The 45,460-nt window shown below is 62.1% G+C and carries 40 protein-coding genes, 1 tRNA gene and 1 pseudogene (1 of these 42 cut by a window edge); 25 read left to right on the forward strand and 17 right to left on the reverse strand.

Annotated elements, in window-relative coordinates; genetic code table 11:
* The 3 genes in view from QUV11_RS02905 to QUV11_RS02915 are tightly spaced (at most 59 nt apart) and all read right to left on the reverse strand, a layout consistent with a single transcriptional unit that may run on beyond the window.
* Positions 1–710, reverse strand: partial view of a hydantoinase/oxoprolinase family protein gene (locus QUV11_RS02905; RefSeq protein WP_300880462.1) — the 5' portion only. 1,348 nt of this gene lie to the left of the window's left edge; only the first 710 of its 2,058 coding nucleotides appear in the window; it begins with the start codon at positions 708–710; its stop codon lies beyond the left edge, outside the window.
* A gap of 59 nt (positions 711–769) precedes the next feature.
* The gene (locus tag QUV11_RS02910; protein ID WP_300880463.1) at positions 770–1,675 is read right to left on the reverse strand and encodes a hydroxymethylglutaryl-CoA lyase; all 906 of its coding nucleotides are present in this window, start codon (positions 1,673–1,675) and stop codon (positions 770–772) included.
* Positions 1,676–1,729: 54 nt separating this feature from the next.
* Complete coding sequence (locus QUV11_RS02915; protein ID WP_300880464.1) at positions 1,730–2,413, reverse strand: GntR family transcriptional regulator; 684 nt, start codon at positions 2,411–2,413, stop codon at positions 1,730–1,732.
* A 180-nt stretch (positions 2,414–2,593) separates the two neighbouring features.
* Between QUV11_RS02915 and QUV11_RS02920 the strand changes: the two genes are divergently transcribed.
* The 4 genes from QUV11_RS02920 (at position 2,594) to QUV11_RS02935 (ending at position 6,764) form a co-directional block, all read left to right on the forward strand.
* The gene (locus QUV11_RS02920) at positions 2,594–3,346 is read left to right on the forward strand and encodes an aspartate/glutamate racemase family protein (protein WP_300880465.1); all 753 of its coding nucleotides are present in this window, start codon (positions 2,594–2,596) and stop codon (positions 3,344–3,346) included.
* Entirely contained in the window at positions 3,346–3,777 is a 432-nt protein-coding gene (locus QUV11_RS02925; protein ID WP_300880466.1) for a nuclear transport factor 2 family protein, read from the forward strand. Before QUV11_RS02920 ends, QUV11_RS02925 begins: the two co-directional genes overlap by 1 nt.
* Complete coding sequence (locus QUV11_RS02930) at positions 3,777–4,175, forward strand: nuclear transport factor 2 family protein (RefSeq protein WP_300880467.1); 399 nt, start codon at positions 3,777–3,779, stop codon at positions 4,173–4,175. Before QUV11_RS02925 ends, QUV11_RS02930 begins: the two co-directional genes overlap by 1 nt.
* Before the next feature lie 72 nt (positions 4,176–4,247).
* On the forward strand, positions 4,248–6,764 hold the full coding sequence (locus QUV11_RS02935) for a TonB-dependent receptor (protein ID WP_300880468.1): 2,517 nt from the start codon (positions 4,248–4,250) through the stop codon (positions 6,762–6,764).
* 72 nt (positions 6,765–6,836) lie between these two features.
* Here QUV11_RS02935 and QUV11_RS02940 read toward each other — a convergent pair whose 3' ends face one another.
* The 9 genes from QUV11_RS02940 to QUV11_RS02980 all read right to left on the reverse strand — a co-directional run bounded on the left by QUV11_RS02940 (position 6,837) and on the right by QUV11_RS02980 (position 19,203).
* On the reverse strand, positions 6,837–7,163 hold the full coding sequence (locus QUV11_RS02940) for a DUF423 domain-containing protein (protein WP_300880505.1): 327 nt from the start codon (positions 7,161–7,163) through the stop codon (positions 6,837–6,839).
* Between the two features lie 2 nt (positions 7,164–7,165).
* A complete protein-coding gene (locus tag QUV11_RS02945) occupies positions 7,166–8,248 on the reverse strand; it encodes a pyridoxal-phosphate dependent enzyme (protein ID WP_300880469.1) in 1,083 nt (360 codons plus the stop codon).
* Positions 8,245–10,290: a M3 family metallopeptidase gene (locus QUV11_RS02950; protein ID WP_300880470.1), complete on the reverse strand. Its 2,046-nt coding sequence runs from the start codon at positions 10,288–10,290 to the stop codon at positions 8,245–8,247. Before QUV11_RS02950 ends, QUV11_RS02945 begins: the two co-directional genes overlap by 4 nt.
* A gap of 52 nt (positions 10,291–10,342) precedes the next feature.
* On the reverse strand, positions 10,343–12,418 hold the full coding sequence (locus QUV11_RS02955; RefSeq protein WP_300880471.1) for a tetratricopeptide repeat protein: 2,076 nt from the start codon (positions 12,416–12,418) through the stop codon (positions 10,343–10,345).
* Entirely contained in the window at positions 12,402–13,808 is a 1,407-nt protein-coding gene (gene prsR / locus QUV11_RS02960) for a PEP-CTERM-box response regulator transcription factor (RefSeq protein WP_300880472.1), read from the reverse strand. Before prsR ends, QUV11_RS02955 begins: the two co-directional genes overlap by 17 nt.
* A gap of 5 nt (positions 13,809–13,813) precedes the next feature.
* Complete coding sequence (gene prsK / locus QUV11_RS02965; RefSeq protein ID WP_300880473.1) at positions 13,814–15,931, reverse strand: XrtA/PEP-CTERM system histidine kinase PrsK; 2,118 nt, start codon at positions 15,929–15,931, stop codon at positions 13,814–13,816.
* Between the two features lie 4 nt (positions 15,932–15,935).
* Positions 15,936–17,321, reverse strand: a complete 1,386-nt coding sequence (locus QUV11_RS02970; protein WP_300880474.1) for a TIGR03013 family XrtA/PEP-CTERM system glycosyltransferase — start codon at positions 17,319–17,321, stop codon at positions 15,936–15,938.
* Between the two features lie 120 nt (positions 17,322–17,441).
* The gene (locus tag QUV11_RS02975) at positions 17,442–17,726 is read right to left on the reverse strand and encodes a hypothetical protein (protein WP_300880475.1); all 285 of its coding nucleotides are present in this window, start codon (positions 17,724–17,726) and stop codon (positions 17,442–17,444) included.
* 79 nt (positions 17,727–17,805) lie between these two features.
* Positions 17,806–19,203 (reverse strand): short-chain fatty acyl-CoA regulator family protein, encoded by a 1,398-nt coding sequence (locus QUV11_RS02980; protein WP_300880476.1) that lies wholly within the window; start codon positions 19,201–19,203, stop codon positions 17,806–17,808.
* A 386-nt stretch (positions 19,204–19,589) separates the two neighbouring features.
* Between QUV11_RS02980 and QUV11_RS02985 the strand changes: the two genes are divergently transcribed.
* A complete protein-coding gene (locus QUV11_RS02985; protein ID WP_300880477.1) occupies positions 19,590–19,937 on the forward strand; it encodes a hypothetical protein in 348 nt (115 codons plus the stop codon).
* Positions 19,938–19,964: 27 nt separating this feature from the next.
* Here QUV11_RS02985 and QUV11_RS02990 read toward each other — a convergent pair whose 3' ends face one another.
* The 3 genes from QUV11_RS02990 to QUV11_RS03000 form a co-directional block, all read right to left on the reverse strand.
* Positions 19,965–20,558 (reverse strand): DUF3501 family protein, encoded by a 594-nt coding sequence (locus tag QUV11_RS02990; protein ID WP_300880478.1) that lies wholly within the window; start codon positions 20,556–20,558, stop codon positions 19,965–19,967.
* Between the two features lie 17 nt (positions 20,559–20,575).
* The gene (locus QUV11_RS02995; RefSeq protein ID WP_300880479.1) at positions 20,576–21,919 is read right to left on the reverse strand and encodes a heterodisulfide reductase-related iron-sulfur binding cluster; all 1,344 of its coding nucleotides are present in this window, start codon (positions 21,917–21,919) and stop codon (positions 20,576–20,578) included.
* Between the two features lie 227 nt (positions 21,920–22,146).
* Positions 22,147–22,572 carry a rubrerythrin family protein gene (locus tag QUV11_RS03000; protein WP_289618378.1) on the reverse strand — a complete coding sequence of 142 codons (426 nt, stop codon included), beginning with the start codon at positions 22,570–22,572 and terminating at the stop codon, positions 22,147–22,149.
* 237 nt (positions 22,573–22,809) lie between these two features.
* On the opposite strand from QUV11_RS03000, the gene QUV11_RS03005 reads away from it, so the two are divergent.
* Positions 22,810–23,085 (forward strand): HU family DNA-binding protein, encoded by a 276-nt coding sequence (locus tag QUV11_RS03005; protein ID WP_289618379.1) that lies wholly within the window; start codon positions 22,810–22,812, stop codon positions 23,083–23,085.
* 154 nt (positions 23,086–23,239) lie between these two features.
* The gene (locus tag QUV11_RS03010; RefSeq protein WP_300880506.1) at positions 23,240–24,709 is read left to right on the forward strand and encodes an ATP-binding protein; all 1,470 of its coding nucleotides are present in this window, start codon (positions 23,240–23,242) and stop codon (positions 24,707–24,709) included.
* 138 nt (positions 24,710–24,847) lie between these two features.
* On the opposite strand, the gene QUV11_RS03015 is transcribed toward QUV11_RS03010, so the two are convergent.
* On the reverse strand, positions 24,848–26,176 hold the full coding sequence (locus QUV11_RS03015) for a dihydroorotase (RefSeq protein WP_300880480.1): 1,329 nt from the start codon (positions 26,174–26,176) through the stop codon (positions 24,848–24,850).
* Between the two features lie 47 nt (positions 26,177–26,223).
* Between QUV11_RS03015 and QUV11_RS03020 the strand changes: the two genes are divergently transcribed.
* From QUV11_RS03020 to QUV11_RS03105, 18 genes are all read left to right on the forward strand, one after another.
* Positions 26,224–26,973, forward strand: coding sequence for a folate-binding protein (locus QUV11_RS03020; protein WP_300880481.1), 750 nt, complete (start codon positions 26,224–26,226; stop codon positions 26,971–26,973).
* Positions 26,974–27,032: 59 nt separating this feature from the next.
* Positions 27,033–27,680, forward strand: coding sequence for a TetR/AcrR family transcriptional regulator (locus QUV11_RS03025; protein ID WP_300880482.1), 648 nt, complete (start codon positions 27,033–27,035; stop codon positions 27,678–27,680).
* A 105-nt stretch (positions 27,681–27,785) separates the two neighbouring features.
* A tRNA-Val gene (locus tag QUV11_RS03030) sits at positions 27,786–27,860 on the forward strand.
* Between the two features lie 373 nt (positions 27,861–28,233).
* A complete protein-coding gene (locus tag QUV11_RS03035; protein WP_300880483.1) occupies positions 28,234–29,085 on the forward strand; it encodes a hypothetical protein in 852 nt (283 codons plus the stop codon).
* Positions 29,086–29,161: 76 nt separating this feature from the next.
* Positions 29,162–29,437, forward strand: a complete 276-nt coding sequence (locus tag QUV11_RS03040; protein ID WP_300880484.1) for a helix-turn-helix domain-containing protein — start codon at positions 29,162–29,164, stop codon at positions 29,435–29,437.
* A gap of 332 nt (positions 29,438–29,769) precedes the next feature.
* Entirely contained in the window at positions 29,770–30,252 is a 483-nt protein-coding gene (locus QUV11_RS03045; RefSeq protein ID WP_300880485.1) for a hypothetical protein, read from the forward strand.
* A complete protein-coding gene (locus tag QUV11_RS03050) occupies positions 30,249–30,617 on the forward strand; it encodes a hypothetical protein (RefSeq protein WP_300880486.1) in 369 nt (122 codons plus the stop codon). The genes QUV11_RS03045 and QUV11_RS03050 overlap by 4 nt, the downstream gene beginning before the upstream one ends.
* Before the next feature lie 429 nt (positions 30,618–31,046).
* Positions 31,047–31,967: a HEPN domain-containing protein gene (locus tag QUV11_RS03055; RefSeq protein WP_300880487.1), complete on the forward strand. Its 921-nt coding sequence runs from the start codon at positions 31,047–31,049 to the stop codon at positions 31,965–31,967.
* Between the two features lie 219 nt (positions 31,968–32,186).
* The gene (locus tag QUV11_RS03060; RefSeq protein WP_300880488.1) at positions 32,187–32,681 is read left to right on the forward strand and encodes a hypothetical protein; all 495 of its coding nucleotides are present in this window, start codon (positions 32,187–32,189) and stop codon (positions 32,679–32,681) included.
* Positions 32,678–33,184, forward strand: a complete 507-nt coding sequence (locus QUV11_RS03065; RefSeq protein WP_300880489.1) for an RNA polymerase sigma factor — start codon at positions 32,678–32,680, stop codon at positions 33,182–33,184. The genes QUV11_RS03060 and QUV11_RS03065 overlap by 4 nt, the downstream gene beginning before the upstream one ends.
* 247 nt (positions 33,185–33,431) lie before the next feature.
* Positions 33,432–36,452, forward strand: a complete 3,021-nt coding sequence (locus QUV11_RS03070) for a BPTD_3080 family restriction endonuclease (RefSeq protein WP_300880490.1) — start codon at positions 33,432–33,434, stop codon at positions 36,450–36,452.
* Positions 36,445–37,368: a hypothetical protein gene (locus QUV11_RS03075; RefSeq protein ID WP_300880491.1), complete on the forward strand. Its 924-nt coding sequence runs from the start codon at positions 36,445–36,447 to the stop codon at positions 37,366–37,368. The genes QUV11_RS03070 and QUV11_RS03075 overlap by 8 nt, the downstream gene beginning before the upstream one ends.
* The gene (locus QUV11_RS03080) at positions 37,368–40,301 is read left to right on the forward strand and encodes a site-specific DNA-methyltransferase (protein ID WP_300880492.1); all 2,934 of its coding nucleotides are present in this window, start codon (positions 37,368–37,370) and stop codon (positions 40,299–40,301) included. Before QUV11_RS03075 ends, QUV11_RS03080 begins: the two co-directional genes overlap by 1 nt.
* Positions 40,302–40,314: 13 nt before the next feature.
* Positions 40,315–41,691 (forward strand): MBL fold metallo-hydrolase, encoded by a 1,377-nt coding sequence (locus QUV11_RS03085; RefSeq protein WP_300880493.1) that lies wholly within the window; start codon positions 40,315–40,317, stop codon positions 41,689–41,691.
* Complete coding sequence (locus QUV11_RS03090) at positions 41,688–43,745, forward strand: UvrD-helicase domain-containing protein (protein ID WP_300880494.1); 2,058 nt, start codon at positions 41,688–41,690, stop codon at positions 43,743–43,745. Before QUV11_RS03085 ends, QUV11_RS03090 begins: the two co-directional genes overlap by 4 nt.
* Before the next feature lie 482 nt (positions 43,746–44,227).
* Positions 44,228–44,416, forward strand: a complete 189-nt coding sequence (locus tag QUV11_RS03095) for a hypothetical protein (protein ID WP_300880495.1) — start codon at positions 44,228–44,230, stop codon at positions 44,414–44,416.
* The gene (locus QUV11_RS03100) at positions 44,413–44,796 is read left to right on the forward strand and encodes a DUF3768 domain-containing protein (protein WP_300880496.1); all 384 of its coding nucleotides are present in this window, start codon (positions 44,413–44,415) and stop codon (positions 44,794–44,796) included. The genes QUV11_RS03095 and QUV11_RS03100 overlap by 4 nt, the downstream gene beginning before the upstream one ends.
* Before the next feature lies 1 nt (position 44,797).
* Positions 44,798–45,205, forward strand: a complete 408-nt coding sequence (locus QUV11_RS03105; protein ID WP_300880497.1) for a hypothetical protein — start codon at positions 44,798–44,800, stop codon at positions 45,203–45,205.
* Between the two features lie 49 nt (positions 45,206–45,254).
* Here QUV11_RS03105 and QUV11_RS03110 read toward each other — a convergent pair.
* Positions 45,255–45,460, reverse strand: a pseudogene (locus QUV11_RS03110) (hypothetical protein); the annotation flags it as partial.

Here is a 45,460-nt window from a genome sequence, read left to right on the forward strand (position 1 = left end):
CCCGCCATCCCCGCATCGCGAAGCCGGCTGCGCAGGTTGCGGACATAGCGGCCGACGACGGGGCGCACCGCGGCATTGGCGACCGTGGTCAGCGTGCGTTCGTATTCCTGCATCTCGGGCAGCACGCTATGGCTGAGCGAAATCGGCACATCGGGCATGACCTCGGCGGCGAGTTCGGCGACGCGGCGTTCGTGCGCGCCGTTCAGATAGGCGTTCATCAGGCTGACGGTCAGCGCCTCGACGCCTTGCGTCTTCAATGTTTCCAGAGCGGCGCGGATATCGGCATCGTCGATCGCGCGCATCTCCTCGCCCTGCGCCGACATGCGGCCTGCGACCTCGACGGTGTCCTCCAGCGCGGCGAGCGGGGTGGGCTTGGGCCAGACGATCCAGCCGGCAAGCCCGCCGGGCACGAAACTCCGCGCAATCTGCATCACCTGGCGATAGCCTTCGGTGACGATCAGCCCGACGCGCGCGCCCTTGCCCTCGAGCACCGCATTGGTCGCAACCGTCGTTCCGTGGAGGAATATCTCGACATCGGCAGGGGTGATGCCCGCGCTCGCGCAGATTGCCTGCACCCCCACCAGAATGCCCTCGGAGCTGTCATGCGGGGTCGATGGGGTCTTGTGCCGCCAGAAGGCGCCCGATTGTTCGTCGAACAGCAGCAGATCGGTAAATGTGCCGCCGACATCGACACCCAGCCTGTAACTCATTCCTTCACCCCTTGGCTTGCCGACGCCGAACGTCGGCACGTTTGACTTATGGTCCGTCCCTATGCCGCAGCGCGCGCGACGAGGGACGGAAGCTCGCGGCCGAGAATCCCGGCCATCCAGCGATTGGCAGCAATCACCCCATCCAGGTCCATGCCGTGGTCGATGCCTGATCGCTGTGCGAGATAGATCAGCTCTTCGGTAGCGATGTTACCTGTCGCCTTGGGCGCGAACGGGCAGCCGCCAAGGCCACCCAGGCTGGCGTCGAGCACGTGCACCCCCGCCTCGAGCGCAGCCCAGGCGTTGGCGATCCCGGTGCCACGCGTGTTGTGGAAATGCGCGCGCAGCCGAACATCGGCGGGCACGAATTCGGCAAGGCGGCCATACAGATCGGTCACCTGCGCCGGCACGCCGACGCCGATCGTGTCCGCCAGCGCAATCTCGGCAGGGCCCGCCTCGAGCACCGCCTTGGCGATATCGACGATCCGCTGCGGCGGGACGTCACCCTCGAACGGACAGCCGAACGCCGCCGAGATCGTCACCTGTGCGACCAGCCCTTCGGCCTTGGCAAAGCGGATCATGTCAGCGGCTTCGGCGATCCCTTCGGCCACCGTCTGACCCTGGTTCTTCTGGCCGAAGGTGTCGGTGGCCACGATCACGCAGCCGACCTCGTCGACACCGCGCCTGCCGCCTTCGCGCGTAGCCAAGGCCCGCAGCACACCACGCTTGTTGAGCGTCAGACCGATATACGACACGTCAGCGCGGTCGGGCAAACCTGAGATCACGGCTTCGGCATCCGCCATCTGCGGAACCCGCTGCGGGTGGACGAAGCTGGCAACCTCCAGCCGTCGCGCGCCAGCGTCGATCATGCGACCGATCATCGCCAGCTTGTCGGCGGTGGAGACAATGTCGGGTTCGTTCTGCAGCCCGTCCCGCGGGCCGACTTCGACGATCTGGATCTTGGTCATGAGGTGGTTTGTATACATTTCAACAGCGCTCGTCCAGCTTGCGGGGCCAGGCGGTCAATCATTGGCCTGATATTGATCCCTGGGGCGCTTGGTGGTGATGCTGAAGGCGTGGAAAGCCCTGCGGATGTGACTGGTCATCACCGCGCGCGCCCAATGCGAATCGCGCGCAGCGAAAGCCGCGATCAGCTCGCGGTGATCGCGCGCCGACTGGAGCAGTTCGCTCACCCGGTATTGCTGGGCGGTGCGACTGACCACCGGCTGCTCGATCAGCTTGGGCAGCATCGCGCTCAACCGGGGCGATCGGGCCGCTTCGAGAATGATATCGTGAAAACTGCGATTGTGCGCGAGAAATGCCGCCACATCAGGGGGATTGGCAGTGACAGCGGCGTCGAGAAGATCCGAGATCCGACCCATCTCTTCCAGCTGCCGGACCGAGATATTGCGCGCCGCACGGCTGGCAGCGTGCCCTTCGATCATCCCGCGCAGCACGAACATCTCGTCGATGTCATCGGCCGACCAGTCGGCGACGAACAGCCGCTTGGAATCGCTGCGCACGATCAGCAGTTCGTTTTCCAGCCGGCGCACCGCCTCGCGCACCGGAGTCCGCGACACACCCGAGATTCGCGCCAGCTGCTCCTCGGTCAGCTGATCGCCCGGCTCGGCATGGCCCGACAGAACGAACTGGCGAATCTTGTCATAGGCGATATCCGAAGCGCGCTGTGACGCAGCTTTTTCCATAGTTTTCAATCCCATCCCTACATCCGGACGACCATTTCAGCCTCGCGTCAGGCTGTTGCCGCTTTGCATCATGCGTGGGTCAACTGCATTTGCCTATTGACGATAGACATTTGTATACAATAGCGTCAACCGGTATTGGATCGACGAGGGGGTGCTCGCGATCCGGGAAGAGGGGTGTGCATGTCGGATCAACGCCGCATCAAGGTCATCGTGCCCATCCCCATGGATGCCGCCGGTGTCGCCTCGCGGGCCGCGCAACTGCCTGTCGATTTTGTTCGCCCCGGCTTTGTGCCCGAATTTGTTGCCGTTCCTTGGGGTGCGGCGCTGGGCGACAGCTATCACGACATGCTGCTGATGGACTGGACCGTGTTCCAGAGCGGCATCACCGCCGAGGACGAGGGCTATGCAGGCGTTCTGATCGACACGGTCAGCGATTCGGGGCTGCGCGCGTTGCGATCGCGGCTGACGATCCCGGTGATTGGTCCGGGCGAGGCCGCGTTTGCCGCCGCGATGATGCTGGGGAAGAAGTTCACCGTGCTCACCATGTGGCCCGAGTGGTTCCCGCTCTACCAGAAGACGCTGACCGAATACGGCTTCTGGGACCGCGTCGCCTCGCTGCGCTCGATCAACACACGGCCCGATGTCACCGAACTGCTCGCGGGCAAGGAGGAGGTGATCTTCGACAAGCTCAAGGCCGAGGCGGAGCGCGCGATGGAGGAAGACGGCGCCGATGTGATCGTGCTGGGCTCCACCACGATGCACCAGTCGGCAGCCTTCCTGGCAGCGAACCTGCCCATCCCGGTGATCAACCCGGGCCAGATCGCGTGGAAGTTCCTGGAAAGCCTGATCGAATGCGGGCTGACGCACAGCAAGAAGGCGTTTCCGATGCCGGAAGTGCCCAAGGATGCAGACATAAGAAAGGGTTGGTTCTGATGGCAGACTGGTCACCCGGGTGCGCGGGGCAAGCCGCCCTGCCCTATCCGTTCTACATCGACATCGTCACCAAGCGGTACTTTGACGGCGTCGACAACAAGAATATGGATCAGGTGCTCAACTGCTTTGCGCCCGACGCCACGCTGACCGAGGTGACGTCGAACACCGTGCACGAGGGCCGTGAGGCGATCCGGGCGATGTTCGTCAAGCTGTTCGCCGATTTCGAGCAGATCTGGCACGGGAATTTCGTCCACGTCGCAGACCCAGAATCGAACACGGTCTGCTCGCAGTTTACCGTGCTGATCACGCCCAATGGCGGCGAGCAGCTGCGCTACGAGAACTGCAACCGTTTCTATCTGAAGGACCGCCTGTTTCAGCAGGTCTATGTCTACATGAGCGGCGACAACCTGCTCAAGGAAGGGGACGCCTGATGCAGTACGCACCCACCCTCCGCCGCGACGAATTGATCCAGTTTGCGACGCAGACCTATTTCGCCAGCGTCGATCGGAAAGACATGGCGGCCACGCTTGCCTGCTTCCATGACGAAGCGCTGTTCACCGTCCAGACCAGCTTCACCACCCATTCCGGCAAGGCCGAGCTCGAGCGGATGTTCGCCGATTTCTTCGGCGCGTGGGCCAAGATCGTCCACCGCGATTTCACCTGCACCGTCGATGAGACCAACGGGCGGATAGCCGCGAGTTTTGTCGCCGAACTGACCGCCGCCGATGGCAGCGTGACGACACTCGACAACACCAATTTCTGGCGGCTGCGCGACGGCAGGTTCCAAGAAGTCCATGTCTATATGAGCGGAGCCAATGTGCTGGTCTGACGACCGCCGTTGAACAGCCGCCACAATCACATCCGGTTCGGGGGAACCGAAGCACTTCAGGGAGTTCACATCATGCGCCTTTCCAGTCTGTTCGCCGCAGCATCGGCCACCGTTCTCGCCGGTGCGCTCGCCACGCCGGCGATCGCCCAGTCCACCGATCAGGCCGGTGCGACCGACGACACCACGATCATCGTTACCGCGCGCCGGCAGAATGAAAGCCTTGCCGATGTCCCGGCATCGATCACGGTGTTCACCGCCGATTCGATCCAGAAGACCGGGGTCGAGACTGCCGACCAGTTCGTCCAGCTCACCCCCGGTGTCACCATCGTCACCGGCACCGCCGAAGCAGGCGACACCCAGATCAACATCCGCGGCATCAACGGCGCACGCGATGCCGAAAGCTCGGTGGCGCTGGTCGTCGATGGCATCTTGAAGACCAACACCGCGCAGCTCAACCAGAACCAGGGCACGCTGCGCCAGATCGAAATCCTCAAGGGCCCGCAGGGCGCGCTGTATGGCCGCAACGCGGCGGCAGGTGCGATCGTCATCCAGACGCTGAAGCCCGGCGACACGCTGGAAGCCGGCATCGAATTGAGCGCCGCCGAGCAGCAGACCTATCGCGGCAATGCCTTTATCTCGATGCCCCTGGGCGAGAACGCAGGCTTCGTGCTGTCTGGCTCCTATCTCAAGACCGACGGCTTCTATCGCAACATCTTCCTCAACAACTCCAAGACGATCGACGATCAGGAAGTGTGGTCGGTCGACGGGCGCTTCGTCGCGCAACTGGGCGACCGCACCGAGATCGATGCCAAGGCGCGCTATTCGGACCTGACCGGTGCATCGATCGCGTTCAATGCCGCCTTCCATCTGCCCAATTTTGCAGGCGCCAACCCTGCGTTCTTCGAGGACGTCAATCGCCATCCGTTCAGCTTCTACAACAACATCCGCCCGACCAACGACCAGACGACATTCGATGCGTCGATCAAGCTCGAGCACGAGTTCGACTTCGCCAAGCTGACCCTGTGGGGCCTGTACAGCAACGTCGACCAGTCGCTGACCGCCGACGGCACCTCGGCGGACTTTGCCCGCTTCACCTTCCCCGGTGCGACCCCGGCATCGGTGGCCGCATCGAACGCGTGCTTTGCCAGCACCGCCGCGCTTACCGGCTTCCCGGTCAACCAGCCCGGCTTCATCGGCGCGACTCCGGTGCCGTTCATCTTCGCGCCCGCGACCGGTTCCACCTTCGGTCCGTACAGCCCGACGACCTGCGACGGCACGCAGTACCAGATTCGCGAACAGGAAGACTTCAGCGGCGAGATCCGCCTGTCATCGAACGGCGATGGTCCGTTCAACTGGCAATTCGGCGCCTATTATCTCAACATCAGCCGCGATGTCGGGGTGAGCCTGGGCGCCGACCTGGGCCAGGGGATCATCCGCGAGCTCTATAATGCGCCGAACACCAGCAACCCGACCACCCAGCTGTATTTCGACCGGTTCAGCACCGACGTCTATGCCGCCTTCGGCTCGGCGGACTATAACTGGAACGATGTCGTCAACATCGGTCTGGCGCTGCGCTACGACATCGAGGACCGCAGCGTGTCCAACCGCGTGCCTCTGGTCGCCGATCCGTTTACCGGCGGGCCGATCAATCCCGGCCAGGTCGGCGGCGCGATCCCCGACAAGTCGGAAAGCTACAAGCAGCTCCAGCCCAAGCTGACCTTCCGCTGGGCGATGGCGGACAACGTCAACCTCTATGCCAACTGGGGAATCGGCTTCAAGGCGGGCGGTTTCAACAACTCGGGCTCAGCGGCGATCGTCGATCAGTCGTTCAATCAGTTTATCGGTTCGCAGGTCGCGATCACCGACAATTATCGCAAGGAAAAGTCGAGCGCCTTCGAAGGCGGGATCAAGGGATCGATCCTCGACGGCAAGGTCACCTTCGATCTCGCCGGCTATTACACCGATGTCGATGACATGCAGTTCTTCGAGTTCTTCGTCGGCGGCTTCGGGCTGCTGCGCGTGGTGTCGAACATCGACGAGGTGCAGATCTATGGTGCCGAGCTCAACCTGAACGCGGAGGTCACCCCCGGCTGGACGATCTTCGGTGCACTCAACGTCACCGAAAGCGAGATCAAGGCCAACGCCTCGCGGCCGCAGACGGTGGGCAACAAGTCACCCTCGACCGCCGATTACACGATCAATCTGGGCACCCAGATCGTAGCCCCCATCGCCAAGAGCTTCGATCTGGTGGCGCGTGCCGATTATCGCATCACCGGTCCGACCTGGTTCCACACGCTGCAGGAAGACAGCGTTCCGACCATCTTCAGCGGCCTGCTGCCGGGCTCGGCACTGGCACTCCCCGCCTTTGTCGGCGACGCCGATTATTCGGTCACCCGGCGCGAGGCGTTCGGCGTGCTCGATGTCCGCGCCGGGCTCGAGGGCGAAAACTGGCGGGTGACGATGTTCGCCGACAACGTGCTCAACCGGCGCTACCTCAACGAGGTGATCACCGCGGCGGAGTTCGGCGGATCGTTCATCTCGCCCGGCGGTCTGCGCCGTCTGGGTGTCGAGGTCGGCTACAAGTTCTGAAGTTACGCTCCTGCCACCGTCATCCGCGCGTGCGCGCGGGTGGCGGTGGCTTTCCCGTTCAGCCCCCAATCCTCAGCCCTTGGCGTAGATCCACGCGGCCCACAGCCAGCCCGCGATCAGCAATGTGCCACCGATCGGCGTGACCGCGCCCAGCCAGCGCGGCGCACCCAGCGCCATCAGATACAGCGTGACCGCAAAAATCGCGGAGCCGGCGAGCAGCGTCAGCGCGGGGCCGCGCGCGACCCCCATGATCGCCAGCGCGGCAACCGCATGCACCAGTTGATACAAGCCCCCGGTGCGCAGCCATTCGGCCTGCTGCTCGCCTGCCGCCGCATGCGCACCGAACGCACCCGCCGCCACCGCAATCGCCGCCGACACGGCCGCAAGAACCGCGATCATCATTACAGAATTCCCTTGTCGCTGTGACCCAGCATCCGCGCAATATGCTGCGCCGAGGCTTGCCAGTCGATGCCGCAGCCTTCCAGCCACGCATCGTCGTAATAGGTGCAGCCGTAGCGGTCGCCGCCATCGCAGAGCAAGGTGACGATGCTGCCGGTTTCGCCTGCTGCTGCCATCTCCGCGATCAGCGTGGCGCAGGCCCACAAATTGGTGCCGGTCGATCCGCCGACCCGCCGCCCCAGCCGGTCGGAGAGCGCGCGCATCGCACCGATGCTGGCACCGTCCTCCACCGCGATCATCCGGTCGATCACTCCGGGGACGAAGCTGGGCTCGACCCGCGGGCGACCGATCCCCTCGATCTTGCTCGCACAGCCCTCGGGCAGCACGGTCGCCGAGCGGTCGTGAAAATGCCGGTGGAACACCGAATGCTCGGGGTCGGCGACGCACAGCCGGGTCGCATACCGCTGGTAACGCAGATAGCGGCCGATGGTCGCTGAGGTGCCACCGGTGCCCGCGCCGCAGACGATCCAGTCGGGCACGCTGTGCTCCTCCTGCATCATCTGCGCGAAGATGCTCTCGGCGATGTTGTTGTTGCCGCGCCAATCGGTCGCGCGTTCGGCAAAAGTGAACTGGTCGAGATAATGCCCGCCGGTTTCGTCAGCCAGCCGGTGCGCGACGTCGTAGACGCTGCGCGGGTCGTCGACCATGTGGATCTCGCCGCCCTGGAAGCGGATCGCATCGAGCTTGGGCGCAGCCGTGGTCGCAGGCACCACCGCGATGAAGCGCAGCCCCAGCATCCGCGCGAAATACGCCTCGCTGACCGCGGTCGAGCCCGACGACGCCTCGATGACGCAGCTGTCTGGGCCGATCCATTCGTTGCACAGCGCATAGAGGAAAAGCGAACGCGCCAGCCGGTGCTTGAGGCTGCCGGTGGGGTGCGAGCTTTCATCCTTGAGATACAGCGTGATGCCGGGAAACCGCGGCAGATCGAGCCGGATCAGGTGCGTGTCGGCCGAGCGGTTGTAGTCCGCTTCGATCCGCCGCACCGCCTCGTCGAGCCAGCCGCGCGGGCACAGATCGCTCATGCAGCCGCGTCCTGCAGCCCGTGCCGGATCAGCATCGCCTGCGGATCGGGATCGCGCCCGCGAAACGCCCGGAAGCTCTCGGCAGCCGGCCGGGTGGCACCGCGCGCCAGCACCTCGGCGCGGAAACGGTCGCCCGTTGTGCGGTCGAGCAGACCGGCCTCGGCGAACGCCATGAACCCGTCGGCGGCGAGCAGTTCGGCCCACAGATAGCTGTAATAGCCCGCCGCATAGCCGCCGGCGAAGATGTGGCTGAACGCGTGCGGGAAGCGGTGCCACTCGGGCGGGCGCATCACCGAAACCTCGTCGCGCACCGCCTCGATCACCTCGACCGGATCGTTGCCCATCGTGCCCAGGTGCAGCAGCATGTCGAACAGCGCGAACTCGATCTGGCGGATCAGGAACAGACCCGCCTGGAAGTGCCGGGCCTTGAGCAGCCGGTCGAACAGGTCTTCAGGCAAAGGCTCGCCAGTGCGGTGGTGGCCCGACATCGCGGTCAGCACGCTGCGGTCCCAGGCAAAGTCTTCCATCAGCTGGCTGGGCAGTTCGACCGCATCCCATTCGAACCCGCTGACACCCGCGATGCTCGGCCGATCGACCTGGGTGAGCAGCAGGTGCAGGCAATGGCCGGTCTCGTGCAGCAGCGTACCGACATCATTGTGGCTGAGCAGCGACGGGGTGTCGGCGCCTGCCGGCGAGAAATTGCACACCATATAGGCGACCGGCACTTGGCTGAAATCGCCATCGCTGCGCCTTGGCCGCGCCTCGCCCATCCACGCGCCGCCCCGCTTGCCGGTGCGCGCGAACAGATCGAGATACAGGCCCGCGACCGTGCTGCCGCTTTCATCGACCACATCGAAGAAGCGCGCATCGGCGTGATAGAGCGAGACATCGGTGTTTTCGACCAACTGGATGCCGAAGAGCTTGGCGAGCAGATCCTGCCAGCCCGCCATCACGCGATCGACCGGGAAATAGCTGCGCACCTCGGCCTCGTCGACCGCATAGACCGCCTGGCGCAATTTGTTCGACGCAAAGCCGACATCCCACGGCTGCAGATCGGTGATCCCAAGCCTTTCGGCGGCAAAGGCGCGCAATTCATCCAGATCGCGCTGCGCCGCTGGGCGCGCGCGGCCCGCCAGATCGCGCAGGAAGGTCAGCACCGCGCCACCATCCGATGCCATCTTGGTGGCGAGCGACCAATCGACCGGATCGGCAAAGCCAAGCAGGTCGGCCGCCTCGCGCCGCAGCTCGAGGATGTGCGCCATCCGCTCGGAATTGTCGAACGCACCTGCATTGGGCCCCTGATCCGACGCGCGCGTGCCGAAGGCGCGGTAGACGCGGGCGCGCAGGTCGCGGTTCTCGGCGAAGGTCAGGATCGCATTGACGCTGGGCATCTGCAGCGTCACCCGCCAGCCGGTCTCGCTTTTGGCAGCAGCCGCGGCGGCGAACATCGCCTTGTCATTATCGGATACGCCAGCCAGATCGGCCTCGTCGGTGATCAATTCGCCCCAGGCATCGGTCGCATCGAGCACCGCGCTGCCAAAGGCGTTGGACAGCGACGACAGCTCGACTGAGATGTCCTCGAACCGCTGCCGTGCCTCGGCCTCGAGCGCGACGCCCGCCAGCCGGAAGTCGCGCAGCGCATGGTCCACCGCCACCCGGTCGGCCTGAGGCAGATCGGCAAAATCGGGGGTCTGCGACAGCGCGGTGAACACCTCGAACAGCTCGCGGTTCTGCGCGACCTTGATCGAGTTGGTCACCAGCCGCTGTTCGCCTTGCTGATAGGCCGCGCGCAGTTCGGGCGAATCAGCCACCGCGTGGAGGTGCGAGACCGCCGCCCAGATCGCGCCCAGATCGGCTTCGACGCGCTCGAACGGCAGCCAGGTTTCGGCAAAGCCGGTGGGCCGCGTGGTGGTCAATGTTTCGACCACGGCGGCATGCCGGGCGAGCGCCGCATCCAGCGCCGGCGCGATGTGGTCGGCGGTGATTTCGGCAAAGCGCGGCAGCGCGCGCGTATCGGAAAGGGGGTTGTGTGTGTCGGTCATGCCCTTCCCATAGCCCAAATCGGTGGGGGGTCAGGCAAAAAATTGGCGTGGATCAGCTGTCCTGAAGCTCGCGCAGCATCGCGGCGGCGGCCCCTCGCTCGGGAAACGCCCCCAGCGCCAGCGACGCCCTGAGCGCTCCCACCGCCTGCGCCGTCTTGCCCGCCTCGGCATAGGCCTGCGCCAGATGATAGCGCAGCCAGGGGTTGCGCGGGTTTTTGGCCTGGGCCTTTTCCAGCATTTCGACCGCGACCACCGCACGGTCGCCCTCGGCGGTCAGCGTCAGACCGCGCATATGGGTGGCAAGCGTGCTGGCGGGCTGCACCCGATACGCCAGCCGCGCATCGTGCGCTGCGGCTGCAGCGTTACCGTTGCGCAGCCGCGCCAGCGCCAGATCGGCCAGCAGCAGCGGCTGGTTGTTGCCCAGCCTTGCATGAAGCGCGCCCAACGTCAGGATCGCGCCCGGCCAGTTGCTGCGATCGATATACGCATTGGCGAGCAATCTGAGCCCACCGGTGTTGGCAGGGCTGTAGCCCACAAAGCGCACCAGCAGCGCGTCGGCCTCGTCGGCGCTCCCGGCCTCGCGCAGCGCCAGCGACAGGCGGCGGACCACCGGCTCGGACAGCCGGATCTCCGCGGCACGACGGTAGAACGGAAGCGCCGCGGCCGCATCGCCCCCAGCAAAGAGGACATCGCCCAGCAGGACCTGGGCATCGGGAACGCCGGGGTTGGCGTCGGCCAGCGGCTTGGCAAACTCGGCCGCCAACGCAAAATCGCCATTGGCCACCAGCATGCGGACATAGGGGATGACCGTACGTGCATCGCCCGGCGCGGTGCGCGCGGCATCGGCCAGCATCCACGGCTCGTCCGCTTCAGCGAGACGCACCATCGGCGCGGTGTCGGGCTCGGCGGCGCGCGCGAGATAGTCGGTCGCCTGCGCGCCCTCGCCGATCGCCTCGAGCGAGCGCGCCACCAAAGTCAGCAGATAGGCGCTGGTGCCGCCCTGATCGGCGACCGGACGGAACTTGGAGAGCAGCATTTCATGCTCCCCCTCGGCATACAGCGCGCGCGCCAGCAGTTCGGCGGCGCGGCGGTTGTATGGCTGGGCATTGGCCAGCCTTTCGAACCGGTCGATCGCCTGGCGGTAATTGCCCAGCTGGAACTCGACCACGCCCTCGACCTGCATCACCGAGGGCACCCGCTCGAGGGCACCACCGGTCTTCTGGATCAGGTTGCGCGCCAGGCCGTATTGGCCCGCGCGCGCCGCCAGCACCGCCTGAAGAAAATATCCGCGCGGGTTGGCGGGCTGCAACGCCACGATCTGGCGCGCAGCGGCCAGCATATCGCGCATCCGGCCCATATCGCCCAAGGTGGCGGCATATTCGCCCAGCACGCTGACATCGTTGGGGTCGATGCTCAAGGCGCGTTCGAACCACGGCAGCGATGCGGCGAGCCCGTACTGGCTGCGGACCAGTTCGGCGCGAAGTTGCAGCGCACGCACGTTGCCGCTGTTGAGCTTCACCGCGTACTCTGCCGCCTCGACTCCGCCCGCCTGATCGCCCGATACGATGCGGATCCGCGCGATATCGGTCCACAGCATGCTGTCTTCAGGCGCAAATTGCAGCGCCCGGTCGAACGCAGCGCGCGCTGAATCGATGGCGCCCAGCGCGAGGTGCGCGCGGCCCTGCGTGCGCGCGGCATAGCCCGCATCGCGGGTCGGCACCGGGCCCTCGCCCAGCCATGACAGCGCCGCATCGGGCCGGCCCTGCAGCACCAGCGCCTCGGCCATGGCAGCGCGCACCTGCGCCCGATCGGCGCCCAACTCCAGCGCGCGGGTGAGCTCGGCCTCGGCGCCGGCGGAATCGAACAACGCCAGAAAGACGCGCGCCTGTGCAATGCGCGCGTCGGGCAGGCGCGGCGCGGCCTTGATCGCGTTCATCAGCTCGATCCGCGCGGCACGGTAGTCTCCGCGTGCCCGGTAGTCCTCGGCGCGCGCCATCGCCTGGCGCGCCGCGCCCGTGTCTTCGGCCTGCAGCGGCATCGCCAGGCCGCCCAGCACCAAGGCGCTGGCGACCAGCGCCAGCGTCACGCGCCGTACGAGCCCGGACCGAGGATCAGCTCTGGATGTCATATTGCCTGAGCAGATCGTACAAGGTCGGCCGGCTGATGCCCAGCAGCTTGGCCGCGCCCGAGATGTTGCCCTCGGTCCGCGCCAGCGCATGGCGGATCGCCTTGCGGTCGGCGAGTTCGCGGGACGCCTTGAGGTTCAGGAACTCGGCCGTTTCCGGCTCGGCGCGTTCGAGATCCAGGTCCTCGGCGCGCACCAGCCGGGTTTCGGCCATGATCACCGCGCGCTTCACCCGGTTTTCGAGCTCGCGGACATTGCCCGGCCAGTGCCACGCGTCGAGCATCTTGAGCGCATCGGGTGCGAAGCCCCTGACCGCCGGGTTCATCTCGGCGGCGAATTTCCCCAGGAAATGCTTGGCGAGCAGCACCGCATCGCCCGGCCGTTCGGCAAGCGCGGGAATATTGACGACGATCTCGGCCAGCCGGTAAAACAGATCCTCGCGGAAGCGTTCCTCGGCGATCATCTTTTCAAGGTTCTGATGCGTGGCGCAGACAACGCGCGTGTCGACCGCGATCGCGCTGCGCCCTCCGACCCGCTCGATCACGCGCTCCTGCAAAAAGCGCAGCAGCTTGACCTGCAACGGCAGCGGGATGTCACCCACCTCGTCGAGGAACAACGTGCCGCCCTCGGCCTGCTCGATCTTGCCGATGGTGGTCTTGATCGCGCCGGTGAACGCGCCCTTTTCATGCCCGAACAGTTCGGATTCGAGCAGATTTTCGGGGATCGCCGCGCAGTTGATCGCTACGAACGCCTTGCCGCGCCGGTTGCTTTTGTCGTGCAGCCCGCGCGCGAACAGTTCCTTGCCGGTGCCGCTGGCGCCGAGCAGCATCACCGAGACGTTGGTGTTGGCGACGCGCTCGATGGTGCGCGCGGCCTTGACCATCTGGGCATCGGCGGTGATCATCCCGCCCAGCACGGTATGGTCTTCGCCCGATTTCTGGTTGAGCCTTGCATTCTCGCGTTCGATCTGCTGGACATTGAGCGCGCGGCGCACGATCAATGCCAGGTCGTCGATCTCGACCGGCTTGCGATAGAAATCATACGCGCCCTGCGCGATCGCGTCGCGCGCGCTCTGGCGTTCGCCGTGGCCCGATGCGATGATCACCTTGGTATCGGGCTTGAGCCGCAGGATGTCGGCAAGCGTCGCAAAACCCTCGCTCACGCCATCGGGATCCGGCGGCAGGCCAAGATCGAGCGTGACGACATCGGGCTCCTCATAGCGCAGCAGATCGATCGCACTGGCACGGTCGCTGGCGCACAGCACTTCGAAATCGTCGAACGCCCATTTGAGCTGGCGCTGCAGCCCGGCGTCATCCTCCACCACCAGCAGCCGCGGCAGCCTGGGCTGGCCCTTGCTGCCGTTCATGGCAGCATTGGGGGTCAGATCGTTCATCGTCATTATACCTTTGCAGCCAAAAGCGGGCCGTCCAGCGCCGCCTCGTCATTCTCGATCCGCGTGGCGAGCGGCAGATAGACCGCAAAGCGGCTGCCCTCGCCTTCTCGGCTTTCCACTTCGATCCGCCCGTTCATCGCTTCGACCAGCAACCGCGCCTCATAGGCACCGATGCCGAAACCGTCGGCCTTGCTCGAGATGAACGGCTTGAACAGCTTGGCGCGGACAAATTCGGTCGACATTCCCGATCCATGATCAACGATCTCGATCACCCCGTTCAGGCCGTCACGCGACAGGCTGACATAGACCGGATGATCAGCACCGCTGGCGTCGATGGCGTTCTGGATGAGATGCCCCAGGACCTGTTCGAGCTGCACGGGATCCGCCATCAGCGTCATGCGCGGCGCGCTGCTGGCAACCACCGGGTGGCGCTCGGCCTTGTCGGCGATCACCGCGCGGACCACCCGCTCGGCATCGATCGCACGGATGCCGTCACCGGTGGACCGGGCATAGCCGGTCAGCCGCTGGATCAGCGTGTTCATCTTGCCCACCGAATTCTGCAGCGTTGCGATCATGTCGGCACGAAACTCGGGGTTGTCGGCGTGCCTTTCGGCGTTGCGCGCAACCAGGCTCAACTGGCTGACCAGATTCTTGATGTCGTGCATCACAAAGGCCATCCGGCGGTTGAATTCGTCGAACTGATCCGCCTCGCGCAACGCTTCCTGGCTGCGCGCCTCGGCCAGATAGCTCGCGAGCTGCCGCCCGACGAGGCGCAGGAGGTCGAGGTCCTCCCAGTCGAGTTGGCGCTCGATCACCGGGCGCGACAGCACCACCAGCCCTGCCAACCGGTCGAAATGCACCAAGGGGACGATCGCCCACGCGTTGCTTTCCGCAAGAATCCAGTCAGGGATCGCGCGCTGGTCGGTCAACGCATCCTTGCCCGAGCGCAGCGCCTCGAGCTCGACAATCCGGGCTGTTGCCTGGAAATAGCCGATGGTGCTGGCGGTGCAGGCCTGCGCCGGGACATCGGCCGTAGGCCAGTTGAACCGTGCCTGGAGTTGCAGCCTGCCGCCATCGGTCGGTGCCAGCAACAGTCCTGACGGGCTGTCGCTGATGTCGGCGGCGGCCTTGATGACGCGCTCGTGAAACGGCGCCGTGCCGTCGCCAGGCCTGCCGATCGTCTCGGTGAACCGGATCCATTCGGCGCGATAGTCATAGCGGTGCTGGAAAAAATGCTTGGTCGCCTTGACCCGGAACCAGGCGCGAAAGCGGTCGGACGGCAGCAGGATCATCGCGGCGAGCGACATGCCGAGGACCAGCAGCACCTGCGCACTTGAAGCGACCGCGCCGCCGAAGGAACGCAGCATCTGCGCCACTGCGATCATCGTCACCAGATAGCCGAGAATTGCGAACAGCGAGAGCGAGCGATAAGCGACCTTGCGCGACAAGGTGAGCTTCCACCCGCCCGGACGGTTGGCCGCGAGCGCGAAGAAGGGTACCGCAAAGACCATCAGCACGCCGCGCAGCGCCACCAGATCGGCGGGCAGCGCATCGCCCAGATAGCCGACGGTGTAGAGGTTGAGGTCATACAGCCACATCGCGGCGAGCGCGGTCAGCGGCAACCGCAGGCTGGCGCGGGTCTCGGTGTCGGCAACGCTGTAAAGGTTGTTCGCCAGCACCAAGACACCCACGGTGAAGATCATCCGCAGCAGCATGGCAACGGAAAACGCCAGCTCTCCGGGCCGGGGCATGCCCTGATTGGCGGCATGCCAGAACGCGACCATCGGTTGCCCGATGAGCACCACTGCGAGCACCAGATAGACGGCGGTGACGGTGCGCGGTTGCGCGCGCGCCGACCGGACCATCTGGAACAGGAATGCCAGCCAGGCGAGATTGCGCATCGATTCCGCAAGCCCGGCCGTGCCATGCCCGCCGCCCAAGGTGGCAGCGGCAAAAGCCCACAGGCTGGTTGCCAGCAACGCCAGCAGCAACGCAGCGTCGCCCAGCGAAGGACGACTGTGCATCTGGCCTGCCCAGCGCCGCACCAGCCACGCTGCGACCAGCATGGTCAGCGCGGCCGCTGCTGCATGTCCCCAAAGGCCTATGGCGTGCCAGTTGGCCATCGGGTCAGCGCGCGCCGTCGGGCCACAGCACCACCCGCAGCGTCTGCAGAATGATCAGCAGATCGAGGAACGGCGTGTAGTTCTTTGCATAATAAAGGTCGTACTCGAGCTTGTGCCGCGAATCTTCCACCGAGGCACCATAAGGATAGTTGATCTGGGCCCAGCCGGTGATGCCGGGCTTCACCATGTGCCGCTCGTTGTAATAGCGCATCTGGGTTTCGAGGCTGGCAACGAACTCCGGCCGTTCGGGCCGCGGGCCGACGAAGCTCATATCGCCCTTGAGCACGCTCCACGCCTGGGGCAGTTCGTCGATTCGAACCTTGCGGATGAACCGGCCCAGACGGGTGATGCGCGGATCGTCCTTTTGCGCCCATTGCGCGCCATCGACTTCGGCATCGGTCCGCATCGAGCGCAGCTTGATGATCTCGAACGGCTGACCATACAGCCCGACGCGTTCCTGCTTGAAGAATGCCGGCCCCTTGCTGTCCAGCTTCACCAACAGTGCGAAGATCAGGATGATCGGCGCGGTCAGCGCCAGCAGGATCGAACTGACGACGAGGTCGAACAGCCTTTTGGCGATGGTCGAGATGCGGCGACCCGCAGAAAAGCCGTCCGAAAAGATCAGCCAGCTCGGGTTGACCGTATCGAGATCAACCCGTCCGGTCTCGCGTTCCAGAAACGTCGACAGATCGTTGACGTGCACGCCGGTGGTCTTGATCCGCAGCAGGTCGTTGACCGGCAGCGCATTGCGCCGCTCTTCCAGTGCGAGAACGACCTCGGTGACGTTCAGGTTCTCGACGTGCTTGGCGAGGTTCTTGATCGCATCGCGGTTGATCGCCTCTTCGACGACCAATGCGCCATCGTTCATCGCGACAAAGCCGACCAGCACGAAACCCGCGTCGGGCCGGTCGGCAAGGACCTGCACCCGTTGAGCGCGCTTGCCGGCACCCAGCACCATCAGGCGGCGCTTGAAAGCGGTGGTGCCCAGCAGCCCGCTGAGCAAAATTCGAATACCGACCAGAAACACGATCGACAGCCCCATCGCGTACAGGCTGTTGGACCGCCACAGGGTCGTGCCCGGCAGCACGAAATAGGTGACCGACAACAGGATCACGCCAAGCGAGATCGCGACCAGCAGCCTGGCTGCGGCAAAACGGAGCGATTGCAGCGAATCCGGACCATACACCCCGACCGCGATCATCGCCATGTGGACCAGGAATGCGAACGTGATGATCGGCAGCGGCCGCTGGCTCAGCGGCTCGATCGCCATGCCGATCTCGCGCGCGCGCCAGACCCAACCCAATTCCGCGGCCAGCCCCAGCAGCGCGAGGTCAAAAAAGCCGAGCAGCAGCACCGCATGCGGCACATAATGTTTGAACAGCCTGAACATGGCTGCTGTTATAGACGCACAATCGTCAAGTGTCGGTTAATTTTACAGCGCCGGCCGGGCCAGACACCGCGATTTTCCGCGAATGTGTCAAAGTATTTTACGGTTTTGGCATGCGCCGGGTTATTCGCCGATCTTCTGTGCGGCGTCCTGCGCGGCATCGCCGACCTGCTGCGCTGCATCGCCGACCTGGTTAGCCGCACCCGCCACCGCATCGGTACGCACTTCACCCTGTTGCAGGAACTGCCAGGCGATCAAGCCGCCGACCACCAGTACCAGCAATGCCAGCGCCATCATCAGGCCCGATCCGCCACCCGATCGCCGCTCGATCACGGTGGTATGGGTGTGCGTGGGAGCTGCCGGCTGTTCGGTGACCACGGTTTCGGTACGATCGTTCGGGGTCGTCATCAGATGATCTCCAGCAGCATGTGTGTGCGCTGGATACGTGCCGGATGCTCCGCAGTTCCCGACGGCAGCGCCGGGCCGCTCAATCGGTGACGAAATCGAAAGGGGTGACGCCGCGTTCGCGGTCATCGAACTTCAACCGGATTCCCAAAGGCGGCTTCGAGCGCTGCGGACAGTCGCCGCGCTTGCACATCGCACAGCCCGGGCCGATGCGGGTGGCGCCCGCGGCGCTCAGGTCCAGTCCGCGTGCATAGCACAAGGTCGCGGCCTGATCGACCGCAACGCCAAGGCCGATGGCGAACTCCGCGGTCGTGCCACCTGCGCCATAGCCTGTGCCCTGCACGCTGCGCGCCAGCGTCAGCCAGCGGCTGGCGTCTTCCAGTTCGACCAGCTGCACCTGTACCTGGCTGGGGCGGGAAAACGCCTGGTGGAGATGCCACAGCGGGCACGTGACCTCGGTATCGGCCAACGGCGCGCGGCTGGCACCGCCAAAGCGCTTGGACACCTGGCCCGCGCGGTCGACGCGGATCATGAAGAAGCCCAGTCCCCGCTGCCCCACCCGCTGGAGCGTCGTCAGCCGGTGGGCGACATGCTCGAAGCCCGCTCCGAAACGCCGCTGCAGCAGCAGCATGTCGTAGCCCGATTGTTCGCAGGCGCGCAGGAACCGGCCATACGGCATCATCAGGGCGGCGGCGAAATAGCTGAAGATGTGGCGCTGATACAATCGCTCGGCGGTGCGGTCGCCAAATTGGGCGCCTGCCACCAGCGCGTTGATGTCCGCGCGATGCTCGAGCTGGCCGAGCAGATACGCGGCCTGGAAGGTCCGCGAGGCCATGTCCAGCATCTCGGACAGTTGCAACTGGCGCGCATGCAGGTCGAGCCTGCGCAGCCGCCCCGGCATCACGTTTTCGGGCAGGATGCGGATTGCGAGCTGGTGCTTGGTGCGCAGCCGCTCGGCGATCGCGGAATACAGATCGCCGCTTTGCAGCCGCAATGCGTCGGCCAGCTCCTCGGCAGCGTGGTCCAGATCGGCGAAATGGTTGCGCCAGCGCTCGATCTCGCTGCGCACCCGCGCCACCGGATCGTCGACCGCGCCTGCCACGGCGCCTGCGCCGGCACCCCCTTGCACCCGGTCGAACAGCCGCGCGAACGCCGCAGCCGTTCCGGGCGAGGACACCAGCCAGTCCTCGATCTCGCCGGGCTCGATCCCCAGATCGGCAAACGCCGGGTCGGACAGGCGGCGACGCATCGGTCCGAGGCCGCCGCCGGGCTCATCGCCGGTCAGGTCACGCGGGTCGACATCGAACCGCTCGGCCAAGGCCAGCATCAGCCGCGCGCTGACCGGGCGCAGGTTGCGCTCGAGCAGATTGAGGTAGCTGGGCGAGATATCCAGCCGTTCGGCCATCGCGGCCTGAGTCAGCCCGGCATTGCGGCGCAATCGGCGCAAAGCGGGCCCCGCGTGGAGAGAAGCATCGACCATAGCCCAACGTGTAATAATCGTGACAAAATGACAAGTCGAAAGCCGGATAAGGTCGCAAATTTCGTGATTTTCTTGTCAATTTGGATGGCATTCCACCGCGCAGCCGATAGGTCGTTGCTCAGCAGACGCCCAGGCCAAGACCTAGCAGGAGAGGATGAGGGTGAGCGGGGCAACCCCGCCACCCTTGCTTGCCAAACCGGCCTGTACGCGAACCGCCCCTTTGCCCGCCCTTGCCCGGGCCCGAGCTTTCCTGGGGAGGAAAGACATGCCGCCGGGGGCTCTGCCACCGGCGGCATTTTCGCGCCGCATCTTGGCTACGGACTGTTAACCCGCCGCTGGTAAGACCCCGGCTCGACGTCCAGAACCGATGGGGCTTTGTCTAAGATATGCTGAAAGAGGTCATGCTGGGATCGGGCGGCATCATGCTAGCTGCCGTGATTTTCGCGTCGTCGATGACGCCCGGCACCGCCCCGGTTGCCGACGTGCCCGCAGAGCCTGTTGCAGCGGTGGCACCCGCCCCACCCGCGCGCGTCCTCACCGCACCTCGCCCGGCGCCGATTTTCCCCGAAGAAAGCGGCGACCTGACGTTCGGTGCGCCGATGATCGAGGCCGTGCCGGTGGAATCCGGGACGGCCGATCCGGAGCTCAGCACCGCGATCCCCGGCAGCGCCGAAGCCCAAGGCGGGCGCCAGTTCTACGCCAGGCCGGGCCGCCCTTACCCCACGCCCCGTTGACCGCGCCCTGCTGACCGGCCCACCAGCTTACAGGCAGGCGCGGGTCAGATAGCTGCGCGTTTCTGCGCCGATCAGCGCGGCGTGGCCGTAACTGGGGTGGGTGATCTGGACCATCGCGACATTGCCGCCGTCGTGCCATGCCGCGATCGCCGCATCGTCGAGCGGGAAGTGCAGGAAGTGCACTGCACTCGCCTTGCCCGAGGCGCTGGTGCGCTCGACATCCTGTTCCGGCTGCGCCGCGACGCGCACGCTGCCGATGGTCAGGAAGATATGCTGCTCGACCCCGCCGATGGTCCGCAAAAAGGCATCGCGGCGTTCGGGGTTCTCGATCTCGAACATCAAGGTCGCGGTCAGCTCGCGGCCATTGGGGACCATCGGGTTATAGGCCGCCAGCTCGTCGGTCAGCTGCGCTTCCCCGCCCTTTTCGATGCGCAGCATTTCCTGGATCTGTAGCCACATGCTGTCCCAGCTTTCGAAGGTGATCATCGCATGCGGACCGATAGCCAGCCGGGAGAACCTCTTGGCGAGGATGCTTTCCTGCCGTTTGTCCCTCCGGATCAGCTCGTAATCGGCAAGGTCCATGATGTCGTCACGAGTGATGGAACGGCGATCCTTTGGCATGATTGTTTCCATGTGGGTTAAAATCCGTAGGCCTTGGCCATCAGCTCGACGGGGTGGCCGATCCGTTCTGGCACCCGGGCAGAGCCGCCCAGTTCCATCGCCTGCTTGAGATGCGCTCCAGCCAGCGGACATTCGCTGACCATGTAATCGGGCGCGGTCTTTTCCAGCGCGCGCACGGTGGGCCGCGCAAGCTTCACCGCGGTGTCGAAATTGTCCTTGTAGATGCCCCATTTGCCGCCATGGCCCGAGCAGCGCTCGGTCATCACCGGCCGCGCTTCGGGGATCAGCTTGAGCATCTCCATCGCCTTCGGCCCCATGTTCTGCGCGCGCGAATGGCAGGCGAAATGCACGCCGATGCTGGCATCCATCGCCTCGACCGGGGTAAGCCCCGATTCCTTGGAGAGCTTGACGATGTATTCGCTGATGTCGTGCGTGGCTGCCGAAAGCTTGGCGATGTCGGCATTGTCGGGCTCGATCAGCGGCCATTCGAACTTCATCATCAGCGCGCAGCTCGCAGTGATCGCCACCACCGCATAGCCCTGGTCGATCAGCGGCGCGAAGTGCGCGGCGACGCGCGCGGCGGCGCTGGCAACCGCGGGGATGTCTCCGTTCTCGAGCTTGGGCATGCCGCAGCATTCGGGATGCTCGATTCGCACCTCCACGCCGTTGTGCGCCAGCACCTTGACCGCGGCCTCGCCGGGTGTCTGGTCGTTGAACTGGTCATAGCAGCTGGCGTACAGCGCCACCCGGCGGCCAAAGCCGGGAGCATCCGGATTGGGCGCGCGCACCAGAGCGGGCGCACGGTTGGTCAGCGGGACATCGGCAAAGTCGGGGAGATGCGCGCGCGTATCGATCCCCAGCATCGATTGCATGATACCGCGCGTGGTCGTGTTGCCGCCATCGGTCGCCCAGTTGGCGACGTCCGAAAAGACGCTGCCCAGCTTGCCGTTGCGGTCGGTTTCGGCGAGCAGGCGATCGGCTTTCGAGGTGAGCCCCTTGCGATGCTCGACCGCGCGATAGCGCAGCATCAGGTGCGGAAAATCCAGGTCGAACTCGTGCGGCGGCACATAGGGACATTTCACCATGAAACACATGTCGCACAAGGTGCAGGCATCGACGACCTGCTTGACCTGCCCGGCGTCGAGATCCTCGACCTCCTCATTTGGGCTGTCGTCGATCATGTCGAATAATTTGGGGAAGCTGTCGCACAGGTTGAAGCATCGCCTGCAGCCATGGCAGATATCGAACACCCGGCGCATCTCGGCGTCAAGCGCGGCCTCATCATACCAGCTTTCGTCACGCCACGGCAGAACATGCCGCGTCGGCGCGTCCAGACTGCCTTCCTTATAGCCGGTTGCCATGTGCATGCCTCATAAAATCCTCCCCGGCACGGGGAGGGGGACCGCAACGCGGTGGAGGGGAAACGTCTGGGTAAAATGCTTGTCGGGAAGCACTATCCCGTTTCCCCTCCGTCAGCCCTGCGGGCTGCCACTTCCCCGTTCCGGGTGAGGATTGGCCAAATCAGAAAAATGGCCTGCCCACCGCGCCGGAACGCAGCGGACAGGCCGAGTTGTCGTTCAACTGAAACTCAGGCTTCGGCCAGCAGCGCGTCGAGCGTTTTCTGGAACTTGCCGGCATGGCTCTTTTCCGCCTTGGCAAGCGTCTCGAACCAGTCTGCGATCTCGTCAAAACCTTCATCGCGGGCGGTCTTGGCCATGCCCGGATACATATCGGTGTATTCGTGGGTTTCGCCCGCGATCGCCGACTTCAGATTGTCGGTGGTGCTGCCGATCGGCTCGCCGGTGGCGGGATCGCCGCATTCTTCAAGGAACTCCAGATGACCATGCGCGTGGCCGGTTTCGCCCTCCGCCGTCGACCGGAAAACCGCGGCCACGTCATTATGGCCTTCGATATCCGCCTTCTGGGCGAAATACAGATAGCGGCGGTTGGCCTGGCTTTCGCCGGCAAACGCATCCTTGAGGCTCTGTTCGGTCTTCGATCCCTTGAGTTCCATGCTGCATCCTCTTCGTGATTGTCACCCTGAAGCCCCGAGACTACGGAGCGAATGGACCGCTTGCTATAAGATTTTTCCGCATAGCTTGATCGATTCAATCGATCACAGTAATTGATATTAGTTCTCACTTACGATCAATCGTCGTCATTTTGGGTGATTTCAGCAGCAATCCCCGTGACGAACCGCAAATCAGCCGCTAAACCCCCGCCACCGAATCCAAGCAGAAGGACGTTACCCATGAATAATGCTGAACTTGCAGACAAGATTGCCACCGACCACAACGTCACCAAGGCCGACGCGCGCAAGCTGGTTGACGGCGTGTTCGCTGCCATCGCCGATGCAGCTGCTGCCGGCGAGGAAATCTCGATCAATGGCTTTGGCAAGTTCAAGGTGAAGTCGACCCCGGAGCGCGAAGGTCGCAACCCCGGCACCGGCGCCACCATCACCATCAAGGCATCCAAGAAGCTCGGCTTCACCCCCGCAAAGGCGGTGAAGGACAAGCTAAACGGCTGATCCGCCCGTTCACTCGGTATCTTACGCAAAACCCCGCCCTCACCGGCGGGGTTTTGTTGTTCTGGCACCAGCAATAGGGTCGAACGCATAGCTATCCCCAGCCGCCTCGCCCGTGCGGTTGCAACTCGCCTGCCATGGCGATAGGGCCACCGATGTGGGCGCATCGATCGACATTGGCCGGGATGAGACAGGGCAGACTGTCTGCATCGACATGGAAGAGCTGCTGGCGACGCGGCTTCTGGTGCAGGGCAATTCGGGCTCGGGAAAATCGCATCTGCTGCGCCGACTGCTCGAGCAAAGCGCAGGGATGGTCCAGCAGGTGATCATCGATCCCGAGGGCGATTTCGTCACTCTGGCCGATGCCTACACCCATGTCGTGATCGATGCCGGCGACTATAACGAGCGCGAGATCGCCCGCATCGGCGCGCGGATCCGCGAGCACCGCGCCTCGGTGATCCTCAACCTCGAACAGCTCGAGCTCGAAGCGCAGATGACCTGCGCTGCCGCGTTCCTCAACGCGCTATTCGATGCGCCACGCGAGCATTGGTATCCTGCGCTGGTGGTGGTCGACGAAGCGCAGATGTTTGCACCCTCGGTTGCAGGCGACGTGCCCGATCCGGTCCGCCGTGCGAGCCTGAGCGCGATGACCAACCTGATGTGCCGGGGCCGCAAGCGTGGCCTTGCCGGCGCCATCGCCACCCAGCGGCTGGCCAAGCTCGCCAAGAACGTCGCGGCAGAAGCCAGCAACTTCCTGATGGGCCGGACCTTTCTCGACATCGACATGGCGCGCGCCGCCGATCTGCTGGGGATGGAACGTCGCCAGGCCGAGCGCATCCGCGATCTTCAGCGCGGCTGCTTTCTGGGGCTGGGCCCGGCGATCTCGCGTCGCCCCGTGGCGATCCGCATCGGTGCGACGCAGACCGTCTCGCGCACCGGAACGCACACGCTGCTGCCGATGCCCGATGCCGAACCCGAAGCGTTGCGCGACCGTCTGTTTGGCGATGACGGCAGCGCGCCACCACCCACATTGCCCAGGCCCCGCCCGGTTCCGATCGCCGCAGACGAGCTGATCAGTTCGATCGAGCCCGCGCCGATGGCCGCCCAGCCGGCGATCTTCGCCGCGCGCCAGGAGGCCGAGGACGCTGCCGACGCGATCGACAGCGAGGCGGTGATCGTGGCGGTGCTGCGCGACATGCTGGCCGAAGCCAGCGCGTCTGCTCAGCCCGACGCGCTGCTCTATCAGGATTTCTCGGTGCGCTGCCGGATGCAGCGGCTGGTACGTGCGCCGCTCGATCTCGATGGCTTCCGCCAGAGGCTGGCGCTGGCGCGCGGCGGCGTGTTCGACCCCGCCGATCCCGTCTGGGCGCCCGCGATCGATGCCGCCGCCCGGTTGCCTCAGGACATGTACGCGCCGTTCCTGCTGATCGCCCGCGCCGCGATGGAGGGCCAGGCCTGCCCCGACGATGCGGCGCTCGGCCAAGCCTATGGCACCAGCTCGCCGGGCCGGATCAGGCGGCTGATCGATTACATGGAAAAGCAGGGCGTGATCGTCGTGCGCGCCGATTTCGGCGGCCGGCGCTCGGTGGGAATTCCCGAACTGGGGTTGAGCACCGGGGTGGAGTAATTGCCGCCGGGTTGGCGAAGGACGAAAAACCCTCTGCCCCAATCATCGTCACCCCCGCGAACGCGGGGGTCCCGCTTCTTCCGCTACGCCGCCGCAAAAGCGGGATTCCCGCGTTCGCGGGAATGACGAAAGTTCGGATCAGAATTCCGTGGCCTCGAACCGCACCGGCTCGCCCACCGCGCTGTCGGCCAGCGTATCTTCCCACATCACCCGGTTGCCGCGGATGATCGTGCCAATCGGCTTGCCGGTCAGCTCCATGCCGGTGAACGGGCTCCAGCCGCAGCGCGATTCGAGCCAGTCCTCGGTCACCGTCCACTTTTTCTTGAGATCGACGATGGTGAAATCGGCGTCATAGCCCGCCGCGATCCGTCCCTTGCCGACCAGCCCGAAGATGCGCTGCGCGCCCGCCGAGGTGAGGTCGATCAGCCGCTGCATCGACACTCGCCCGTGGTGCATGTGATCGAGCAGCAGCGGCAGCAGCGTCTGCACGCCGGGCATGCCGCTGGGGCTGTCGGGATAGGTCTTGGACTTTTCCTCGATGGTGTGCGGCGCATGATCCGATCCGATGACATCGGGCACGCCCTGCGCCAGCCAGCGCCAGAGGCCATCGCGGTGCGCGCCGCTGCGGATCGGCGGGTTCATCTGCGCATAGGTGCCAAGCCTGGGATACGCCTCTTCACCCGCCAGCGTAAGATGCTGCGGGGTCACCTCGCAGGTGGCGATATCCTTGTGCTGCGCGATCAGCTCGAGCTCTGCGGGCGTCGTGATGTGCAGGATGTGGATGCGGCGCTTGGCCTCGCGCGCCAGCTTCAGGATGCGCTTTGTCGCCAGCATCGCGCTCTCGTCGTCGCGCCACACCGGGTGCGAGGAAGGATCGCCGGTGACGCGCAGGTCGGCGCGCGCGTTCATGCGGAACTCGTCCTCGGCGTGGATCGCGACGCGGCGCTTGCCGCTGGCGAGCACCCGCGCGAGCGCGCCATCGTCCGCCACCAGAAGGTCGCCGGTCGATGCGCCCATGAAGATCTTGACGCCTGCTGTGCCGGGAATGCGTTCGAGCTCGGCGAGTTCGGGGGCGTTGGCGCAGGTCGCACCGACGTAGAAGGCATGGTCGCACCACATGCGATGATGCGCGCGCGCGAGCTTGTCGGCGACGCGATCGGCGGTATCGGTGTTGGGCTTGGTGTTGGGCATCTCGAACACTGCGGTCACCCCGCCCATCACCGCGGCGCGGCTGCCCGATTCGAGGTCTTCCTTGTGCTCGAGCCCCGGCTCGCGGAAATGCACCTGGCTGTCGATCACCCCGGGCAACACATGCAGCCCGGTGCAGTCGATCACCTCGCCCGCATCGCCCGAAAGCGCGCCGATCGCGACGATCTTGCCGCCGGTCACGCCGACATCGGCCGCCACCGGACCACCCGGCAGGTATACGGTGCCATCCTTGATGATAAGGTCGAAGCTGCCCGTCATGTCCGTCTCCGCTTGATTAGTTGCGGTTGATACGCATGTAGTGGCCTATGTCCACCCATAGCACACTGGCCCACCGGGCGCTCATCCGCCTTTCGCCCGCAGATCCAGGCGAGGACGTGCGCGTGTTCCTGCAGGGGCTGGTGACGCAGGACACCCGCCTCGTTCTCCCCGGAAAGCCGCAATATGGCGCGCTTTTGAGCGCCCAGGGCAAGATGCTGTTCGACTTTTTGCTGTGGGATGACGGCCCGGACGTGCTGATCGATTGCGCCGCCGATGTCGCGAACGACCTTGCCAAGCGGCTCACGCTCTATCGCCTGCGTCGCAAGATTTCTATCGCCCGCGATGAAAGTCTCGGCGTCCACTGGTCGCCCGAGCCTGTCGACGGCGCCTCCCCCGACCCACGGCTGGCCGCCCTGGGCTGGCGCTGGCTGGCGCGTGTATCCGGCGAGGAGGGCGCGGACGCAAGCTGGCGGGCGCACCGCCTCGCGCTCGGTGTCCCCGAAGGCTTGGCCGAACTGGGCGACATCCTGTGGCTGGAGACCAACGCGGTCGAACTGAACGGAGTGAGCTTCGACAAGGGCTGCTATGTCGGGCAGGAGAACACCGCGCGGATGAACTGGCGGCAGAAAATCAACCGCCGCATCGTCGTGCTGCCGATTGCCCAGGCCGATGCCAAGCGCCAGAAGATCGCCCATGACGATCTGGGTCTGTCGGTCGAACACCGCCGGACCGAGGACCTGAACGCGGCGGATCTGCCCGAATGGCAGCGTGCGGCCTTGGGCGAAAGCAACATTTGATAATCTGCAGATTTTATCGTATAACCGCCTTACCCCAGTAAGTCAGTCAGGCTGATCCCATGTCTCGCCCGCTCAATGATCACGATGCCATCCGCACCCAGTTGATGGATGCGGCCGAAGACATGGTGCGCGCGCGCGGCGCGATCAACCTGTCGCTGAGCGAAGTCGCCGCGGCTTGCGGCATGTCGCAATCGAGCTTCTATCGCTATTTCGCGTCTAAGGAGGCGTTCTTCGAGGCGATCGCCGGGCGCTGGTTCGAGGAGCTCAACCAGATCATGGAAGAGGTCGTCGCCTCCGACCTGCCCCCGCGCGAGAAATTGTACGAATTCTTTGCCCGCCGGGTCGCGATCAAGCGCGCACGGTTCGAAGCCGACCCGGTGCTGTTCAAGGCCAACATGGATCTGGGCGAGGAACATTGGGAAGTGATCCGGGGCTATGTCGACCTTGCCGATCACTATATGGCGGTGATCCTGGGCGAGGCGATGGCCGAAGGCTATTTCCCCGGCTACGATCTGGATCATGTGGTGTCGCTCACCAACCTGATCGTTCAGCCGTTCTGCAATCCGTTCGTGATGATGGACATGATCCGCACCGCGACCCCGGAAAACCTGCGGATCGTCATCAACACGCTGTTCGATGGCCTTGTCGCCCGGCAGACGGCGGTTGCCGATGGTGCCAATGTGACGCCGTTGCGGGCGATTTCCTGAGCCCCCACCGCTGCTTCAAGCCGGTTTGCCCCTCTTGCCAAGCCGCACCGCTTCTGGCAATGGAGCGCTCCGCATGGCCCCGCCGCAACCGGCAGAGGCGCGAGCGGGCGCGTAGCTCAGTGGTAGAGCACACCCTTCACACGGGTGGGGTCGCAGGTTCAATCCCTGCCGCGCCCACCATCTTTTCAATGACTTAGAAGAGATGACCCGTGTTTCCATGAAAAAAACATGAAAAACTTTTTGGCTGGATTTTGGCCTGGCCCGTTTTGAGCGCGCGTGAAACTCACTCGGACACATGCCGCCGCGCGCATCCATTCTGGCCGAGGCCTGCTGCTGAGTGATTCGCGTCAGCGACGTTTCTGACGCTGACCGCCAAACACGATCTAGGTCTTGCGGATCGATTGAGACAGGTCGCCTCAACCCTGCCCGCCGCTGACATATGCTTATGAAAAATTTCGATTGGCTGTCTTGGCGGTTGTCGCAGCGACCGACCAAAAGTTTGTGTCGGCTTTGCAATAGAGGCAGGATAGCCGTTTCTCTGTAGGAGAAATCGATGGAGGACCGGAAACAAGCATTGCCGCTCCGAATAGTTGCAGCCCGCTTCCTCAGCACGGATGAACAGGCTGGCCTTGCTGAATTGGACCGCATTACAGCGCAGGCTTCGCGCGTTATCGAGAAGCGCTACTGGACGTTGAGGCTGGCGCTGGGCGCTACGGCTTTCGCGACGACGATAACGCTCCTTCCAGGAATCTTCCTGACGCTGAGCAATGCACCAGGGGCGACCCCCGTCGTCATCATCGGCCTGCTGTGCTTTACCCTGATGTTGCTCGCAATCGTCACTTGGCGAATGTTCCAATACGGGGGTCTAAAAGCAAAAGCGCCGCAGGCTGCCCTGTACGCAAACAGCGACGATCCAGCAGCGCGGAACCTCGAACGGCTGTTCAAACTGCTGCAACGCGAGACATCTCGACGCGCCTTTTTCCGATTGGCAAATGGCCGCAGGCGACATGTCGATCACCGTTACTTCTTCGGCAAGTTGCGCGCCGCCCATGTTGCCAGAGACAGCACGATTCGCAGCGCGTTCTTCAGCCCGATCGGCTCCTGGTTCGATCGGGAGCTGTTCCTGGAGGCAGACGTTGACGACCTCATCGCCGAGGGCAAGGCCGAACCCAGCCGCGCCGGGGCGCCCAAGAAGTATGATTACACCAACGCGGTCATATCGCTGATCGAACACCCGCAGGTCCGAACAATCGATATCTCCAGAATGCGCGGAAACCAGAAGCTGATTATCGGGCTACTCGAAGATTGGTATCGCGACAGGCGGCTTAATGTGCCGAGTGAAACCCAGCTGTCCGGATACGCCAAGCAAATCCTCGAGACGATCGCGAAAAATCGCGCATCTTAATGCTTGCCTGCATTACCGTGAATGCGCGCAATTACGCGGCTGACGAACCCCTTGAATTACCGCGTTATGGGCCAGAATGGCTGATTTCCTGAATTTCTGCGTACCGCTGGAACCGCCGCCGGTCATCGGCAAATCATCCCGTCGTCAGCCGCATCGCGGCACTCAGACGGAGGCTACAATGGATGAACTCGCATACTCGATTAACCGCACCGCAAAGGTGCTCGGCGTCGGCAGAACCACGATCTACAAGCTGATCAAATCCGGGCAGGTCGATACGCTCAAGATCGGTTCACGCACCCTGATTACGACCGAGTCGATTACGCGCCTCACCCAGACCCGCCGTGAAGTTTGAACTCGGACCGGCCCTCTCTTCGTTCGCCCTTTCTCACACTCATGTCTCAAGCCGGAGGACAACGCATGTCCCAGTTTCGGTCCACGGTCCCTCGCTCTCTTGGCGAGCCAGATCACATCGCCATTCATCCCCTTATCGGCTTGCGGATAACGGAAACCGTTCTGCCCCTGATCGAAACGAATTGCGGGGACATGGACGATGCGGAGCCTCGCCTCTCGACACTCTTCCCTTGGCGCAGACTTGAGAGACTGACGATCGCAACCTGTCAGAATGAGAGCTGCAAATGTTGCACCCACGGCGGACTTCGATCGACTAGCGGGGAACCCTCCACTGTGGGTAGCATCCCGCTCAGTCGCGACGGCAAAGCTCACTTCAATCCGCTGGATTGGGATGCCCTTTGTCACCTTGCACAGCCGGTTGTCAAAAACACTGGCTTGACTATTATTGATGGCTGCCACCACCGCGACAAAGCAATTGCCCCGATCGAACTCGACCCGGCCAATTTCGATCTCGAAGTTCATGGAACGACGGTCGATTGCGACGACGCGACGACGCAATCGGCTCGACAGGCGTGCCCTTCCCGGGAGGCTCGGATCATTGCTGAACCGACCCATTTTCCGGCAAGGTTGCAGGGCCGCGATGCTTCGCATCGGACCCGTAATTTGGATACACACCTCACGCACGGGTGCATCCAGCTTTTCCGCCGCTTTTCGAGAGTGCGCTCCGAGTGCAGGGCTGAGGTTATCAGCCCAGACCGCGAATTTGCGCCGAATCCTGAGAGTACGCGGCGCACCCTCGGGGAGGCAGCATCATGAGATCCGTTCAATACACCGTTCGTGTCCCGATGTCCCTCGACAAGGCGCTTCGCAGACTTGCCGAGCAGAAGGGAATAACACGATACGCGGCGCTTCAGCATAGTGTGAAAGCAGGCATTGCAGCGCAGACGATGCCTGCCACTGATGACAGTCAAAGCCACGAACTTGTTGCCGAAGTCGCGTCCATGAGCGTCCGACTATCCGACCTCGAGCGGATGATCGACCGCACATTGTTCACGGCTGTTGCAGCATACTGTTATGCGCGCAGCGCCGCGATGGGCGGTGGAAAGACGGATGAAATCATCACCGGCGAAATTAATCGGGCCTATGATCGGCAAAGGGCAAGGGCGGAAGGACGGTCATGAGCCGGCACCGCGACTACGGTTTTTTTGCCCAGGAACCGCGCCAGGAAATGCCGCGACGGCCGACGCAAAACTTCATGCGTCCTGTAGCGTTGGTGGCTTGGCTGCTCGCCCTCTGCATCAATGCAGCGTCCGACACATCATCGTGCATGCAATGACTGCGCTGAAAATCTTGCCGATCAGATACGCCTCAACCGACATAGCGGGCGCAGACAGTCGGCAAAGATATTTGACAGGCGATCACGTAGGGCGGTCAATCTCGATGAAACGAAAGCGCGGTCGGGGCTCGCTTGCGACAACTCGGCGTGCAGTTTGGAAATACGCCGCAGCTGGCTCGAATGTGTTTTGATCGTCCACACCATTGCCATCCCGTCTCGCAACCGGGCTTTAGCGCTTGCCAAAGTCCGGAATGTTCCCGAAGATTCTTGAGACATGCGCACAGATCTCGATCATCTTCCCGCCGCCAAACAGCGCGAGCTTGAACGCATCGTCGAGACGATCTTCGACGAGTTTCGCGGATCAATTGAGAATGCGACCGGACCGCGCAAAGGCGCGCGCATCCTCAAGATCATTCTTTTTGGCAGTCATGCGCGCGGCGATTGGGTCGATGCACCACTCTCGGCTAACCAGTACAAATCCGATTATGACATCCTGATCATTGTCAGCCAAAAGGAGCTGACCGACCGCGCCGCCCATTGGGCCAAAGCCGAGGAACGACTGATCCGGGCCTATACGATCGAGAAGACGCTCCATACGCCGGTCAACTTCATCGTCCACAGCCTGCATGAGGTCAACGAGGGCCTTTCGCATGGCCGCGTGTTCTTCATGGAATTGGCGAAGGATGGCATTGCACTTTACGAGGCGGAGGATCGCGAGCTAGCGAAACCAAAGCCGAAGACGTCAGGCGAGGCTCTGAAAGCAGCGCGTGAATATTTTGAAGACGGGATGGCGGGCGCGATGTCGCGCCAAAAACTGGCAAGATACGCACTGGGGGAAGGACTGCTCAAAGACGCCGCATTTGATTTTCATCAAACGACCGAGCGCCTTTACTCCTGCCTCCTTTTAACACTTACCTATTACACGCCCTACAACCACAACATTGCTTTCCTGCGTTCGCTGGCAGAGGGGCTGGATCGCCGACTCTATGGTATATGGCCACACGCCACCCATCGCGAACGCGCAATGTTCCAGAAGCTGAAGGAGGCTTATACCAAGGCGCGCTATTCGAAGCATTATAGGATCAGCAAGGAAGAGCTCACCTGGCTGAGCGAACGCGTCGAGGAGCTTGGCCGTGTCGTGCATCAGGTGTGCTCCGACAAGATCGCCGAGCTTGAGACCGCTGCCCGCAGCTAGGAGCCGAACCCGCGCGACTTGCCGGGACTCCCTGTATCTGGCATAATCTGCGCCACGGGATGGAACGACTGGCGGCCATTCCGGGGATTACCCTGCCAGGCATCATGTAGGTCCGGCTGCGCGTCGGACGGTTGCTGATAGCCGCTCCAGCGGCACCACAGCGAACACCGCTTGCCCATCCGTGCGTTTTTGCGCGGACCGCCGTGGTGCGAGCTGCAAATGACTACCCCACATTTTTACGACGTTTACGCGCGCGAAGTCGTGATGGCGCGCGTCGGCCATCTCATTCGGCGCAAGCAGCGGGAAATCGAACGCGTCATCCGGATGCTGCGCAGCCTGTTCGATCCAGCGCCAGTGCTCGCGCCTGAGCCTGGCATGATAAAGCGCATTATCCTGATCGGACCCTACGCCAGGCGATCATGGTATGAAGACCGCCGGACGATCGAGTTTTCCGACTACGAGTTCTGGGTAGTCGTCAACCACCCCCTGTTTACCGATGAGCGCTGCTGGCGACGTGCACGGACTACTATCGACAGTGAGCTCGGCAATCGATGTGCCGTGGATATCGAGATTTACGCCAAATCCGACATTCGAGCTGCAAAGGCCGAACGCGACACGTTCATTCTTGATCGGATCGAGGCAGGGATCGTCCTTTATCGCGCATCGCGCGATGCCGACATTCATTCGACACATGGCTTGGGAGACCGGCCATGAGCGCTGCTGGCTCCCATCGCGCGTTTGAAGCAATTTACCGGACAGAACGGACGCGGTTGCTCCACTTCTTCAGGCGCAAGATTGGTCCAACTGATGCCTCCGACCTGGTGCAGGAAACTTTTGTTCGCGTCTGGCAAAGCGGCGCATTTGATCGGCTGGACAATCCGCAGGGCTATCTCACACGGACAGCTCAGAACCTGCTTATCGATCTGGCGCGCAAACGGAAGCGCAACGCATGCACAATTTGTCCGTTGGATGAAGCCCGCGACGCACCACTGCCGCCACACCAGGAGTGGGGCATTCAGGCTCAGGAAATGCGTGCAGCATACCGGTGCGCGCTTCTGGCTTTGCCTCGACGAACTCGACGCATATTCCTGATGCAGAGGTTGAAGGGCATGACCTATCGTGAGGTCGGTCAAGAGCTTGGTGTTGGTACCCAGTGCATCGAGTATCACATGATGCGGGCATTAGCCGAAATCAAACTCACCATTGAGCGATGGTAGCCAATCCAACAAGGCCGCATCACACCTGTTAGATTTTACCCTAATTCCGTCGTGTCGAAGCTCAATCGATTCTGTCAGGAGTTGCAGAGGAACACGGGCGTTGGTTGACTGCGACCAGCTGACAGCGATTGCGTCTCCGCTCAGCACCTACCAATAGTGTGTTCGTGGTGTCGTGGCATATCGACGGTTAACTCGTCATGCCCTAGTGATCAAAAGTCTTAGATTTTTTAATGTGGGGGAGATTGCTGTGACCGGGACGTTCTACGAACAACCGATCCTGAATTCGCCTTACAAAGAACCGAGCCTTCACCACCCGCTTGATGATCATGGACAGCCCCTCGATAGGTCGGCTGAGCCTGGGCGCAGGCCGTCGCGTTTTATTGTACCAGTGCCGAAGTCACGCAAGGCACCGGCATCGGCACAAGCTTCCCTCGATCTGGAAACCTACACGCCGAACAGTCTCATCAATGAGATCCGGGGCTACGTTGACGCTTGGCGAAAGATCCCAAATCCGACCGACTGGGGCGTTACCGCTGCGACTGCACGCCTGTTGGATTACTGGCGGAACCATGATTTTTCGTCTGTGCGGCCATTCTTCTGTCAGGTCGAAGCAGTCGAAACGATCATCTGGCTGACCGAAGTTGCGCCGAAGCGTGCGGCGACAAAAGGCCTGCTCGATCAGCTGAAGAAGGCAAACGAAGAGGCCAACCCTGAACTGTTCCGTCTGGCCATGAAAATGGCGACTGGCAGCGGCAAGACGACCGTGATGGCGATGCTCATTGCATGGCAGACGGTGAACGCCGTGCGCAAAGACTCGAAGCTATTCAGTCGCGCTTTCCTGATCGTCGCACCCGGCATCACCATCAAGGACCGGTTGCGGGTTCTCATGCCGAGCGCCCCCGATAACTACTACGAAGAGCGGGAGCTGGTGCCTCCCGAAATGCTGAACGAGGTAAAGCGCGCCGAGATCGTAATCACCAACTACCATGCTTTCCAGCACAGGGAGAACGGCCCGAGCGGGAAAGTCGCCAAAGGCTTGCTTCAAGGCAACGACCCTGAACCAATTCGCACGATCGAGAGCGACGGTGACATGCTCCGGCGCGCATGTGGGGATTTGCTCAATCACAAAAACGTCAACGTCATCAACGACGAGGCACACCATTGTTATCGTCACAAGAGCGGCGGCGAAGAGGAAAAACTGAAAGGCGAAGACAAGAAGGAAGCTGAGGCAAACGAGGAAGCTGCACGCCTCTGGATCAACGGGATCGAGGCATTGAAACGCAAGGTCGGCGTTCGTGCTGTTCTGGACCTGTCAGCCACGCCGTTTTTCTTGCGCGGTTCGGGATATCCCGAAGGCTTCCTGTTCCCGTGGGTCGTATCCGATTTCAGCCTCATGGACGCGATCGAAAGCGGTATCGTCAAGCTGCCCCGCGTGCCGGTTGCAGACAATCTACCGCAGGTCGAATCGCTGGTCTATCGCGATCTGTGGAAGCACGTTGGCAAGGACCTGCCCAAAAGTGCTGCTGCCGTAGGAAAGCTCGATCCTTCAAGCCTGCCAAACGAGCTCAGGACCGCGCTCTACGCGCTCTACAGCCACTACAAACAAACCTTCGACCTTTGGGACCGCGAAGGCATCGACGTTCCGCCCGTTTTTATCGTCGTTTGCCAGAACACCGCAATATCCCGCCTTGTGTTCGAATGGATCGCGGGCTTCGAGCGGGACCTTGGCGAAGATGGCAGTGACCGCGCTGCCTTTGAGATCGGTAATCTCGAATTGTTCAGCAACTACGACCCTACCGGCGGACGCTTCCCCAGGCCACGCACTTTGCTGATCGATTCCCGACAGATTGAAGCTGGCGACACCATCGACAAAAGCTTTCGCGACATCGCCGCGACCGAAATAGACCAATTCAAGCGCGAAATTGCCCGGCGCGATGGTGCCGGTTTGGGCGACAAGGTGACCGATGGTGAACTGCTCCGCGAGGTAATGAACACCGTCGGGCGCAAGGGCAAGCTTGGGGAGCAAATCCGTTGCGTGGTTTCGGTCTCGATGCTGACCGAAGGCTGGGATACCAATACGGTCACCCACATCCTCGGAGTGCGGGCATTCGGCACACAGCTTCTGTGTGAACAGGTCGTTGGGCGCGGCCTGCGCCGACAATCCTACGATCTCGATCCGGAAACCGGGCTGTTCCCGGTCGAATATGCCGACATTATGGGCATCCCCTTTGATTTCACCGGCAAACCTCGGACCGCCAAGCCTATCAAGCCCCGCCCGGTTACCCGTGTCTATGCGATCCGTGAGCGGGCCGAACAGGAAATCGAATTCCCCCGCATCAGCGGCTACCGCAAAGACCTGCCCGAGGAACGGCTGACCGCCGAATTTGACGACGAGTCCAAGCTGATCATCACCACCGCCGACATCGGTCCGACCTCAGTGCTGATGGAGGGGATTGTCGGCCAGGGTGTTACGATCACCACCGAAGTGCTCGAGCACCTACGACCTTCGGAGATCAGCTTTAATCTCGGCAAGTATCTGCTCAACCATCATTTCCGCGACGAGGACGGTCTGGCCAAGCGGCACCTTTTCCCGCAAATCCAGCGTATCGCGCGCCGCTGGCTCGATGGCGGCTATCTGGTCTGCGCTGGAGTGCCGGTCGGGGCGATTCTATATGAAGATCAGCTCGCCCGCGCTGCCCAGAAGATCCACATCGCGCTATCTCGCGCCAGCGATAGCCCGGTCAAAGCCGTGCTCGACCCCTATAACCCCAAGGGATCGACCCGCTTCGTCAATTTCATCACCTCAAAGGCCTGTTGGACCACCGGTGCCCGTCCACCCAAGTGCCAGATCAGCCATGTCGTTAAGGACAGCAGCTGGGAAGAGCAGCTGGCAATGGTGCTCGAAGGCCATCCGCGTGTGATCGCCTATGCCAAGAACCAGGCCCTTGGCTTCGAAGTCCCCTATCTCGATGGCTCGGTGATGCGCCGCTACACGCCTGATTTCCTTGTCCGGCTCGATGATGGACGCGACGATCCTCTCAATCTCGTGCTGGAGGTCAAGGGCTATCGTGGCGAAGATGCAAAGCTGAAGGCGGCGACCATGCGCGACCTCTGGGTCCCCGGCGTCAACTCTCTCGGCGGTTTTGGTCGCTGGCAATTCGCTGAATTCAGCGATTGGGCGATGATGGAAGATGATTTTGCGGCGCTGGCCGAGCGCTTGCGGTCGTATCCAGCTGGAAGACTAGAGGGAGCTTTACCCCATGCCTAAGGAAGAACTCGGCACGCTTACCACGGTCAGCCTAACTGACGCGTGGGAGAACGAACCAAGAGATTTCACGCCTTGGCTGAAGGATAACATTGACAAAATTTCTCAAGCAATTGGAATTCAAATCATAAACCCTGAGATAGAGGTAAAAACAGATCCAAGTGGGATCGACCGCTACAGTGCCGATATCGTTGCAACAACAAGAGACGAAGAAATCATCCTGATTGAGAACCAATTTGGAACATCAGACCATAATCATCTCGGACAAATATTGACCTATCTTTCAGGGATAAAGGCCAATTATGTCGTTTGGATAGCGCCAAATTTTCGCGATTCTCATCTTTCAGCGATAAAGTGGCTCAATACAAACACTTCAGAACAATTTAAGTTTTTCGCTATTGAGATTAGCGTAGTGAAGATTGGTGATTCAAGAATGGCGCCCCTATTTGACGTCATCGAGCGTCCAAACAATTGGGAAAAACGCCTCGCAGGTAAGCAGCATGATATTGTTGAAGGCCAAAGGACAGAGCGTCAGCAATTTTGGGACATGTATGTCCAACTTTTTCCGGTGGCCGAAAATGATCTAGGTGGAGGGGGGCATGGTGCAACTAGATGGAGAGAAGTGCCTGGAACAGATCTTTTTGTAGCCCGGTGGTTTTGGATTGACGGTGCGGGCTTATTTGTGAGGGGCGGACGAACATTTGGCTCTGACCCATTCTATGAGTTTTCTGACGAGCAACAGGAGCTGCTAGCTTCATTGCTAGTCGCCCATAATGATTTCGAGCAAAGACCCCTATACAAGGAGTTTGATCGTTCCATTGACAGCGCAAAGGACTGGCCCGCAGCGATCAATTGGCTTGAGGATCAAACTCAAGCCTATTGCCGAGAATTATCAAAAGTTTGGAAGAGAATACCATAATGGCACGCGCCCCCAAACCGCCCAAATCCATCGATGCCCTCAAGCATGATGCCGCGTCGCGTCGGAACATTCCGACCGCAGAAATGGAAAGCTTCTTCCTGCGCGAGGAGGATCGTGCGCCCCGGCCACCCAAGGCCTACCCGCGCGAACGTCCGTTGGCCGAGGGTGAGGCACGCGAGCGGGCGGAGGAGCTTGATCCGCAGCTCATCTGGAACGGCGCGAAAATCCGCATCACCAAGGCGCAGATGGAGCAGCTAGCTGCAACCGGCGAGCTGGAGCTCGGTGATGCGCAGCTGGTGTGGCGCGGGAAGGATACACAGGACTGGTCGGACCTGATCGTCAACGTCCCACCGCTCTACATTCAGGAGAAAATCCATCCCAAGGCTATCATCGACGATCTGAAGCGGCGGGCGGCAATGAAGCGCGAAGCGGAGAGCGACGCTCCCGATATGTTCGCCGATTTCAACGGCATTGAGCCGGGTCAGCGCGCTGAGTTCTATCAGCACGACCAGCACTGGTCGAACCGAATGATTTTGGGCGACAGCCTTCAGGTCATGGCGAGCCTTGCCGAACGGGAAAGCCTGCGCGGTAAGGTGCAATGCATCTATTTCGACCCACCGTATGGGATCAAATTCAACAGCAACTGGCAGGTTTCGACGAGGTCAACGAAAGTCGAGGATGGGAAGCAAGCCGATATCAGTCGCGAACCGGAACAAGTGAAGGCGTTTCGCGATACTTGGAAGGACAGCATTCACTCCTACCTCGCCTATCTGCGTGATCGCCTAACGGTAGCGCGAGACCTACTGACTGATAGTGGCAGCATATTCGTGCAGATCGGGGACGAGAATGTACATCGTGTTAGGGCGCTTCTGGACGAAGTTTTCGGAGATCAGAACTTTTCGAGCCTGATATCTTATAAGACCTCGGTCGGGCTTGGCTCATCTGGGCTAGATAACACGGCAAATTTTATTGTATGGTACTTCAAAGATAAATCAATCGGGAAAGTTCGGTCTTTGTTGCGAACTACAGTGCCTGGTGAAGAAGGCGCTTCTAGGTACAAAACTCTTAGAATGCTCGACTTAAGAGAGATGAAGGTTGCGGAAGATAATTCGAAAATTCCTTCTGGCGCACGATATTTCCGTGACCAAGGAATGACTTCTCGCACTGCGTCAAAAACGACAATTTTCGAATTCGAATACAATGGAAAGACGTATAGGCCTAATTCAGGAGGCTGGCGCACTTCTGAGCGTGGTATGGACCGAGTGAAGAAGTCTGATCGCTTTCTTCAGACAGGCAAAACACTGTCGTACCGCAAATACTATGACGATTTCAGTGCGATAGCGCTCGACAACGTGTGGTCCGACGTGAGCGGTGGGGTCACCAGTCGTTCAGATCCAAAAGTTTACGTGGTTCAGACCGGAACGAGGGTGATCGAACGCTGCATATTGATGGCAACTGACCCAGGCGACCTTGTGCTCGACCCTACTTGCGGTTCGGGCTCAACTGCTTATGTTGCCGAACAATGGGGGCGGCGCTGGATCACCATGGATACCAGCCGCGTCGCGCTGGCTCTGGCGCGCACGCGGCTGATGACCGCTCGCTATCCTTGGTATTTGCTAGCCGACAGTAAGGAAGGCCGTGCGAAAGAAGCTGCGCTCACCCAGCGCCCGCCAGCGGACACGCCCTTCCATCACGATATTCGTCAGGGCTTTGTTTATGAGCGGGTGCCGCACATAACGCTGAAAAGCATAGCCAATAATCCTCTGATCGACGACATCTGGGACAAGTGGCAACAGGTACTGGAGTCGCGCCGCGCCGAACTCAATCAGCTCGCGGGCAAAAACTGGCAAGAATGGGAAATCCCGCGCGATGCCGAGGCGGCCTGGTCGAGCAACATGGTCGGCGTCCACGCATCCTGGTGGGAAGCCCGCGTCGCTCGCCAAAAGGAAATCGACTCCAGCATCGCCGCGCGCGCTGATGTCGAGTATCTCTACGATAAGCCCTATCAGGATACATCACGTGTCCGCGTGGCAGGGCCGTTCACCGTCGAAAGCCTCTCCCCCCACCGTGTCCTCCCCGCCAGCGAGGAGGAACTGATCGAAGAGATCGATGCCGCCGAAGGCAGGCGCGTGAAGGACGACGATGCGCTCGCCAGCAACGACTTTGCCGCCATCGTGATCGATTACCTCAAGGCCGAAGGCGTCAAGCAGCAGGACAAGGGCGACCGCATCACCTTCGAAAGCCTCTTGCCTTGGCCCGGCAACTGGATCGGCGCTCAGGGAACCTTCATGGAGGGACCGGAAGGTAGCCAGGTGGAACGCCGCGCCGCGATCCTGATCGGCCCCGAGTTCGGCACCGTCGGCCGCGCCGACCTCGTCGCCGCCGCGCGCGAAGCCGCTGATGCCCGCTTCGATCTGGTCATCGCCTGTGCCTTCAACTTCGACGCGCATTCCAGCGAACTGGGCAGCCTCGGCAGCTTGCGCATCCTGAAAGCGCGCATCAACCCCGACATGCACATGTCCGGCGAGCTCAAGAACACCGGGCGCGGCAACATGTTCATCGTCTTCGGCGAACCCGACGTCGATATCCTCGACGACGGCGGCGAGACGATCCGCGTGAAGGTCAACGGCGTGGACGTGTTCGACCCCAACACCGGCGACATCCGCAGCAACGACACCAAGGGCATCGCCGCCTGGTTCATCGACACCGACTACAACGAAGAAAGCTTCTTCGTACGCCACGCCTATTTCCTTGGCGCAAACGATCCCTATAAGTCTCTGAAAACAGCATTGAAGGCTGAAATCGACGAAGATGCGTGGGCGACTTTGTACTCGGACACATCCCGCCCGTTCGAGCGGCCCGCGAACCGGAAGATCGCGGTGAAGGTGATCAACCACTTCGGCGACGAGGTGATGAAGGTGTTTGGGGTTTAGGGGGAGAACTGCCGTGGCATCGACGCTGATTGCGCTACCGTTAAAATCGGGGGAGGCGTTTCTCCTCCGTACCCCGGACGAGAATGGGCGCGAATGGGTCATCCTTGTCGACGGTGGCAAGGCCTATGGCAAAGACAGTCGAGAACTCGCGAAGATCCTGGCGGATGTGAAACCCACGATTGACCGGATCGATGTTGTCATCTGCACCCATTCGGACGCGGACCACTCGCAGGGGCTCTGGTTTCTGGCGGACGATTGGTACGCGATGGGCCGCAAGATCGGGGAATTCTGGTTGCCGGGACGGTGGGCGAACGCAGTTCCTTCGATCCTGACTGATCCATCCGGTTTTGTCGCGAAATTGCATTCTGGGGCAATTGAAGCCGCTTCCCAAATTGTGCGGGATACTGCCGAAGGCTTCAGCCTTTCACGCGAAAATCGCTATTTCAAGGCGAGCGCCATGCTTGCCGACGGTGAGCTCGAAACGGCGGTTTCGCGGATCGACGATGTCGAGTATTTGCTCAAGATCGAAGCAGCCTTTGGCGAGCATAGTCTCGGACTTGGACTGACCGACATCGAAGCCGAGCAGCTGCGGGCGGATTTTGAGGAGACCGACACAGAGATCGACCTCCTCGAAACAGCCCTGAGCGACAAATCGGTATACCGTAGTTGGTTTGATCTACCCGGCGAGATATCATTTTCCCATTACCTGAAGATGGCTCCAGAAAGTCAGGTCGCGTTTGCCGAAGTTGCCGAGACAGCGAAGGCAATCCACAAGATTGCAACGTCTGCCCTGGTTAATAAAATCCGCGTCCGCTGGTTTGATTTTGGCGAGTACAAAAAGGACGAGGTGCCCTTCGGTGGCCTGCCCGGGTTGCTTGAACCATGCTGTGCGGTCGAGGTGGCGCCATCGCGTACAAAGGCGGCGAGGCTCACCAATCTGACACTTTTCCATAGCCTACGCCTCACGCGTCAGAACGTTGAGTCGCTGGTTTTCTATCGCCCCGAAAGTGACCGGGAGCCCGCCGTATTGTTCCTCGGTGACTCGCGATTGGCGCATGGTGTCGAACGCCCTGAGAAGGATTTTCCGCGGCCGTTCGACAAGCCGGCCCGGAAAACGCTGATAACAGCCCCGCACCACGGATCGAGGAACAACGATCACGCCTTTTCTGTGCTGACCGACTGGCTCGGCAACGATGAGCAGCTGTTTGTGCGCAATGGCGGGCAGACCGGCCAAACGCTTGATCAGTATCTCGCACGGAAGACCCGCCGCTGCGCTCAGTGCGTCCAATGCCACGGCAAGGAATGGAACCAGTGGGTTTCGGTTACCACCGATGGAAAAGACTGGCGGTGGCCGCCGAATGCCAATGAATGTGGCACGCCCAGAACATGAATTTTCTGATCGCCGATACCTTTACTGCCGCATTTAACCGTCTGTCTGGTCAGAATCAGAAGGCGGTCAAGGCGAGTGTGTTCGATCTGCAGATGGACCCCAGCGGGAACGGCCTGCAGCTCCATCGCATCGACAAATCTAAGGACGGCAATTTCTGGTCGGCGCGGGTCAATCGCGACGTTCGGCTGATCGTCCACAGAACGGCGGATTCGATACTGGTCGCCTATGTCGATCACCACGACAAAGCCTATGCTTGGGCCGAGCGTCGCCGCATCGAAGCGCACCCAACAACCGGGGCGATACAGATCGTCGAAGTCCGCGAAATGGTCGAGAACGTCTCGCCGCCCGCGACTTTCGACTTCGTGTTTCCTGAACCTGACAAGGCAAAGAAAGACGACGCCCCTCAGTTGTTTGCTTCGCTCGACGAAGACGCGTTTCTGTCAATCGGCGTGCCAACCGATTGGCTTGCCGACGTTCGTGCGGCAACCGAAGAAGGGTTCTTTACCCTCGCCGATCATTTGCCTGCCGAAGCTAGCGAAGCGCTGCTGGAGTATGCGGCAAGCGGCAAGTTGCCCGTCCCGGCAGTGAAGATACCCGCTGATCCCTACGCCCATCCCGATGCGCTTCGCCGCATCCGCCCGATCGCTGACCAAGAGGAACTGGCACAGGCGCTGGCCTACCCTTGGGAGAAGTGGGGTGTCTTTCTCCACCCTTCACAGCGCGATATCGTAGAACGCAGCTTTTTTGGGCCAGCGCGTGTAGCCGGTTCAGCCGGCACCGGCAAAACAGTGGTCGCGCTCCACCGCGCGGTGCGGCTTGCGCGTGAGACCCCGGCAGCCAAGGTCCTACTCGCCACGTTCTCGCAGCAGTTGGCCGATGCGCTGCGCGTCAAGGTGTCCGTGCTGGCGCCCGACACCGGTTCGGTTGTACCGCGCATTACCACTGCGTCGTTCAAAACCATTGCCGATGAACTTCACCAACTTGAATATGGCGTGCGCCCGCGCATTGCCCCAGAAACTCTGTTGCGCGAACGAATCCTCGAAGCTGCGACTAAGGCAGATCTCAAAGGTTTTTCGGATCGCTTCCTGCTGTCCGAATGGACCAACGTGGTTGATGCATGGAGCATCGGCACGATGGACGAATACGTTGAGGTCGAGAGGATGGGCCGCAAGAGCAGGCTTGGCCCCAAGCAGCGCGAGCGGCTGTGGCCTATCTTTCAGGCGGTCCGCAATGCTTTGCAAGCAGAGCGCTACACGACCTGGCCTGCCGTCTTCACCGATCTCGCATCGCGATTGACCAAGAAATCCAACAAGCCTTTCGATCATATCGTGATCGACGAAGCCCAGGACCTTGGCCCGTCAGAACTGCGCTTCTTCGCAGCTATTGCCCCCGGTCATGCCGATGCGCTGTTTTTGGCTGGTGATCTTGGCCAAAGAATCTTTCAGCATCCCTATTCCTGGAAGGGACTGGGTGTAGATGTGCGCGGGCGGTCATTTACTCTCAAGGTCTGCTACAGGACGTCACAGCAAATCAGACGCTCGGCTGATCTTCTGTTACCGTCCGTACTGCGTGACGTGGACGGCAACGAAGACGAACGGCGAGGAACGATCTCGGTCTTTGAAGGACCGGAACCGATCGTACGGCGATACGCCACCACCGAAGATGAAATCGCAGGTATTCGCGAATTTGTTGCTAGTGCGCTTCAAGATGGCATTGCCCTATCAGAGGTTGGCCTGTTCGTGCGGACATCGGCTCAAGTTGGGAGGGCCAAACGTGGACTTGAGGGCATCACCGGTAATGATGCCATCACGGTCAACATCATGCATCTTGCCAAGGGCCTCGAATTCCGGGCTGTTGCCGTTTTGGCTTGCGACGAAGGTATCCTGCCATTGGACGAGCGGGTCGCGGATGCTGCCGACGATGCCGAGCTGGACGACATTTACGAGACGGAGCGACGGTTGCTTTACGTGGCATGTACTCGCGCCCGAGATCGATTGATGGTCTCGGGGGTGAAACCAGCTTCGGAGTATCTGAACGATTTGAAGGGGCAGTAAGGTGCTACCCTGCCGGGCAACCTGCTCTATCCGCTGGCGCGGACCGGGCCTGTAGTCCCTGCCCATCCGGGTGACGATCAGGAGCGGTTGGAAGCGGAGCGGGAATTTCTGGAGGACGCGCGCTTTTCCGCGCTTCGCGCTCCCGAGGGCCCGGCGTTCCTGAGCTGACCCGCAGGCGCTCTTGCCTCTCTCATTGCCGGACGCCCGCTGGCCCACTTGGCCCGGGCGCAGGGCGTCCGGCGGCTTCGCGCCGTGCAAGGGCGCCGTTGTCTGTGCGGATCGCCGCTGCGATCCTTGAGGGGAACGCCAAGGGCTTTGCCCTCTCGTTCCCAAACCCCAATCGACACCTCCGTGTGGCGGGCTTCGCCCGCTGGCCCGCGCCAGGGCATTGATTGGGGTTTTCCCTCCCCCTCCCATCCTCGCCGGAAGGCAGAGCCGCATGCCGCTTGACGGATGCGGCTTTGCCTGAAGGAGACTGGACCATGGGTGACCTGATCTTGAATTACCGCGCATGCGGGGCCGAGTGCCGCGAGGACTGGCTGCGCATGCTGGCGCATGACAATGGCTTGCCACTGATGGCGGTGCAGCAGCTGGCGGCCGAGCTGGGCGAGAGCGAGGATTTCGGCAAGCTGGTGCGGCTGTGCGAGTGTGGCGGGAGCCTTGCGTCATGAGCGGCGCCGTGCTGACTCGCGCCGAGCGGATTGCGCGGCTCAATGATCTGGCGCGCCGCGCCATGGGGGTTTCCTGTGTGGTGGTGGCGACTGAGGGCATTCGGGCCTTGCCCGAAGCCGATCAGTCACGCCTGCGCGAATTGGTCGAGACCTTCGGTGCCTTCACGCCCGACAATGATCCTTATGGCGAGCGCGACTTTGGGGCGATCTATCAGGGGATGGACGGGGTCTGGTCGACCTCGCGGCCCGTCGATGCTGCGGTGACCGTGTTCTGGAAGATCGATGCCTATGACCGCGCGATGCGGTTTGGCAGCGAGGACCCCGCCGATCCCGCCCTGACCCGGCGGGTGCTGACCATCATGCTGGGGAGCGAGTATTGATATGGCTGCCCGCTTCCACACGGTGGAACCGTCGCGCCTCGCTTTCGGCGCGTGGTGCCACGCCAGCGAGAGACAATGCGGCGAGGGCGATATTCGTGCCAGCTACAGTGCTGACCGCATCGGCATGGGCCAGCCCATCCGCAAGCCATTCCGATTTGCCGGAAAGCTTTGGATCTGTGTTGGCACAGGTTGTTCAGGAGCCGAGGCCTACCTGCTCGTGCACCCATCTCTCTATGGCGGCACGGTGCGCACCTATCATGAACGGTGTCGCGATGGCGATCGCGCGCGCGCTGATCAGGCGGGGTTCTATGACGGCATCATCGTGTGTCACGCCGTGAGGGAACTTGTGATGGCCGGACCGCCTGTCATGTTCGTCGCAGGCGAGGAGGCGCAGCTGTCCCTGTTCTGATGGGAACATTGGATGGGGGTCTGCTGGCCAAGGCGCGCCGCCTGACACGTCAGGCGGCGCGGTAATCCACGAAGCAGTGCTCATTGTGCCAGTCGAGAAAGGCCGGTTCCGGATCGAACCGTGCCGCCGGGCGCAGTGTCGCCTTTTCAAATTGCTGGAAATAGTCGCGGGTCTCGCGGCTGCGGCTTTCGCGCAGCTGGCGCGAGACGTGGATGCGGCGCGCGCGGTCTACTGTAATCATTCCGCGATCGAACG

Origin of the sequence: Blastomonas sp. (assembly GCF_030373265.1) — a bacterium.
Lineage (GTDB): Bacteria > Pseudomonadota > Alphaproteobacteria > Sphingomonadales > Sphingomonadaceae > Blastomonas.

Coding starts and splice junctions, on each gene's coding strand:
- QUV11_RS02910 (WP_300880463.1), bottom strand. CDS start 1,675: ATGACCAAGATCCAGATCGTCGAAGTCGGCCCGCGGGACGGGCTGCAG.
- QUV11_RS02915 (WP_300880464.1), bottom strand. CDS start 2,413: ATGGAAAAAGCTGCGTCACAGCGCGCTTCGGATATCGCCTATGACAAG.
- QUV11_RS02920 (WP_300880465.1), top strand. CDS start 2,594: ATGTCGGATCAACGCCGCATCAAGGTCATCGTGCCCATCCCCATGGAT.
- QUV11_RS02925 (WP_300880466.1), top strand. CDS start 3,346: ATGGCAGACTGGTCACCCGGGTGCGCGGGGCAAGCCGCCCTGCCCTAT.
- QUV11_RS02930 (WP_300880467.1), top strand. CDS start 3,777: ATGCAGTACGCACCCACCCTCCGCCGCGACGAATTGATCCAGTTTGCG.
- QUV11_RS02935 (WP_300880468.1), top strand. CDS start 4,248: ATGCGCCTTTCCAGTCTGTTCGCCGCAGCATCGGCCACCGTTCTCGCC.
- QUV11_RS02940 (WP_300880505.1), bottom strand. CDS start 7,163: ATGATCGCGGTTCTTGCGGCCGTGTCGGCGGCGATTGCGGTGGCGGCG.
- QUV11_RS02945 (WP_300880469.1), bottom strand. CDS start 8,248: ATGAGCGATCTGTGCCCGCGCGGCTGGCTCGACGAGGCGGTGCGGCGG.
- QUV11_RS02950 (WP_300880470.1), bottom strand. CDS start 10,290: ATGACCGACACACACAACCCCCTTTCCGATACGCGCGCGCTGCCGCGC.
- QUV11_RS02955 (WP_300880471.1), bottom strand. CDS start 12,418: ATGACATCCAGAGCTGATCCTCGGTCCGGGCTCGTACGGCGCGTGACG.
- prsR (WP_300880472.1), bottom strand. CDS start 13,808: ATGAACGATCTGACCCCCAATGCTGCCATGAACGGCAGCAAGGGCCAG.
- prsK (WP_300880473.1), bottom strand. CDS start 15,931: ATGGCCAACTGGCACGCCATAGGCCTTTGGGGACATGCAGCAGCGGCC.
- QUV11_RS02970 (WP_300880474.1), bottom strand. CDS start 17,321: ATGTTCAGGCTGTTCAAACATTATGTGCCGCATGCGGTGCTGCTGCTC.
- QUV11_RS02975 (WP_300880475.1), bottom strand. CDS start 17,726: ATGACGACCCCGAACGATCGTACCGAAACCGTGGTCACCGAACAGCCG.
- QUV11_RS02980 (WP_300880476.1), bottom strand. CDS start 19,203: ATGGTCGATGCTTCTCTCCACGCGGGGCCCGCTTTGCGCCGATTGCGC.
- QUV11_RS02985 (WP_300880477.1), top strand. CDS start 19,590: ATGCTGAAAGAGGTCATGCTGGGATCGGGCGGCATCATGCTAGCTGCC.
- QUV11_RS02990 (WP_300880478.1), bottom strand. CDS start 20,558: ATGCCAAAGGATCGCCGTTCCATCACTCGTGACGACATCATGGACCTT.
- QUV11_RS02995 (WP_300880479.1), bottom strand. CDS start 21,919: ATGGCAACCGGCTATAAGGAAGGCAGTCTGGACGCGCCGACGCGGCAT.
- QUV11_RS03000 (WP_289618378.1), bottom strand. CDS start 22,572: ATGGAACTCAAGGGATCGAAGACCGAACAGAGCCTCAAGGATGCGTTT.
- QUV11_RS03005 (WP_289618379.1), top strand. CDS start 22,810: ATGAATAATGCTGAACTTGCAGACAAGATTGCCACCGACCACAACGTC.
- QUV11_RS03015 (WP_300880480.1), bottom strand. CDS start 26,176: ATGACGGGCAGCTTCGACCTTATCATCAAGGATGGCACCGTATACCTG.
- QUV11_RS03020 (WP_300880481.1), top strand. CDS start 26,224: ATGTCCACCCATAGCACACTGGCCCACCGGGCGCTCATCCGCCTTTCG.
- QUV11_RS03025 (WP_300880482.1), top strand. CDS start 27,033: ATGTCTCGCCCGCTCAATGATCACGATGCCATCCGCACCCAGTTGATG.
- QUV11_RS03035 (WP_300880483.1), top strand. CDS start 28,234: ATGGAGGACCGGAAACAAGCATTGCCGCTCCGAATAGTTGCAGCCCGC.
- QUV11_RS03040 (WP_300880484.1), top strand. CDS start 29,162: ATGGCTGATTTCCTGAATTTCTGCGTACCGCTGGAACCGCCGCCGGTC.
- QUV11_RS03050 (WP_300880486.1), top strand. CDS start 30,249: ATGAGATCCGTTCAATACACCGTTCGTGTCCCGATGTCCCTCGACAAG.
- QUV11_RS03055 (WP_300880487.1), top strand. CDS start 31,047: ATGCGCACAGATCTCGATCATCTTCCCGCCGCCAAACAGCGCGAGCTT.
- QUV11_RS03060 (WP_300880488.1), top strand. CDS start 32,187: ATGACTACCCCACATTTTTACGACGTTTACGCGCGCGAAGTCGTGATG.
- QUV11_RS03065 (WP_300880489.1), top strand. CDS start 32,678: ATGAGCGCTGCTGGCTCCCATCGCGCGTTTGAAGCAATTTACCGGACA.
- QUV11_RS03075 (WP_300880491.1), top strand. CDS start 36,445: ATGCCTAAGGAAGAACTCGGCACGCTTACCACGGTCAGCCTAACTGAC.
- QUV11_RS03080 (WP_300880492.1), top strand. CDS start 37,368: ATGGCACGCGCCCCCAAACCGCCCAAATCCATCGATGCCCTCAAGCAT.
- QUV11_RS03090 (WP_300880494.1), top strand. CDS start 41,688: ATGAATTTTCTGATCGCCGATACCTTTACTGCCGCATTTAACCGTCTG.
- QUV11_RS03095 (WP_300880495.1), top strand. CDS start 44,228: ATGGGTGACCTGATCTTGAATTACCGCGCATGCGGGGCCGAGTGCCGC.
- QUV11_RS03100 (WP_300880496.1), top strand. CDS start 44,413: ATGAGCGGCGCCGTGCTGACTCGCGCCGAGCGGATTGCGCGGCTCAAT.
- QUV11_RS03105 (WP_300880497.1), top strand. CDS start 44,798: ATGGCTGCCCGCTTCCACACGGTGGAACCGTCGCGCCTCGCTTTCGGC.